Annotated in this window: 46 protein-coding genes and 5 pseudogenes (2 of these 51 only partly in view); 17 read left to right on the top strand and 34 right to left on the bottom strand. The window is 68.6% G+C overall.

The features are described 5' to 3' along the window. The 4 genes from DA06_RS08160 to DA06_RS08145 form a co-directional block, all read right to left on the bottom strand. Positions 1-706, bottom strand: the 5' portion of a protein-coding gene (locus DA06_RS08160) for a phosphoenolpyruvate carboxylase (RefSeq protein ID WP_043498962.1). Its footprint begins 1,994 nt before the window's first position; 706 of the gene's 2,700 nt are visible here — the first part of the coding sequence; the start codon lies at positions 704-706; its stop codon lies off the left edge, out of view. Between the two features lie 87 nt (positions 707-793). Then, positions 794-1,594, bottom strand: coding sequence for an MBL fold metallo-hydrolase (locus DA06_RS08155; RefSeq protein ID WP_043498960.1), 801 nt, complete (start codon positions 1,592-1,594; stop codon positions 794-796). Next, positions 1,591-2,415 (bottom strand): glutamate racemase, encoded by an 825-nt coding sequence (murI, locus tag DA06_RS08150; protein WP_043498958.1) that lies wholly within the window; start codon positions 2,413-2,415, stop codon positions 1,591-1,593. Before murI ends, DA06_RS08155 begins: the two co-directional genes overlap by 4 nt. A gap of 11 nt (positions 2,416-2,426) precedes the next feature. After that, positions 2,427-2,813, bottom strand: a complete 387-nt coding sequence (locus DA06_RS08145; RefSeq protein WP_418607372.1) for a DUF2017 family protein — start codon at positions 2,811-2,813, stop codon at positions 2,427-2,429. A 322-nt stretch (positions 2,814-3,135) separates the two neighbouring features. On the opposite strand from DA06_RS08145, the gene DA06_RS08140 reads away from it, so the two are divergent. Further along, complete coding sequence (locus DA06_RS08140) at positions 3,136-3,654, top strand: NAD-binding protein (RefSeq protein WP_052436518.1); 519 nt, start codon at positions 3,136-3,138, stop codon at positions 3,652-3,654. A gap of 147 nt (positions 3,655-3,801) precedes the next feature. Here DA06_RS08140 and DA06_RS08135 read toward each other — a convergent pair whose 3' ends face one another. The 3 genes from DA06_RS08135 to DA06_RS08125 form a co-directional block, all read right to left on the bottom strand. After that, positions 3,802-4,413, bottom strand: a complete 612-nt coding sequence (locus DA06_RS08135) for a hypothetical protein (RefSeq protein ID WP_418607371.1) — start codon at positions 4,411-4,413, stop codon at positions 3,802-3,804. Positions 4,414-4,658: 245 nt separating this feature from the next. Next, positions 4,659-4,823 carry a hypothetical protein gene (locus DA06_RS08130; RefSeq protein ID WP_418607369.1) on the bottom strand — a complete coding sequence of 55 codons (165 nt, stop codon included), beginning with the start codon at positions 4,821-4,823 and terminating at the stop codon, positions 4,659-4,661. 603 nt (positions 4,824-5,426) lie between these two features. Next, entirely contained in the window at positions 5,427-7,106 is a 1,680-nt protein-coding gene (locus DA06_RS08125; RefSeq protein WP_418607368.1) for a BCCT family transporter, read from the bottom strand. Positions 7,107-7,342: 236 nt separating this feature from the next. Between DA06_RS08125 and DA06_RS08120 the strand changes: the two genes are divergently transcribed. Then, positions 7,343-9,358, top strand: coding sequence for an acyltransferase family protein (locus DA06_RS08120; protein WP_043498941.1), 2,016 nt, complete (start codon positions 7,343-7,345; stop codon positions 9,356-9,358). A gap of 70 nt (positions 9,359-9,428) precedes the next feature. On the opposite strand, the gene DA06_RS08115 is transcribed toward DA06_RS08120, so the two are convergent. Genes DA06_RS08115 through DA06_RS08105 form a run of 3 tightly spaced genes read right to left on the bottom strand, consistent with a single transcriptional unit; the run spans position 9,429 to position 12,663 of the window. After that, positions 9,429-9,998 (bottom strand): hypothetical protein, encoded by a 570-nt coding sequence (locus DA06_RS08115; RefSeq protein ID WP_418607366.1) that lies wholly within the window; start codon positions 9,996-9,998, stop codon positions 9,429-9,431. Next, positions 9,995-10,534, bottom strand: coding sequence for a pyruvoyl-dependent arginine decarboxylase (locus DA06_RS08110; RefSeq protein WP_052436517.1), 540 nt, complete (start codon positions 10,532-10,534; stop codon positions 9,995-9,997). The genes DA06_RS08115 and DA06_RS08110 overlap by 4 nt, the downstream gene beginning before the upstream one ends. After that, positions 10,531-12,663, bottom strand: coding sequence for an ATP-binding protein (locus tag DA06_RS08105; RefSeq protein WP_052436516.1), 2,133 nt, complete (start codon positions 12,661-12,663; stop codon positions 10,531-10,533). Before DA06_RS08105 ends, DA06_RS08110 begins: the two co-directional genes overlap by 4 nt. A gap of 120 nt (positions 12,664-12,783) precedes the next feature. Here DA06_RS08105 and DA06_RS08100 point away from each other — a divergent pair, with 120 nt between their 5' ends. The 3 genes from DA06_RS08100 (at position 12,784) to DA06_RS08090 (ending at position 13,954) form a co-directional block, all read left to right on the top strand. Further along, a complete protein-coding gene (locus DA06_RS08100; RefSeq protein WP_043498936.1) occupies positions 12,784-13,164 on the top strand; it encodes a response regulator in 381 nt (126 codons plus the stop codon). After that, positions 13,161-13,484, top strand: a complete 324-nt coding sequence (locus tag DA06_RS08095; protein WP_043498935.1) for an Hpt domain-containing protein — start codon at positions 13,161-13,163, stop codon at positions 13,482-13,484. Before DA06_RS08100 ends, DA06_RS08095 begins: the two co-directional genes overlap by 4 nt. Positions 13,485-13,627: 143 nt before the next feature. After that, a complete protein-coding gene (locus DA06_RS08090) occupies positions 13,628-13,954 on the top strand; it encodes a sensor histidine kinase (protein ID WP_043498933.1) in 327 nt (108 codons plus the stop codon). A 641-nt stretch (positions 13,955-14,595) separates the two neighbouring features. Here DA06_RS08090 and DA06_RS08085 read toward each other — a convergent pair. Next, complete coding sequence (locus DA06_RS08085; protein ID WP_418607933.1) at positions 14,596-14,895, bottom strand: hypothetical protein; 300 nt, start codon at positions 14,893-14,895, stop codon at positions 14,596-14,598. A 345-nt stretch (positions 14,896-15,240) separates the two neighbouring features. On the opposite strand from DA06_RS08085, the gene DA06_RS08080 reads away from it, so the two are divergent. Beyond that, a complete protein-coding gene (locus DA06_RS08080; protein WP_418607931.1) occupies positions 15,241-16,437 on the top strand; it encodes an IS110 family transposase in 1,197 nt (398 codons plus the stop codon). A 277-nt stretch (positions 16,438-16,714) separates the two neighbouring features. Here DA06_RS08080 and DA06_RS08075 read toward each other — a convergent pair. Further along, a pseudogene (locus tag DA06_RS08075) lies at positions 16,715-18,038 on the bottom strand (UDP-glucose dehydrogenase family protein). Between the two features lie 955 nt (positions 18,039-18,993). Between DA06_RS08075 and DA06_RS08070 the strand changes: the two are divergent. After that, a complete protein-coding gene (locus tag DA06_RS08070; protein ID WP_418607364.1) occupies positions 18,994-21,171 on the top strand; it encodes a glycosyltransferase in 2,178 nt (725 codons plus the stop codon). Between the two features lie 1,681 nt (positions 21,172-22,852). Here DA06_RS08070 and DA06_RS08065 read toward each other — a convergent pair. The 11 genes and pseudogenes from DA06_RS08065 to DA06_RS08015 form a co-directional block, all read right to left on the bottom strand. After that, positions 22,853-23,545: a glycosyltransferase family 4 protein gene (locus tag DA06_RS08065; RefSeq protein ID WP_418607929.1), complete on the bottom strand. Its 693-nt coding sequence runs from the start codon at positions 23,543-23,545 to the stop codon at positions 22,853-22,855. A 502-nt stretch (positions 23,546-24,047) separates the two neighbouring features. Further along, complete coding sequence (locus DA06_RS08060) at positions 24,048-24,932, bottom strand: glycosyltransferase family 2 protein (protein WP_418606148.1); 885 nt, start codon at positions 24,930-24,932, stop codon at positions 24,048-24,050. A gap of 123 nt (positions 24,933-25,055) precedes the next feature. After that, positions 25,056-25,256 (bottom strand): hypothetical protein, encoded by a 201-nt coding sequence (locus DA06_RS08055; protein ID WP_418607927.1) that lies wholly within the window; start codon positions 25,254-25,256, stop codon positions 25,056-25,058. Between the two features lie 31 nt (positions 25,257-25,287). Then, positions 25,288-25,969, bottom strand: a pseudogene (locus tag DA06_RS08050) (UDP-N-acetyl glucosamine 2-epimerase). Positions 25,970-26,134: 165 nt separating this feature from the next. Next, positions 26,135-26,968 carry an NAD-dependent epimerase/dehydratase family protein gene (locus tag DA06_RS08045; RefSeq protein WP_418607925.1) on the bottom strand — a complete coding sequence of 278 codons (834 nt, stop codon included), beginning with the start codon at positions 26,966-26,968 and terminating at the stop codon, positions 26,135-26,137. Between the two features lie 256 nt (positions 26,969-27,224). Next, entirely contained in the window at positions 27,225-28,250 is a 1,026-nt protein-coding gene (locus tag DA06_RS08040) for a polysaccharide biosynthesis protein (RefSeq protein WP_043498928.1), read from the bottom strand. After that, positions 28,247-29,227: an NAD-dependent epimerase/dehydratase family protein gene (locus DA06_RS08035; protein WP_418607362.1), complete on the bottom strand. Its 981-nt coding sequence runs from the start codon at positions 29,225-29,227 to the stop codon at positions 28,247-28,249. The genes DA06_RS08040 and DA06_RS08035 overlap by 4 nt, the downstream gene beginning before the upstream one ends. Then, positions 29,224-30,471, bottom strand: a complete 1,248-nt coding sequence (locus DA06_RS08030; protein WP_418607360.1) for a glycosyltransferase family 4 protein — start codon at positions 30,469-30,471, stop codon at positions 29,224-29,226. The genes DA06_RS08035 and DA06_RS08030 overlap by 4 nt, the downstream gene beginning before the upstream one ends. After that, positions 30,468-31,469 (bottom strand): MraY family glycosyltransferase, encoded by a 1,002-nt coding sequence (locus DA06_RS08025; RefSeq protein WP_418607923.1) that lies wholly within the window; start codon positions 31,467-31,469, stop codon positions 30,468-30,470. The genes DA06_RS08030 and DA06_RS08025 overlap by 4 nt, the downstream gene beginning before the upstream one ends. 5 nt (positions 31,470-31,474) lie before the next feature. Further along, positions 31,475-32,152, bottom strand: a complete 678-nt coding sequence (locus tag DA06_RS08020; protein WP_418607358.1) for a polysaccharide biosynthesis protein — start codon at positions 32,150-32,152, stop codon at positions 31,475-31,477. After that, positions 32,076-33,257: a polysaccharide biosynthesis protein gene (locus DA06_RS08015; protein ID WP_418607356.1), complete on the bottom strand. Its 1,182-nt coding sequence runs from the start codon at positions 33,255-33,257 to the stop codon at positions 32,076-32,078. Before DA06_RS08015 ends, DA06_RS08020 begins: the two co-directional genes overlap by 77 nt. Before the next feature lie 176 nt (positions 33,258-33,433). Here DA06_RS08015 and DA06_RS08010 point away from each other — a divergent pair. From DA06_RS08010 to DA06_RS07990, 5 genes and pseudogenes are all read left to right on the top strand, one after another. Next, positions 33,434-33,703, top strand: a pseudogene (locus DA06_RS08010) (dTDP-4-dehydrorhamnose 3,5-epimerase family protein); the annotation flags it as partial. A 25-nt stretch (positions 33,704-33,728) separates the two neighbouring features. Next, positions 33,729-34,022, top strand: a pseudogene (locus DA06_RS08005) (dTDP-4-dehydrorhamnose 3,5-epimerase family protein); the annotation flags it as partial. Positions 34,023-34,161: 139 nt separating this feature from the next. After that, complete coding sequence (locus tag DA06_RS08000) at positions 34,162-35,907, top strand: DUF4012 domain-containing protein (protein ID WP_418607354.1); 1,746 nt, start codon at positions 34,162-34,164, stop codon at positions 35,905-35,907. Between the two features lie 57 nt (positions 35,908-35,964). Further along, positions 35,965-36,537, top strand: a complete 573-nt coding sequence (locus DA06_RS07995) for an LAETG motif-containing sortase-dependent surface protein (RefSeq protein WP_418607352.1) — start codon at positions 35,965-35,967, stop codon at positions 36,535-36,537. A gap of 94 nt (positions 36,538-36,631) precedes the next feature. Further along, entirely contained in the window at positions 36,632-37,141 is a 510-nt protein-coding gene (locus tag DA06_RS07990; protein ID WP_418607350.1) for a CAP domain-containing protein, read from the top strand. Positions 37,142-37,158: 17 nt separating this feature from the next. Here the strand turns inward: DA06_RS07990 and DA06_RS07985 are convergent, their stop codons facing one another. The 4 genes from DA06_RS07985 to DA06_RS07970 all read right to left on the bottom strand — a co-directional run bounded on the left by DA06_RS07985 (position 37,159) and on the right by DA06_RS07970 (position 40,888). Beyond that, the gene (locus DA06_RS07985; protein WP_418607348.1) at positions 37,159-37,857 is read right to left on the bottom strand and encodes a tyrosine-protein kinase family protein; all 699 of its coding nucleotides are present in this window, start codon (positions 37,855-37,857) and stop codon (positions 37,159-37,161) included. Then, complete coding sequence (locus tag DA06_RS07980; protein ID WP_418607346.1) at positions 37,757-39,286, bottom strand: ABC transporter permease; 1,530 nt, start codon at positions 39,284-39,286, stop codon at positions 37,757-37,759. The genes DA06_RS07985 and DA06_RS07980 overlap by 101 nt, the downstream gene beginning before the upstream one ends. Before the next feature lie 26 nt (positions 39,287-39,312). Next, a complete protein-coding gene (locus DA06_RS07975; protein WP_043498913.1) occupies positions 39,313-40,092 on the bottom strand; it encodes an ABC transporter ATP-binding protein in 780 nt (259 codons plus the stop codon). A 313-nt stretch (positions 40,093-40,405) separates the two neighbouring features. After that, positions 40,406-40,888, bottom strand: a complete 483-nt coding sequence (locus DA06_RS07970) for a hypothetical protein (RefSeq protein ID WP_418607345.1) — start codon at positions 40,886-40,888, stop codon at positions 40,406-40,408. On the opposite strand from DA06_RS07970, the pseudogene DA06_RS07965 reads away from it, so the two are divergent. Next, positions 40,793-41,623: pseudogene (locus DA06_RS07965) on the top strand (phosphodiester glycosidase family protein); the annotation flags it as partial. The gene DA06_RS07970 and the pseudogene DA06_RS07965 overlap by 96 nt on opposite strands. An 859-nt stretch (positions 41,624-42,482) precedes the next feature. Continuing rightward, positions 42,483-44,006, top strand: a complete 1,524-nt coding sequence (locus DA06_RS07960; protein ID WP_418607343.1) for a metallophosphoesterase family protein — start codon at positions 42,483-42,485, stop codon at positions 44,004-44,006. Between the two features lie 255 nt (positions 44,007-44,261). On the opposite strand, the gene DA06_RS07955 is transcribed toward DA06_RS07960, so the two are convergent. Further along, positions 44,262-44,720 carry a PTS sugar transporter subunit IIA gene (locus DA06_RS07955; protein ID WP_043498909.1) on the bottom strand — a complete coding sequence of 153 codons (459 nt, stop codon included), beginning with the start codon at positions 44,718-44,720 and terminating at the stop codon, positions 44,262-44,264. After that, positions 44,717-44,947, bottom strand: a complete 231-nt coding sequence (locus DA06_RS07950; protein WP_043498907.1) for a glucose PTS transporter subunit EIIB — start codon at positions 44,945-44,947, stop codon at positions 44,717-44,719. The genes DA06_RS07955 and DA06_RS07950 overlap by 4 nt, the downstream gene beginning before the upstream one ends. A 306-nt stretch (positions 44,948-45,253) precedes the next feature. Here DA06_RS07950 and DA06_RS07945 point away from each other — a divergent pair, with 306 nt between their 5' ends. Together DA06_RS07945 and DA06_RS07940 are read left to right on the top strand one after the other, a co-directional pair. Beyond that, entirely contained in the window at positions 45,254-46,504 is a 1,251-nt protein-coding gene (locus tag DA06_RS07945; protein WP_418607342.1) for a PTS transporter subunit EIIC, read from the top strand. A gap of 129 nt (positions 46,505-46,633) precedes the next feature. Then, complete coding sequence (locus tag DA06_RS07940; RefSeq protein ID WP_418607340.1) at positions 46,634-51,520, top strand: DUF2341 domain-containing protein; 4,887 nt, start codon at positions 46,634-46,636, stop codon at positions 51,518-51,520. 72 nt (positions 51,521-51,592) lie between these two features. Here DA06_RS07940 and DA06_RS07935 read toward each other — a convergent pair whose 3' ends face one another. Next, a complete protein-coding gene (locus DA06_RS07935; RefSeq protein ID WP_043498899.1) occupies positions 51,593-52,459 on the bottom strand; it encodes an alpha/beta fold hydrolase in 867 nt (288 codons plus the stop codon). 136 nt (positions 52,460-52,595) lie between these two features. Here DA06_RS07935 and DA06_RS07930 point away from each other — a divergent pair, with 136 nt between their 5' ends. Beyond that, entirely contained in the window at positions 52,596-53,330 is a 735-nt protein-coding gene (locus DA06_RS07930; RefSeq protein WP_418607338.1) for a TetR/AcrR family transcriptional regulator, read from the top strand. On the opposite strand, the gene DA06_RS07925 is transcribed toward DA06_RS07930, so the two are convergent. From DA06_RS07925 to DA06_RS07910, 4 genes are all read right to left on the bottom strand, one after another. Continuing rightward, positions 53,287-54,837: a bifunctional metallophosphatase/5'-nucleotidase gene (locus tag DA06_RS07925; protein WP_043498890.1), complete on the bottom strand. Its 1,551-nt coding sequence runs from the start codon at positions 54,835-54,837 to the stop codon at positions 53,287-53,289. The genes DA06_RS07930 and DA06_RS07925 overlap by 44 nt on opposite strands. Positions 54,838-54,981: 144 nt before the next feature. Then, positions 54,982-55,842 (bottom strand): dihydrodipicolinate synthase family protein, encoded by an 861-nt coding sequence (locus DA06_RS07920; RefSeq protein ID WP_043498888.1) that lies wholly within the window; start codon positions 55,840-55,842, stop codon positions 54,982-54,984. A gap of 14 nt (positions 55,843-55,856) precedes the next feature. After that, the gene (locus DA06_RS07915) at positions 55,857-56,861 is read right to left on the bottom strand and encodes a sialidase family protein (protein WP_418607336.1); all 1,005 of its coding nucleotides are present in this window, start codon (positions 56,859-56,861) and stop codon (positions 55,857-55,859) included. A gap of 70 nt (positions 56,862-56,931) precedes the next feature. Next, positions 56,932-57,671, bottom strand: the 3' portion of a protein-coding gene (locus DA06_RS07910; protein WP_043498886.1) for a tripartite tricarboxylate transporter permease. It continues 778 nt past the right edge of the window; the window shows 740 of its 1,518 coding nt (coding positions 779-1,518); its start codon lies beyond the right edge, outside the window; the stop codon is at positions 56,932-56,934.

Below are 57,671 nucleotides of genomic sequence, written 5' to 3'. Positions count from 1 at the left end.
ACACCGCCAGCGAGGTGCGGACCTCGTCGAGCGGCGAGGGGTTGGAGGGACGCAGCTGCGCCGTGCGCCACATGTTGTCCACCTCCTCGAGCAGCTCACGGTGGTTCTCCTCGAGCGCACCACGCCCCAGGCGGGGGTCGTCCCGCTGGTCGAGCAGGGTGCCGATGCGGCGCACCGCGGCGGCGACGGCGTTGCGGCGCGCCTCGGTCGGGTGTGCGGTGAGGACGGGGTGGAACTCGAGGCGGGCCAGGCGGCGTGCCGCCTCCTCGCGCCCGACCTCCTCGGCCAGGTGCGAGAAGGCCGCCGCCACGGAGTCGGAGGCCCGCTGCTCGGCGAGCGGGACGTCGCCGTCCCGGGCGCGGAGCGTGCGGACGCGGTGCTGCTCCTCCGCGAGGTTGGTGAGGTGGAAGTAGCAGGCGAAGGCACGCGCGACCTCCTCCGCCCGCTCGGCCGAGAACGAGTCGACGAGCTCCTCGGCCCGGGCGAGCGCGTCGCTGCCGGGGTCCTCCAGCGCGGAGATGGCGAGCTCGCGCAGCGCCTCGACGTCCTCGAACAGCCCGGCGCTGCCGTACTCGGTGAGGACCTGCCCCAGCAGGCCGCCGAGCAGGCGCACGTCCTTGCGCATCGCCTCCGGTATCTCGTGCTTCGCGGCTCCACGGGTGTGACGGTCGGCGGGCAGTGTGTCGCGTCGGGAGGCGTCGCTCATGCCCAGAAGGCTACCCAGCGCAGCGCCCGGCCCGTCCGCCGGAGGCGGGGGGTGAGACAGCCGGAGCGAGGTTCCGCTCCTGCCGGTCTACAGCACCCAGGTGGCGCCGGGCGCGGCGACGTCGACGGGCCCGTCGTAGACGGCCTGGGCCTCGGTGCGGACGACGTCGGGGTCCGTCCAGGGCTGGAGGTGCGTCAGCACCAGGCGCCGGACCCGCGCCGCCGCAGCGACCTGCCCGGCGCGGCGGCCGGTCAGGTGCACGCCGCGCACGGTGTCGCGGCCCTCCTGGAATGCGGCCTCGCTGAGCAGCAGGTCGACGTCCGCGGCGAGCGGCAGGAGGCCGTCGCAGAGGTCGGTGTCGCCGGTGTACGCGAGGGTCACCCGCTCCCCCGCGCCGGCCCGGGAGCTGGGCCCGGTGATCCGCACGCCGTAGGCGGGCACGGGGTGGTTGACGGGGAAGGACTCCACGGTCAGCGGCCCCAGCTTCACCACGGTGCCGGGCGTGTGCTCGCGGAAGGAGAACTCGCCCTCGTACGTCTCGGAGCCGTCGTCCCCGCCGACACCCCGCACGCGCTCGAGCGCGCCCTCCGGGGCGAGCACCGTCAGTGGCGCGAGGCCGCCGTCGGGGTGCCAGCGGCGGTAGACCTGCATGCCGATCATGTCGACCATGTGGTCCGCGTGGAGGTGGGAGAGCACGGCGAGATCGATGGTCGCGGGGTCGACGTGGTTGAGCAGCGCCCCCATGGCCCCCGAGCCGAGGTCGAGCACCACGGACCAGGTCCGCTCCCGTCCCGCGTCGTCGGTGCCGGGCGCCTGGACGAGGTAGCAGGAGGCCGGGGACGCGGGCCCGGACATCGAGCCGGAGCACCCGACGGCGGTGAGCCTCATCGCGATCCCGCCAGCTCGTCCACCGCGTGAACCTCGGAGACCTCCGGCCCCAGGAACCGGCGGGCGAGCCGGGCGAAGGAGCCGGGCTCGCCCGTGGCGAGGAACCGGTGCGCGGCCTGCCTCGACGCCGGGTCACGCAGCAGGTCGTGGGCGACCAGGGTCCGGTAGACGTCCTTGGCGGTCTCCTCCGCGGAGGACACCAGGGTGACGTGCTCGCCCATGACGTAGGAGATGACGCCGGTCAGCAGCGGGTAGTGGGTGCACCCGAGGACGAGGGTGTCGACGTCGGCGGCCCGGACGGGCGCGAGGTACTCCTCGGCCGCGGCGAGCACCTCGGGGCCGGAGGTGATGCCCCGCTCGACGAACTCGACGAACTTCGGCGCGGCGGCCATCGTCAGCTTCAGCTGGGGCGCGGCGGCGAACGCGTCGCGGTAGGCCCCGGAGTCGATCGTCGCGCGCGTGCCGATCACCCCCACGCGGCCGGTGCGGGTCGCGGCGACCGCGCGGCGCACGGCCGGCTGGATGACCTCGACCACGGGCACGCCGGCGTCGATGGCGTACCGCTCGCGGGCGTCGCGCAGGACCGCGGACGAGGCGGAGTTGCACGCGATGACGAGCATCTTCACGCCGGACAGGACCAGGCGGTCCATGACGTCCAGCGCGAGGGCACGGACCTGGGCGATAGGCTTCGGCCCGTACGGGCTGTTGGCCGTGTCCCCGATGTAGAGGACGGACTCACCCGGCAGCTGGTCGATCACCGCGCGTGCCACGGTCAGACCGCCCACGCCGGAGTCGAAGATGCCGATGGGTGCGTCGTCCACGACCTGGGAGCCTAACGGCCACGCCGTGTCCGGGACATGGCGTCGAGCAGTGACTCCTGCCACCACGTCAGCGCGGCGTACATGGTGGCGAGAGCGTCCGTCACCTCGTCCGGCTCGCCCTCCGGCGACGCCCCGTCCCCCTGCGCCCGGTCGTAGACCGCCTCCGCGTCCGCCTCGTCGGAGATCCCCAGGCGGGTCGCGATGACGAGCCGGACGTCGGTGAGGGCGGCGAGCCAGTCCCCCTCCGCCCCGGTCGGCACGACGACGGCGTCCGCGTGGACCTCCGGGGCCGAGAGCTCACGCCAGACCACCTCCAGCCGTGACACCTTGCCCGAGCGCACCGAGTCCTCGGTCAGGGCGCGCAGCTCGGCGGACAGCCTCGCGTCGTCGTGGCTCATCGGAGGCAGCAGCCGGGCCAGGGCCGGGTCCGACGGCGCGTCGGGCGTGGCGTCGTGCGAGGGCTCGAAGTCCAGCGCCGCCAGGAGCGCCTCGTCACTCCCGAGGTCGGCGTGGCCCGCACCCCCGCCACCGCCGGGGCGGCCGCGGACCTGCCCGACCTCGAGGAGGTCTCGACCGTCCGGACGGCCTCCTCGCGGGCTGGCGCGCCGCCGGCGTCGCCGCCCCGGTGCTGGTCGTCATGGGCACGGTGTCGCCGACCGGGGGTGCGGCAGCTCGGGGCTCGGCTCGCGGGGCACGGGGTGCGCGTCGTCGACGCCCCCCGTGTCCGGAGGGGTGCTCGGGGCCGAGGAGCGGCGCCTGTCCGTCATGGTGGGGGCCGAGCCGGAGGAGTTCCGCGCGCTCGAGCCGCTGCTGCACGTGATGGGCACGACGGTGCGGCGCGTCGGGGCGCTCGGCGCGGGCCAGGTCGCCAAGACGTGCAACCAGGTCGTCGTCGCGACGACGATGGCGGGTCTGTCCGAGGCCTTCTACCTGGCCAGGGCCTCGGGTGTCGATCCCGAGGCGCTCCACGAGATCCTCGACGGCGGTCTCGCGGCGTCCGAGATCCTGCGCCAGAAGGGCCGCAACTGGCTGGAGGAGTCGTTCGAGCCCGGCGGCCGCGCGCGGTTCCACCTGAAGGACTTCACGGCCGCGCGGGAGCTGAGCGAACTCGGCGGGGTGCGCCTCCCGGTCACCGACGCCGTCGCCCGGCAGTACGAGCGGCTGGTCGAGCTCGGTCTCGGAGACCTCGACCACTCGGGCGTCTACCGCGCGCTCGGGGCGAGCGGCGACCAGCGCTGAGGGTCCCGGTTCGCGGAGTCCGCCGCCGCACGGAGGCGTGATGCCCGGCGGCGCAGGCGCGGCGGGGGTGGTGCGAGCCAGGCTCGCACCACCCCCGCCGCGCTGACAGTCCACGAGCTCGGCGATGAGGCCGGAGGGGCCACGTCGTCAGAGCGGGTCGGGATGACCGGCACGGTCCACCTTGCGGTGATAGTGCATGCCCGCCCTGCCGCCGAGGACCGCACCCAGCAGGGTGATGGCCGCGATGGCCAGCAGACCCAGGACTCCCGCAAGGGTCAGGTCGTCCAGGGCGACGGGAACCCCCAGGGTGTCGAGCTGGGCGCCGATGTCGAACCGGTCGCCCACCGCGGCGGCAAGCACACCGACGACGACGGCGAAGACGACGGCCCACAGCCAGACCGCCAGTCCTTGCTTGAACCCGTCCAGGCGCGCCATACGTCCGGCCACGTACCCGCCGCAGAAGTAGGCGACGAACAGCACGACGAGCAGAACGATGCCGCCGACGGTGGCCAGGGACTCCAGGTTCTGGCCGGCCCCTTCCGCAGCGTCGTCGGCGCTCGTCGATCCGGCCGCCCCGGCACCGACGCCGACCGCCGCGGCGACAGCCAGCAGCAGGGCGGCGGTTCCCGTGGCTGCCAGCCAGCCGAAGAACCCCGAGCCGAGCTTCGTGCCCCCGAACGCCTCCTTCTCCCGGGCGAGTCGGCTCTTGTGAGAATCGATCCGGGTCCGAGCGTCGTCGCCCTCGAGTTCGGTGCTCACCGTGACTCCTTCGCTCGCCTGGTCAACTCGTCACGACGGTAAACCGTGCGTGGCGCCTCCGCCATGCCAGCACCTCACCCGCCAAGCCGTTCGGTCGTCACGCTGCTGGAATCTGGCTTTGACGGGGAGATCAAGGCTCGAGCGGCACGGTCTCGCCGACGATCCTGCCTTGCGTGGTTCCAGGGCGACTGCTCGGCGAGCGCACGGTCGGAACGCAGCTTCCTGACCCGGGCGTCGCGCGCCGCTCAGTGGCGTTCGAGGTACGTCTCGTAGGCAGGCAGCGTGCCGTCCAGCACCGGAACGAAAACGTCGACGGCGCCAGCGCCCGGGCTCGAGGCGGTGGCGGGCAGGGTGGCACCCGGGGGTGCGTCGACGCTGTCGGGCGTCAGCGTGGCCCTGGTGAAGTTCACCTCGCCCCCCCGCCGGCAGGTCGAAATCGAACGCCGGCCCGCCGTCGAGAACGATCTCGACCGTGACAGGGTCGGTGGACCTGTTCACCGCTGCCCCGAGCAGGTGCCCTTCCTCGCCTTCCGAGGGAGTGAGAACCATCAGGTTCTCGAAGGACACGTCCTCCGTGAGCGCCACCCGGACGCCGTCGCCCGGGGCGTAGGCGATCTGAGTGGTGATCGGGTTGGCGAAGGAGCAGCCGGCTGCCGCGCTCACGGCCGCTGCGACGGCGAACACGCCCGTCATCCTGGTTGCACGCACTGTTTCCTCCGGGCTGGATGATCTTGGTGGTGCAATTACCATTCCTTGGTACGCGCTTGCCTCCCGGCGCGCAAGTCGGGCGACGGGCTCGGAGCGGGGACCGCGGCGTCGTTCAGCTGGTCAGGAGGTCCGATCGCTTCGAGGCACGAGGCCCGCGTAGATGCCGACGTAGGAGAGGCCGCCGCCGGGGATGCCGCGCGAGAAGTTGAGTGAGGCGGTCTGCGGGGTGCGGTGTGTCGATGAGGCGTAGCGCCCGGCAAGCCGTACGTCAGGTGAAGTCCCGTCATCGGCCCTCTCCTGGAGAATCAGGCGCGGGTGTGACGGCTGAACAGCTTGGCGAGCGGGCCTGAGGACTCGATCGGCCGGATCGGCTCCTCGTCTCCGGAGCTCACCTCGTCGACGACGGCGGCCACGAGCTGTTCGCGGATCGCGGCCCGGCGCCGGCGGTCCGCTCGCTCGACGTCCTGCCGCAGCGACCTGACGAGGGCCACGCACATGGCGATCATGACCACGCTGAACGGCGCGGCAACGAGGATCGCCATGGTCTGCAGGGCGCCGAGGCCGCCCGTGGATCCGCCGATGCCGATCAGCACGGCGGCGATGGCACCGGACAGCACGGCCCAGGTGAGACGGACCGCGAGGGGTGGGTTCGGGTCGCCCCCGGTGGAGAGCATGGAGACGACGTAGGAGCCCGAGTCGGAGCTGGTCACGAAGAAGATGGTCACCAGGAGGATCGCCAGACCGGAGAGCACCGGGCCGCCCGGGAGGCCCTCGAGCATCTGGAACAGTGCCGTGTTGTTGTCGACCTGGCCCTCGCCGGTGATGAGTCCGCCGTCGCCGAAGAGCTGGCGGTACAGGGCGGTGCCGCCCATCACGGAGAACCACAGGAACGTCACGAGCGTGGGCACGAGCAGTACACCGATGATGAACTCGCGCACCGTGCGGCCGCGGGAGATGCGGGCGATGAAGATGCCTACGAACGGCGACCAGCTCATCCACCAGCCCCAGTAGTAGGTGGTCCAGCCGGCCAGCCACTCCTCGCCCTGGACCCCCTGGTAGGGCAGCGTCGAGAAGGACAGGCGCACGATGTTCTGCAGGTACGCCCCGATCGACTGGACGAACTCACGCAGCACGAACAGGCTCGGGCCGAGCAGCAGGACCGCGAGCAGCAGGAGCGTCGCGAGGACCAGGTTGATGTTCGACAGCCACTTGATGCCGGCGTCGAGGCCCGTGGCGACGGAGACGGCCGCCAGGCCGGCGATGACGACGATGAGGACGACGAGGACCGGCGGCGAGACGTCGAGGATGCCGAGGTAGTCCAGGCCCGAGCCGACCTGGACGACGCCGAACCCGAGCGAGGTGGCGACGCCGAAGACGGTCCCGACGATGGCGACGACGTCGACGAGGTCGCCCCAGCCGCCGCTGGCGCGTCTTGTGCCGATGATCGGCTCGAGCACCCACCGCAGCGCCACCGGGCGGCGGCGGCGGTGGACCGCGTACGCCACGGCGAGGCCGACCACGATGTAGATGGCCCAGGCGTGGAGCCCCCAGTGCAGGAACGTGGTCGTCAGCGCACCCTGGGCCAGCTGGGCGGGAGATCCTTCCTGGCCCGGCGGGGGAGCCGCGTAGTGGTTGAGCGGCTCGGCCACGCCCCAGAAGACCAGGCCGATGCCCATCCCGGCGGCGAAGAGCATCGCGAACCAGCTCAGCGTGTCGTACTCGGGCCGGTCGTCGTCGCGGCCGAGGCGGATGTCGCCGAGCCGGGAGAACGCGATCCACAGGGCGAACAGGACGAAGCCGGTGACGATGAGGACGTAGTACCAGCCGATCGAGTTCACGACGACGGTGTTGGCCTTGCCGATGACCGCGTTGAGCCAGTCCGGAAAGACGAGCGCGACGAGGACGAACGCCACGACGAGGCCCGCGGCGGGGTAGAAGACCCGCCGCCCGACCCCGTGCCGCCTGGCCGCTGTGGGGGTTGTCACGGGTCGGTCCGTTCCTGGTGCTGTCGTCGCCTCGCTTGTCTCGCTCATGGCCTTCCAGGGTGTTACACCGCTCGTCCGTGCGCAAAACGCGAGGTCGGCAGCACCGCTTCGAGGTGGTCGGGGTGGTGGACGGCCCGGCCGTGGCGCTCGAGGCCGCGGCGCGGCCGCAGCGGCCGAGGATCAGGAACGGACGCCGCTGTTCTCTCTGCACGTGTCGGGTAGTAGTTTGCTCGTCCGTGACCGCGCCGCCCGTCGACAGCAGGAGAACCGCAGCGTTCCGCCCGGACATCCAGGGACTGCGGGCGGTCGCGGTGGTCCTGGTGCTGCTGTACCACGCGGGGGTGCCGGGGTTCTCCGGCGGGTTCGTGGGCGTGGACGTCTTCTTCGTCATCTCCGGCTACCTCATCACCACCCACCTCCTCAGCCAGCTGAGCACCAGCGGCACGGTCGACCTCGGCCGGTTCTACGCCCGCCGTGTCCGGCGCATCCTCCCCGCCGCGCTCGTCACGCTCGTGCTCTCGCTGGTCGCGGCGCTGATCTGGCTGCCGCCGCTGCGTCACGTCGAGGTCCTGAGAGACGCGGCGGCGACCGCGCTGTACGTGCCCAACGTCTTCTTCGCCGTCGAGGGCACGGACTACCTGGCCGAGACGGCGCCGTCGGTGTTCCAGCACTACTGGTCGCTCGGCATCGAGGAGCAGTTCTACCTCTTCTGGCCGCTGGTCCTCCTCGCCGTCGTCCGGACGACCCGCGGGTCCACGCGCGCGACCGCAACCGTGATCGGCGTGCTGGCGGCCCTCTCCCTCGCCGCGTGCCTGGTGGTCATGGGCGTGTTCGAGCCGTGGGCGTTCTTCTCCCTGCCGACCCGGGCCTGGGAGCTCGGGGCGGGCGGCCTGATCGCGGCTCTCGTCCCGGGCGCGACCTGGCTCCACCGGGCACCGGCCGGGCTCCTCAGCTACGCGGGAGTCGCCGCGATCCTCGTCGCCGGCGTCACCTTCTCGGGCGAGACGACGTTCCCGGGCGTCTCGACGCTCCTGCCCGTGGCGGGCGCGGCGCTGGTGATCGCCGGAGGGGCGGGGGGCTCCCGCTGGGCGCCAGCGTGGGCGCTCGAGCGGGCCCCGATGCAGTTCGTCGGCGAGATCTCCTACTCGCTGTACCTGGTCCACTGGCCGCTCCTGGTCATCCCGCAGGCGGCGGTCGGGCTGGAGCACCCGCTCCCGGTGGGGGCCACGGCCGGGCTCGCGCTCCTGGCGGTTCCGCTGGCCTACCTGAGCTACCGCTTCGTCGAGCAGCCGTTCCGGCGGCCGAGGAAGGCCCCGGCGCCCCGGCCACGACGCACCCTCACCGCTGCGCTCGCGGTGCCCGTGGCGGTGGCGTCGCTCGCCGTCGTCGGCATCGTGGCGGTCCAGCGGGCGCCGCTGTCCTCCGAGGGACCCGCCCCCGGGTACACGATCGGCGCCTCTCCGCAGGGCACGCCCTACGTCCCCACCAACCTCCGGCCCGCGCTCGCGGACGCCAGCGGCGACAACCCCTCCGTCTACGCCGACGGGTGCCACCTGGACGTGGCGACGTCCACGCCCGGGGACTGCTCCACCGGTCCCGCCCAGGCACCGCGCGTGGCCCTGTTCGGCGACTCCCACGCTGCGCAGTGGCACCCCGCGCTCGCCGCGCTCGCCGCGGCCGGGGACATCCGGCTGGACAGTCACACGAAGAGCTCCTGCGCGTCCGCGTGGATCGCGTCCGACGCCGAGGGCTACCCGGAGTGCGCCCGGTGGCGCGACGCCGTCATCGACCGCCTCGGCGAGGACCCGCCGGACGTGATCGTGCTCAGCAACTACGCGCGGTACTACACCGCGTCGGTCGAGGACCCGGAGTCGTACTGGCACCAGGCCATGGCCGAGACGATCCAGCAGCTCCCGTCATCCAGCGAGATCGTGATCGTCGCCGACACCCCGCTGGCCCCCGCGACGCCCGCCATCTGCCTCTCCGACCACCTCGGGGACGCGGACGCGTGCGCGATCGAGCGTGCCGACGGCCTCGACGAGGCGACCCGCGCCGCCGAGGCCGCTGTGGCCGCGGACGGTGCCGCGAGGAACGTGGACTTCACGTCGTTGCTGTGCAACGACCAGACCTGTCCGGCGGTCCTCGGCGACGTGCTCGTCTACCGCGACGCCCACCACATCAGCGCCACGTTCAGCGACGCGCTGGCGCCCGCGATGAAGGACAAGCTGGGCCAGATCGCCGCCGCGCCATAGCCCCGAGCCCGCGAGGCTGGCCGAGCGTGGCGACGACACCGTCGCCGCCACGCCGCCCGCCCGCCTCGGCTCAGGACCCGCGCGGACCGTGGAACGTGGCGGCGTAGTAGGTCTGGACGTCCACGCGCTCCACCTCGAGGTCGGACACGCTCCGGGCCCGGGCGAAGAGGTGCTCGGCGAACCGCAGCGTCTCGTCGTTGTACCTGCTGACGTCGTACGCGCACACCACGCGGCCGGTCACCAGGATGTCGATGAGCGCGTCGAGCATGTCGACGAACACGAGGCTGCGGCGGTGGCCCGGGTGGGCGAGGGTGAACCCGACGTAGTAGATGGCTCCGCGTGCGGCGTGCTCGGGGTAGAGGCGGGCGTGGAACTCCGAGCTGACCCACGGCACCGCCGCCAGGTCGGTGGCGAGCGTGGTGAGACCGGCGGCGCGGCCCTCGTGGTCGTGCGCGAGCACCTTGAGGATGCGCTCGTCGCGCATCTCCTCCTCAAACTCCTCGCGGGTGAGGACGTGACGGGCGGCGGCCCGCGTCTCGAGCGGTTCGAAGGCGGCGAGGTACGTCGGCCAGAACTCGTCGATCAGGTCGTCGCTCAGCGTCCGTGACGTGCTGACCTGGGCGCGGCCGGGGCGGGTCACGAGTCCGACCACCCTTGCGTGACGTACGACGCGACGACGACGGCGCACACCGGCTCGTGCTCGCACATCGCGTTGGCGAACGCCCGGCCCGCCGGGGTGTACCCGCCGCCCCGGCCCGCAATCAGGTCCTCGAGGGAGGCCGTCAGGTCCCGATCGACCTGCTCCTTGGACGGGCCCTCGTGCTCGACGAACAGCCCGGCTCCGCTCCCGTCGTCGTGCAACGCCCAGGCGATCCCCGCCCAGGCCTCGTGGTAGGGCAGCTCGGCGTGCGCCTCCGCATAGACGCAGTAGAGGCGGTCGCCGTGCCGGCCGGTCAGCTGGTCGACCGGTGCCACGGCCCGCACCTCGCTCCGGGGCGGGATCACCGAGCTGAGCCGGATGAGGTTGAAGTTGGCGACCCCGGCGTCCCGGAGGGCAGCGTCGAACGCCGACAGCTGCGTCCGTCCCGCGCCGGACCCCGTGCTGACCCGGATCGTCGGTGCGTCGTCGTGCGTGGCCGGTTCCACGGTGTTGCTCTCGCTGTGCGCGAAGCTCATCCCATCTCCTTCTTGGTGACCCGGACGTCAATCAGGTCGGTCTTGGTGGCCCCGGCCGTGAGGTGGTCCACCACCTCGGCACGCGGGACGGCGACGTGGAACGTCGATCCTTCGCCCAGCGTGCTGGTCACCCAGATGCGTCCGCCGTGACGCTCGACGATGCTCCGGGAGATCGCGAGCCCGAGGCCGGTGCCGCCCTTCTCGCGGGCATCCGTCGTGTCGACCTGCTCGAACCGTCCGAAGATAGCCTCCAGCCGGTCGGGCGGGATGCCGCGTCCGCGGTCGGCGACCCGGAACTCCACGAACGCCCCCGAGGGGCGGGCGGAGACGGCCACCTCCGATCCGGGGGGCGAGAACTTGACCGCGTTGCCGAGCAGGTTGGTGAAGGTCTGGACCATGCGGTCGGCGTCGGCGTGCACGTGGCCGGTGACCTCGCCGAGCCGGACCGAGACCCCTTCCGTGTCCGCCATCCCGCGCACCTGGTCGACGGCGGCACGGACCAGGTCGTGGGCGCTGTGGTTCGCCGTTTCGATGGTCGAGACCCCGGCCTCCATCCGCTCGACCTCGAGGATGTCGTTGATGAGGCGGGCGAGGCGTTTGCTGCTCTCCAGCGCGATTGTGACCATGCGCGCCGCCTGGGGCGTCATCTCGCCCACCGCTCCGCCGGCGAGCAGCCCGAGGGACCCGTGGATCGAGGTGAGCGGTGTGCGCAGCTCGTGGGAGATGACGGAGACGAACTCGTTCTTCAGCCGGTCGACCTCGCGCCGCTGCGTCATGTCGCGGAATACGACCACCGCGCCGATCACGTGGGTCCCGTCGAGCAGCGAGCTCGCGGTGACCTCGACGGGGATGTCCTTCCCGTCCGCCCGCCGGTAGCGGTCCTCCTCGGCGGAGGTGGTGAGGCCGTCGCGGACGGCCTCGGTGATGTAGCACCCGTCGGCGGGGAACGGCACGCCGTCGGCACCCGGCGCGTGGAAGGTCTCGTGGGCGTCGTGACCGACGAGGTCGGCGGCGGAGTAGCCGAGCGTGCGGGCAGCGGCGGGATTGACGAACGTGACCAGGCCGGCCCGGTCGACGCCGTAGATGCCGTCGGCGACGGAGGCCAGCACCAGCTCGGTCGACTGGGTCATGGTGCGCAGCTCGGAGGTCCGGGCACGCACCCGGCCCTCGAGCTCTCGCCGCAGTCGCTCGTTGTGCACGACGAGGATCGTCTGGCGGGCCGCGACGGCGACGAGGATGACGATCCACAGGGCCGTGGCCACCGGGCTCCACGGCGCTCCGGCCCTGGTGGCGACGCCCACCATCGCCGCGACGATGAACAGGGAGAAGGTGAGCACGGTGGCGCCGACCGGGGACGACTCGTCCCGCCGCGGCTCGGGCGGTGCGCCGACCGCGCCAGGGTGCCGCGCGGCGAGCCCGCCCATGGCGTACCCGGTGATCCACCCGAGGTCCACGGCGCTGCCGAGCGAGAAGGTTGAGACGCCGAGAGTCGCGTAGGACAGGTCGGCGAGGGCGTACAGCACGAAGCTGAGGCCCACCAGCAGGAGAGGCACGAAGTCTGACCGGGAGCTTCTGGTGATGAGGAAGACCGCCAGCGTGGCCAGCACGGCGTCGACGAGGGGGAGGACGAGTGCGATCAGGTAGGAGAGCCACGGGCCGACCACCTCGCGCCCGGGGAAGACTGCGACGGCGGCGATGAACAGCACCGAGCCGCCGACCACGACGCCGTCGAGCACCATCCGTGCCACCTGGGGGCGGCGCACCGGGCTCGAGGGGAACGACAGCAGCGCCAGGGCGCCGATCAGCAGCGCGCCGAGGTAGGCGAGATCACCGGTCTGCGTGGTCCCGGTGAGCAGTGCGACGGCGTTCCCGGAGAACCCCACGTAGCCGGCTGCGGCGAGCAGTGCCCAGGCCCGTCGACGGCGGCCCCGGGACCGCCGCGCCGCGAGGAGGCAGCTGGTCGCGGCCACCACCGCCGTCACGGCGATGGCGCCGCCGGAGAAGGCAGCCCGGACCGTCTCCGGGAGTCCGCTCAGGAGGACGGCGGTACTGGTGAGGATCCACAGCGCGGTGGCGACTGCCGACCGGCGAAAGGTCACGCCACGGACCGACGCCACGTCTTCCCCCATGGGGACAGACCCTATCGACGGGCACTTCCTCCTGCCGTGCTGAAACGGGGGCAGCGGGACGGTAACGTCGCCCGTAACGGCTGCGAAGCCGCGCCGATTCGCTGACCGGGGGGGAAAGCTATGGGGGCCGGACACGCGCTCGTGGTCGATGATGACGAGACGATCCGTGAGGTGGCGCAGATGGCGCTGGAGCTCGTCGGCGGTTGGCGAGTGACGACGGCGGCGGACGGCGCCGAAGCCGTCGAGCTCGCCCGCACCCACCGCCCGGACGTGGTCCTGCTCGACGTCATGCTGCCGCGGGTCGACGGCCCCGCGATCCTGAGCATGCTCCGCGCGGAGTCCGCGACACGGGACATCCCGATCATCTACCTGACGGCGAAGGCGACCCCGGGCCGCGAGGAGGAATGGTCCCAGACCGGGGCGACAGGGGTGATCGCGAAGCCGTTCGATCCGATGACGCTCGCCGACGACGTCGCGCGCCTCATCGGGCGGGACACATGACTGCCGAGGGCGCCATCGAGGAGGTCATGGCCGAGCTCTCGCTGCGGGCCGCCAGACGGAACCGCGAACGTGCGCGGGAGCTGGAGCGTCTCTGCGCGGACCTGCGGCCCGACACACCGGAGCGTGCCTGGGTGGACGCTGCTCAGATCGCCCACCAAATCGCCGGGTCCAGCGGCACCTTCGGGAACGCGGCCGCGAGCGAGACCGCCCGGTTGCTGCTGGTGGCGCTCCACTCGCGGGACCTCACCGCCGTCGCCGACCACATTGACACCCTCACCGCCCTGCTGGCCGGGCCGGACCGCCAGGACGGCGGACCTTGAGCTGCGCGAGGCACTGGCGGAGGACGCTATTACCCGTGACCGGCTGGTGGTAGGCCCGCAGCTGGTTAACGCTCAACCGGCTGCCGGTTCACTCCACGGGGCGGTGATCGGGTCGGTGACCACCATGCGCGACAGCGCGGGGCTTGAAGGCGCTGGAGCGGGCGCTGGACACCTCGCGGCGCACCACCGGCACGCTGCGGGCGCAGACGCACGAGTTCGCCAACCACCTGCACACCATCTCCGGGCTGCTGCAGCTGAAGCGGTGCGGTTCGTCGTTGCAGCTGAAGGAGTACGACGAGGCGGTGCGGTTCGTCGAGGGCGTCAGCCGGCACCGCGACACCCTGTACACCCAGGTGATGGCGCGGATCTCGGACCCGCCGATCGCGGCGCTGCTCATCGCGAAGGACTACTTGGCCGCCGAGCGCGGGGCGCGGCTGGTGCTGGTGGCCGCGGTACGGGTCGATCAGTAAGGCGTGCGAGGTGGTCATGGTGCGTCTGGGATGTCCCGGGAGACGTTGCACGGGTGGGTGCGTCAGGGCGATGTCGAGGCCGGTGCCCGGGACGGGATGTCCACGCAGGAACTCTCGCAGCATGGCGTAGAGGACGTCGCAGCGTCGACGAGCGAGGGCGATGAGGGCCTGGTTGTGCTTCGTGCCCTCGGCTCGTTCGCGGTCGTAGTAGCGCCGGGAGATGGGGTCGCTGAGTAAGGCGAAGGCGGCGGAGGAAGAGGGCGCGTATGAGGAAACCTTGTTGCCGGCCCGGTTGGGGTGCTCGCCACGGATCGAGCGGCCGGAGCGGCGCGTGACCGGGGCGAGGCCGGCGTAGGAGGCCATGTGCGCGGCAGAGGTGTGAAGTCCTTGCCGGCGAGCTCCGTCAGGAGCCGTTCGGTGGTCCTGATGCCATTGCCTGGCATAGACATCAGGACCGGCTGTGAACGCAGCTCGGCGAGCTGGGCGGCCAGGCGTGGCAGCACGGTCCCGGCGGCGTTGGTGCCGGCGACGACGACGGTCTGCTCGGCCAGTGCGGCGGTGATTTCCTCGGCCAGTCGCCTGCCCATGCGCGGGGGCGCGTTTGGTCAGCCGGTTCGCGATCCGTTTCGTGCCGGCGGCCTTCAGGTCTGCCGGGGTGGGCCTGGATCAGGTCGAGGACGGTCGGGTGGTCCGGGTGCTTGCCCAGCACCCGCTCGAGCGCGGGGTGGATCTGGGTCAGCAGGCCTCGCAGCCGGTTGAGCGCAGCGTGTGCGGCATCGTCCTGGGCGGCGCACGGCCAGCGGCAGGGCGCCGATCGTGGTGGGCTGGTCCACCACCATCAGCACCGGGCCGTGGCCGGCGAGCTTGGCCAGATCGCCCGCAGCTTGGCCTCGTCGCTGGGCAGGGCCTCGTCGAACAAGACCCGTCCCGGCCCGGTCCAGCGCGACCGCGTGGTGCTCGCTCTTGCCGACGTCAAGGCCGACGAAAGACCTCGACCTGGTGGTGTTCCTCGATCAACCGTGCCCCGTTACCTTCTTCGCAGCCCTCGGGTCGTGTTGGATCGGGGGTGCTGGCCTGTCGGGTCCGGTATGGCTCTTTGCCCCCAGTCGTTGATGATCCGGGGGGTGTTGCCGCCGGGGCCGATAGGTGGCTGGTGATCGCTGATAGGGGCCGGGCCAGACACCCTGACCGGGTGCGGAGTCGCCTTCGTAACGTGGATGCCGACGTCAGCCGCCGCGGACAGTCCAGCGTTCGTATCGGAAGCGGGCTAACGGGGGTCACGGGTGATCGGGGAACACCACCAGGTCGAGGTCTTTGTCGGTCTCGACGTCGGCAAGAGCGAGCACCACGCGGTCGCCCTGGACCGCGCCGGGAAGGTCCTGTTCGACAAGGCGCTGCCCAACGACGAGGCGAAGCTGCGGGCCATCCTGGCCAAGCTCGCCGACCACGGACAGATTTTGATGGTGGTGGACCAGCCGGCCACGATCGGCGCCCTGCCGCTGGCGGTCGCCCGCGACGCCGGGGCCCTGGTGGGGTACCTGCCGGGGCTGTCGATGCGCCGGATCGCGGACCTGCACCCCGGCCAGGCGAAGACCGACGCCCGCGACGCCCGCGTCATCGCCGAGGCGGCCAGGACCATGCCTCACACGCTGCGCTCGATCGAGCTGGCCGACGAGCAGGTCGCCGAGCTGACCATGCTCTGCGGGTTCGACGACGACCTGCGCGGGCAGATCACCGCCACCTCCAACCGGCTGCGCGGGCTGCTGACCCAGATCCACCCCGCGCTCGAGCGGGTGCTGGGCAAGCACCTGGACCACCCGGCGGTGCTCGACCTGATCCAGACCTGGCCGACCTCGGCAGACCCGAAGGCGGCGGGGACGAAGCGGATGGCGACCCGGCTGACCAAGGGCGCCCCGCGCATGGGCAGGCGCCTGGCCGAGGAGATCACCGCCGCGCTGGCCGAGCGGACTGTGGTCGTCGCCGGGACCAGCGCCGCGGGAGTCGTGCTGCCGCGCCTGGCCGCCCAGCTGGCCGAACTACGCGCCCAACGCGCCGACGTCGCCGCGAAGGTCGAGGAACTGGTGCGTGACCACCCTCTTCACCCGGTCCTGATGTCGATGCCGGGAAACGGCATCAGGACCACCGCACGGCTTCTGACCGAGCTCGCCGGCAAGGACTTCACCTCTGCGGCCCACATGGCCTCCTACGCCGGCCTGGCCCCGGTGACCCGCCGCTCGGGCACCTCGATCCGCGGCGAGCTCCCCAGCCGGGCGGGCAACAAGGTCCTCAAACGCGCCCTGTTCCTCGCCGCCTTCGCCTCCCTGAGCGACCCGGTCTCCCGGCGTTACTACGACCGCAAACGCGCCGAGGGCAAGAGACACAACCAGGCCCTCATCGCCCTCGCCCGCCGACGCTGCGACGTCCTGTTCGCCATGCTCCGCGACGGCACGCTCTACGACGCACCCCAGCCGCTTGCGGCTTGACGAACCCGATAGGGGCACCCCCGGGAGCCCGCTTGCGATGTGACGCTGGACTGTCCGCGGCGGCTGGGTGTCGGCATCCACGTTATGAAGGCGACTCCGCACCCGGTCAGGGTGTCTGGCCGGGCCCCTATTAGCGATCACCAGCCGCCTATCGGCCCCGGCGGAACCCCCCCGGATCATCAACGACTGGCGGAAAGAGCCATACCGAGTTCCGACAGGCCAGCACCCCCGATCGAACACGACCCGAGGGCTGCGAAGAAGGTAACGGGGGCTACTCTTACGGGCGGCCGATGCCGTTGTAGGTCCAGCCGGCCCCGCGCCAGGTGGTGGGGGCAAGGGCGTTGCGGCCGTCGATGATCCAGGGGTTGCGGACGGCGTCCTTGAGGCGTGCGGGGTCGAGTTCCTTGAACTGCTTCCACTCAGTGAGGAGGAGGACGACGTCGGCGCCTTCGGCGGCGGCGTAGGCGTCCTCGGCCACGTTCATGTCGGGGCGGCGTTGGGCGAGCACGGGACCGGCCGCGGGGTCGGTGACGGTGACGGTGGCGCCCTCGCCGGCGATGCTGTTGGCGATGTCGAGGGCGGGGGAGTTGCGCATGTCGTCGCTGTCGGGCTTGAACGCGGCGCCGAGGACGGCGACGCGCTTGCCGGTGAAGGTGCCGCCGACGGCGACCCTGGCCAGCCCGATCGCGTGCTCGCGGCGGCGGTCATTGATGGAGTCGACCTCGCGCAGGAAGGTCAGGGCCTGGTCGACGCCGAGCTCCCCGGCGCGGGCCACGAACGCGCGGATGTCCTTGGGCAGGCAGCCGCCGCCGAAGCCGATGCCGGCGCGGAGGAATTTCTTCCCGATGCGGTCGTCGTACCCGATGGCCTCGGCGAGCTGGGTGACGTCGGCGCCGGTGGCCTCGCACAGCTCGGCCATGGCGTTGATGAAGGAGATCTTGGTGGCGAGGAAGGAGTTCGCGGCGACCTTGACGAGCTCGGCGCTGGCGTAGTCGGTGGTAAGCCGGGGGATCTCGGCCGCGATGAGCTGCTTGTAGACGTCGTCGAGGACGCTCTTGGCGGAGTCCGCCTGCTCCTCATCCTTGGGCAGGCCGTAGACGATGCGGTCGGGGGAGATGGTGTCCTGGACGGCGAAGCCCTCGCGGAGGAACTCGGGGTTCCACACCAGCAGAGCCCCGGTGGGGGCGGTCTTCTCGGCGATCTCGGCGGCGGTGCCCACCGGCACGGTGGACTTGCCCACCACCAGGGTCGGGCCGTTCGTGTGGTGGTTCAGGTGCGGCAGGAAGGAGTCGACGGCGGCGTTGAGGTAGGTCAGGGCGGCGGCGTAGCCGCCCTGGACCTGGGGGGGTGCCGACGCCGATGAAGTGGACCTGGGCGTCGGCCAGGTCGGCGAAGTCGGTGGAGAAGCGCAGCCGGCCGGAGTCGACGTTGCGCTTGAGGAGCTCGTCGAAGCCCGGCTCGTGGAACGGCGCCACCCCCTGGGAGAGCGACTCCACCTTCGCGGCGTCGACGTCGATGCCGATCACGTCGTGGCCCAGCTCGGCCATGCACGCCGCGTGCACCGCACCGAGATACCCGCAACCGATCACCGAAATCTGCATGAACTGAACCTAGGCGATGTCGAACGACGTCCACCCGGGAGCCACACCACAGAGCACACCGCGGAGATTGGGTGTGTCACGAATCCTTCGATGGCAGTTCTTAACCGCGACGTTGGACGACTGTAAGGTCGTCCAGTGCCAATGCCTCTCGAACCGTGGATACTTCGAGGTTGCACGGGTGATCTCCAGGCAGCGCGCAGCCACGAGCGAAGCGCGGCGACCGTGTCACCCTACCTGGGAATGAAGTTTCGCTCGCGTTCCCTGAAAAAGGGCCACGATGCAAACGCTCCCGCCCCTGGTGCTATTTGCTATAGATAGCCAGCCGTTGAGCGCGCGTGACCGAGTTCTCTCTTGGGATGCACGCCAAACGGCGGCCAGTTATGCGACAGATGCCGAAATCGGGGTTCGTTGAACATCGCGCAAGTCATCCAGTAACGCTCAAACGGTTCCCCGGAACCCGACTCGTATGCGCCTAATCTGCGCCACCTCACCGCCGATGGGCGCTATTTACGGGCGAGCTCTCTACATGAAACAAGGATTGCACCAACTGCTACACTCGTGGCCGACATGGCGCTCTGAACCTCAACTGCCGTTTATTATGGAGTTCCATGCCTATCTCGTGGGTCACGGGCTCCGGACAATGAGGGGCAGATGCAACATCTCGACGATTCGTATGAGGGGAAGGTAGTTAATGGGGGTCACATTTGTGTATTGGTGTGCCCTATCGGCCGTCCTTACCTTGCATGCGGCGTTGTACTTCTTGAGCGCGAGTCCGGGGCGAAGGGTCCTCTTGGCGTCGGCATTCGGTGCCTTATGCATTATGGCGGCGAGTTCGCACTTGTTTGGCGACTCGGAGGTGGTCTCAATTGGGCTGCGTGTTGCGGGCGCGGGCATGTTGGTCGTCGCCGCGTCAACCGCCAAACTATCATTGCCAGGGGATACGGGGAGACGGAATGTGCCCTCCATCTTCAGAGCTATTGGCCTTCCCATCCTCACGTATGTAGGTATCGCCAACTTCGTTCACGGGTCGTGGGAGAGCGGGCTCAGTTACCTCCTCGGGGCCACGCTGCTTGCCGGCACTGCGGCCGCAGGCAGGCGGCTTCGAGCCGTCATGGATTTCGATAGAGCGCTGACGTGGGCGCTCGCGCTCGCATTGTTTGCATCCTTGGCCTATGCGATAGTGAACCCCGGCTTGGGCGTCGTTAACCTACGGTTGCGGGGCATTTTCGGGAACGCAAATACTATCGGTTTCTATGCTTTTATCTTAGGCGCATTGGTCACCGTAGTGCCGATGCGCCTGTTTTATCGACTTGCATTATTCGGCACCGTCGTCGCGGTGCTGACATGGTCTGCGAGCCGGTCAAGCGCCGTCGCATTTGTGGCATTCTTGGTTATGGTGACACTCAACAGACTGAGGCATCGTAGGTTCCTCACATGGTTCATCTTCCTGATACCTATCGGCGTGGCAGTGGCGTACGCGCTTTGGTCGCTGTTTGGTGATGCAACTGCGAATCTACTCCGAACAAACAATTCTCGGTCCGATACCTTCGCCTACGCGTGGGATGTGCTGCAGACGTCGCCAATTATCGGCGGTGGGGTGGAGGATGTAGCGGCGCGTATTGCTGGCACTCCCGTAGTCGCGGCTGCGCATGCGGGATTGATTGGCCTAACAGCTATCGTGGTCCTCTACGTCCGGATTGCTTCTTCCAGCCGGCGACTTGGTCTTGAGGCTGTTGCTCTCACTGGCGCGTCAATCATTCACTCCATCTTCGAAAGTTGGTTCTTGACCACCACAGGTCCACAGTTGTTCATCTTCGTACTAGCCTGGTACGGGATTAGTCAAACGTCACGCAAGCGAGGCGACGGTATGCCAGCCATTGCCTGCCAAACCAACGGCCATCTGGGCGGCCGCCTGCCACGGCGTTTAGCGACCCTGCGACTCTATAACAATAGCGTTTTTGAGAAAAGGATTTCGATCTTGATTCAGAATTTCACCCGTAAGCCGCTGATAATCTGGCGAAGTGGCCCAGTGGATGTGGAGGGCGGTGTCTATCGGTATCTGTCTCAGCACTGGGGCAACGAGGTGCTGGTGGTGACCGCCCGCGGCACATCTCCAGAGCGCTCCCTTGTTGGATGGTCGTCCAGCGGTATTCCACACATAAAACTCGGAGAAGCTAGGGACCCAGACGAAGAAGCCTTGCGTATTGCTGATGAGTACGCCGATGGGATTCATCTGGTTTATGGCCTTCGTGGCGAGAACTTCCGACGGTTTCGTATGCTGTGCAAGAATCCTGGTAGGAAGCTCGGGATTGTAGCCGAGCGCCCGACAAGGATGCGGCCGGGGTGGCGCAATCTGTTCGGACGAATGTTGTCTATCGCGTACTACCGTACTTTGAGCCTCAGATACGGCAGCAGGATCCAATTGTTCTTCGCACTGGGGCGCCGCGGCGTTGAAGAGTATCGGCGCTTAGGGTTTCGGGGAGAGGTGCTGTATCCATACATGTACAGCCCGCCAGCGCATCATGTCGTGCCGGTCGTAGAGTCGGGTACGACCCAACTTCCTCTCCGCTTCGTTTACGTCGGCCGCCTACGGCGGCAGTTCAAAGGCGTGCACGTTCTGATGGAGGCTATCGATCGGCTTTCAGGCGGAGACTGGCGACTTGATTTCGTAGGTGGATATGGCGAGCTTCTCGCTGAGATAGAGCATTTGGCCGCGAAACACCCGAACGTGGAGTACCTCGGAGCGTGGAACTCGGCCGAAGTTGTAGAGAGACTGCGACCATATGATGTCTGTATAGTGCCGAGCACCTTTGACGGTTGGAACGTCGTCGTAAATGAAGCGCTCAATGCCGGCATTGGGCTCATCGCGACTGACGAAGCGGTGAGTGACGAGATGGTTTCTGCTGCGCACGCTGGGATAGTTGTTCCTGCTGGCGACAGTTGCGCGCTCGCAATAGCGATTAAGCAGCTGATCAACGACCCAGGCCGTGTCGATAACTACAAGCGGAACGCTGTGGCGTTCGCTCATAGGATCGCAAACGAGTCGGTGGGTGAATACGTTATGGATGCATTAGATCACGCATTCACTTCAGACCGCGCAAAACCGAAGCCAGTTCCGCCGTGGGTCGTATAGGTCTTTCATCCTTGACAGGAAGGTCGTTAGCGTCGACCGACGTTGGTGAATAGTTGCTCAGAGTGAATCTGCCCTATCCGCGCACGTCAGTCGAGCACCGGAGGGACTTTTTGTGGTCACGAGTGTGTTCCGATTGATGAACGTAGTCGGTTTATGAATATAGCCAGTGTGAAGTAGACATTCGCAATGTTCTAGAAGGCAGGCACGTGCGCAGGTGTCAGATCCCGCTGACAACGTCAGCGTAGAGGTCGCATATTCCTCGTGAAGATTACCGAGGGGACGCGCATCGGCGCCATAACTGATGTCGGTGTGATGTTCACACCGCCGGGTCGTGTTTATCTACCCCGCTGGCCCTGGTTAGAACGGACGTCGAAAGACTCACCCGCAATTTGCGGGCTGAGTTGGCCCCCTAGGGGTTTTCTCCAGCAACGTTAGTACGCCGCCAACGTTGCCGGCTCGCTCGAGTGCTACAGCGATCAAAGTCGCGATTTCTGAGCGCGAAAGAGTTGCGAAGCTGTTAGGCCGTACGAAAGAGCCAATAGCTCGCCAACAAGTGGGGACATCGCTAGTAGGAGTGTTTCCCCTGTCAGGTACGACAATCCCAGAAATATCGCGGTACCGAGCGCGGAAACAAGGGCGATATAGGCGGCGCGCGAACTGCGTGATGTGGCCATCAATCGATACTGGAGCAGGCGGACCAGTATCGAGACAGGTACCGACGCCATGAATAGAGCCCACCAGCTGCGGATCTCGGGGTCTTGAGGCAGGTTGAGTACCGCAAAAAATTTCGTCGGTCAGCAGGAAGCCCAGTAGCCCGAGTAGTAACGAACACCAGGCTACAAGTCTCTCCAAAGAGTTCGTCCACGTACCGTTCGAGCGGGTAGTCGAGCGAGTGGCCATCACAGTATAAAAGTGTCGCTGTTAGCACGGAGACGACGCTTTTCTGAGCGCTGAGCAGAGCCGAAAATGCACCTGCTTGGACTGGGCTTATGGCGAGCGGGGCAACCAGAAATGGCGATCGGGCACCAATGACGTCGAGAATAGCGGTGGACATGTACCCGCCCTGGTATGCGGTTCGTATGTCGCTTCTGAAGGTCGATCCTTCCGTCCTCGAGCGGGTACGGGTGGCGCGTGCGGAGACAGCGAGAGCTGCAAAATAGAGCACTCCGCAAACGAGCATGGCCCAGCTGAATTGGCCGTTGACGATGATGGTGAAGAGGCCCGCCGAGCGCGAAACTAATGTCGCGCGTGCAATGCTGACCGTGGCAAGTTGCTTCTGCAGTCGGGCTGACTCAAGCTCAGCAAGATTGTTGAAAGCAACCGTCAACCCGCCGAGGATTACGGGCAACGCAGCAATCCCGGAGAGAGCGGCGTAGAGAACGCCGCCTGCAACGCCCGCCACTATCAGAGCAGGCGCGATCAGACGCCACCTTATACGAAGGACAGCCGCCTCGACGCTGCGGTCTCCGTTGACATACACCAGGGTAGTGCCCCCCCCCGAGGAGGACCGCTGTAAGAGCACCGACGCTTGCCCCAGCTGAGTAACCCGCAATGTCTGCCAGTTGGCCCTTGCTCGTCGCGAGTATGAGGATCGCAAGCGTCAGGACTGCACTCACCGCCGTGGTACCTGATGATAGCGATGCGCGTGCAAGCCGCCGTAGATCCCGCGTGCGTTCCGACTTCATAGATTTACTCGAGTCAATTGCAATGAATGAAGTATGGTGTCAAGGGATTCGCCGAAGTCGAGACCCTTCCTGCCAGTGACGTGCGCTCTGCGCTGTAGTTCGAGCCTGGAAGAGGCTGGAGCTGAACTAAATTTGTCTATCTGCTTGGCGCACGCTCTTGGGCGAGTTCGGTCGATAAGAATAACACCGCCAGCCTCTCCGGCGGACGACCAGGGCGTCGAGTCCGTCACGAAGACGGGCCTTCCGAGTGCTAAGCATTCCGCGATGGCGTGCCCAAAATTCTCTCCATGCGTCGGGGAGACCAAGGCATCGTGTGAACGAATGAGGTCTGGCAATTCCGAACTGGACGCATGTCCTAACCACGTGACGGATACGTGGGCGGGTAAGAGTTCAGCCAATTGTTTCACATCGCGCAAGTAGGCACCGTCCTCGGCGTTGCCCGCGACAGTTAAGTGAGCCGGAGATGTGACGTGCCGCAAAATCTCTATGGTCTCCCGAAGGCCCTTTAAGGGAGTTAGTCGTCCGAGGAAGAGGAAACGGGTCGGCACAGTAGGCTGCCGATAGACGAGTGGCTCTCCCGCGTAGACCGATTGTTCCGGTGATAGCCGCACACGTGCCTTTGGAAAAACCCGTCGGATGTCCGCGCGTTCACCTTCACCGCTAGCTATCCAGATAATCCGCGAGTCCATGCCGGAAATCTTCATGAAGAGGTCTACAAAAACGCTTAAATCCCGCGCGCCCCGAATCGTGGTGGTCCGATGCGAGACTGCCCCGCGGAGAGACCAAGAGACGCAAGTGGCGTTTGTACAACCACGCCCAAACCAACGGTGTGATCGCAAAGGCGGGATCGTAAACTGATTGAATCCAGAGTACGTCTGCGTCCGTCACCGATTTCGCGAGCATAGCGAAGGCGCGTAACTGGTTAAGGTAGCCTGGACGGACGTAGGTTATTGTCGCGCCGTCCATCTCGGTAGTTCCGACATAGGGTGGAAGGAACGGGGCACTGTCCCCTAGGTCGCGATCAAGAGCAATGACATGCTTGCTCGGCCATTCCGAGTTCAGGATTCTCGTCCTGAGACTTCTCGGTGGACCACCGGCCTTGGTGGCCGGATAATAATACCCCGCCATAATATATATTGTTGACAAGTGTGACCCCTTCACGATTTGGGAGGAGCGGGTAAGTGGTGACGCCTACCGACGGAGTCCTAAAGCCTCGGGCTGCGCTTGCGATTCCCTCGCCATTTCTTGGATGATGATCTGGAACCACGCGTGAAGGAAGCAGAAAAGCAGACCCTGGCGTCCGTCGAGGAAGCCACGCCGAAGCACGTACATGTATAGAAACTGAACCAGCGGTCGAGCAGGCATCCAGCGCGAGACGTAAGCCTTCAGGAAGAATGTGAAGTGAGAAGTTCCTGGAGTACGGACCGGGCGGGCGTCTTGCTGGCGGCGCCGCACTTCTAAAGCGGCATAGTCGACATGCTTCTTGAGCCAGCGTCCGAGCCCCTTAAGGTCTTCATCAACAATATCATTGTTTAGGATTCCAACTTCTCCCGAAACCGCGGGGTGCTCGCTGAAACTCTGGCTACCAAAAGTCGCGTGGTGTCGTAATAGGAGTCTTGTCATTCGCACGCTGGGATACCAGCCGCAATGCCGTATCCAACGCCCTCGAAAAACGAGCCGAAACCTCTGGGCGAATGCCATCTCCTGAGGGTCCTGGGCAAGTACTGAAGCGATTTCATTAGCGAGGTCCGTCGACACCCATTCGTCTGCATCGACAAAATAGATCCAGTCGTTACGCACGCCGGGGTGACGCAATGCGTAGTCACGTTGACCGCCATACCCGCGCCAATGTGTGATGTCTACTTCAGCCCCCTTCGCGCGTGAGATGAGCACGGTGTCGTCTTCGGAACCGCTGTCAACAACGAGGATTTGGTTGGCCCAGCGCACCGTGTCGATGCAGCGAGCGATATTGGCCTCCTCGTTCAGTGTTAAAATGACCACCGTAACTGGGACGCTGGCGACTGGAGGGCAATTGCTTTCATTTTCAGCGTACGGACGGGGCAGTGCGCGTGCCATCACTGATCCTTTCCTACGAGAGCTGTGCATCCGAATTCCGGCGAATGCCTTTAACTTCAGTCTGTAGGTTCAAGTCGGATGCCGGCCCTCGCGTGGTGATTCGCCGCTGTCGACCGGATCACGTTAACCACTCGTCTCGAAGAATCGGAGATCGCGTACTCGAACGGGGGGCTTAGTGGCTCCATCAGTTGCATGCTGCGCTATCGTGATGCGTACGGCATCCACAACGTCGCCCGAGTCCAAACCAGTCGAAATGATGCCGCCTGAGTCGAGCGCCTCGGGCCGCTCTATAGCGTCGCGTATGGTTACAGCGGGAAAGCCCAGGATGGTCGATTCCTCGGATATAGTCCCTGAGTCAGAGAGAACGCAACGAGCGTTTTTTCTGTAGACTGACGTAATCGTGAAAACCTAACGGCGGATGCAGCGTGACGTTAGGATCAACTGGGATGCCGTACTCTTCGATTCGCTTGCGTGTCCGCGGATGGGTGGAGAGAAGGACAGGCACACCCTGATCGAGCGCCACTGCCGCTAGGGCATTAAGTAGACGGCCTAACCTGTCCCGCATGTCGACGTTCTCTTCACGGTGCGCGCTCGCAACGAGATACGCGCCGTGCGAGAGCTTGAGATCGTTCAGTATTGTGCTTTTGGCGATTTCGTCGGCGTAGTGGTCTAGCACTTCCCTCATCGGGGGATCCCATGAGGAAGATGCGGGATGGATGAAGTCCCTCGCTAAGCAGGTTCCGTCGGGAGTGTTCGGTGTAAACCAGGTTGTAATCAGAGACATGGTCTACGAAATGACGATTGATCTCTTCTGGGACATTTGGATCAAACGACCGATTGCCCGCTTCGAGGTGGTACACGGGTATTTTCATGCGCCGTGCCATGAGTGCCGACGTGCAACTGTTGGTATCGCCGAGAACCACCATTGCGTCAGGGCGTTCTTCAAGGAGCACCCGCTCTGTGCCCCGCAATACGTCTGCCAGCACCGTGCCGAGTGATCGAGTGTCAGCGCTGAGGAAGTGGTCGGGTCGGCGCACCGATAGGTCGTTGAAAAAAAATTTCGTTCAGTTCGAAATCATAATTCTGACCTGTGTGCACCAGGACGTGCTCGGTCGTCTCTTCGAGTCGTGCGATGATGCGAGACAATCGAATAATCTCTGGTCGTGTCCCAACTACGGTCAGGACCTTCAATCGTCCACCCATCATACTTCCTCTCGGTACGTGTCAGGGTCTGTAGGGTCGAAGAGTTCGTTCGTCCAGAAAATTGTGGCGAGTTCTGACGACCCTGTGTTGGTAATGTTGTGAGCCCAGAGCGTGGGCATGTCGATGATGCACGGTTCGTCGCCATCGACGTCGAACGTAATGGTCTCGTCGGTGAGGACGCGTCTCAGTGAGATGCGGGCCTGACCGCCGACGACGACAAAGCGTTCGATCTTCCGGAGGTGGAAGTGCTGACCACGTGTCACTCCTGGTCTGGTGCTGGAAAAGAAGGTCTGGCCTTCGCTTCCGTGGGCCCTGACCGTTTCGACTAGGCTGCCTCGGGAATCCACGTGACGATGAAGGGGCACCGGGGGATAGGTCTGAAACATGGCCGCACGTAGGGTATTGAATAGTCGTACTTCAAGATTGCTCGCCAATGCCGGTATGTCGCCGCTTCGATACTGTCCGAATTGGTATTTAAGTGTTCGGAGCACTTCGCCGACTGTCGTTGCGGTGCTAGTAGGCGCCAACTGTTCGGCGCCGAAAGAGGCCGTGAGTCCGTCGATCAGCGCTTGTGCGGCGTCCTGGGCATGTAGGAGGGTGATGGGTTTATCCTGGACAGTCGGGGATTGTTCCGAGATTACCCGATGCACGAACGTCGCGACGAAGGAGTTGTAGTCAGATCGCCCGTGCTCGCCGAATAAATTCGGCAGAATGACGTCCAAAAATGAGGCTCCGACGGAATGTGCGGTGTCGCGTAAGAGATCGGCCGCCTTCGCCTTTCCGCGTCCGTAGGGGGAGTCGTTTAAGGACTGTGTGGAGTTGGCATAGACAATCGTGCGAAGTGATTCGGAATGGCGGATGGCGTCTGCAAGGTCTCGAGCAAGTTGGAGGTTACCGTTCTCGAGGTCATGGTCGGGCGCCTGTTGATTCCCGCAATATGGATGACAGCATCAGCGGAGCGGGCCAACTCCCGCAGGCGGGGCCACTGCGACCGCCCAACGGGGACTACTGCATGATCGGTTAGAGCCTTGAGGCGTGACCTGGTGTGCCAGCCCAGGAAGCCGTCGGCCCCGGTTACCAAGACCCGCATCAAGCGGCTCCCACCTTGAGAGCCTCGAATTCAGGCAGAGTTAGCAGAAGTTCTCTTGTCTGCTCGACGGTAAGGCGTTCGGCGTTCTCCGACGTGTAATCGTCCAGGCGTGCGGTCTTCGTGTCACCCTCGTCGAAGTAGAGCTCGTACTGCATGGACCGCGCATCGAGCGGGACGCGGAAGTACCCGCCCTGGTCCTCTGCGGTGACCATCTCTTCGCGGCTGAGAAGGGTTTCGTGCATCTTTTCGCCGTGCCGGACCCCGATTACCCGCACCTCTGGCTCGTCGTATCCCAGTAGCGAAGCTACAGCGAGGGCAAGTGTGTGAACCGTGCTAGCAGGAGCCTTTCGCACGAAAAGATCGCCAGGGGCGGCGTTCAGAAATGCGTGGTAGACGAGGTCCACAGATTGGTCTAGAGACATAAGGAAGCGGGTCATGTGGGGTTCGGTTAAGGTCAGGGGCTGTCCCGACTCCAGTTGTTTTACGAACATGGGAATAACTGAGCCTCGGGAGTACATCACGTTGCCGTACCGGGTGATGGAGACGGTCGTGCCCGAACCGGGATTGTTTCGAGCGAATGCCTGCGCGGTCTTCTCCATGAGGGCCTTCGACATCCCCATGGCGTTGACGGGATAGACAGCTTTGTCAGTGCTCAGGCAGACTACTGACCTCACGCCTAGCTTCGCGGCAGCGTCGATCACGTTGTAACTGCCTCGCACGTTCGTCTTCACGGCCTGTTCCGGAAAGAATTCACACGATGGCACTTGCTTCAGCGCCGCTGCGTGAAAGACGAAATCGGCGCCCACCAACGCGCGTTCGACGCTGTCGGCGTCGCGGACGTCGCCAAGGAAGTAGCGAACGCGATCGTCGTCGATAGCGCGGCGCATCGAGTCTTGCTTCGCTTCGTCTCGACTGAACACGTGGACCTTGCCTACGTCCTTGCGCAGTAAGTCCCGCACCATCGTGGAGCCGAACGAGCCCGTACCGCCCGTGATGGCCACTGTTGCGCCCTGTACGGAAGTCATCCGTTCTTGCTCCTTCTCGTTGTTTCTGCTGATCTACTGCTACTGCGTAGTACAAAGTCGCCGAGTTCTGTCCAGGCTTCTCGGCCCGCCGGCGGTGACCATCCAGAGTCCGTCAACCAACTGCGTGCTTGCCGCTGGCCGAACCACAGCATTTCGATCCGGCGAGCATTCGCTGCCACGGAAGGGAGCATGCGACCGAGGAGTTCGAGCCCGCGAACGGAGAGGCGAGCAATCGGGCGCGGGAGCTCCACAGGCCTGCGCCGGCCGAGCAGTTCCAGAACGTCGGCCGTGGTCAGCCCTTCCCACGGATGAATCACGACCGATGGAGGTACCTGCGCTGTCGTTGCTAGGTATGCCACGGCTTCCGCGACGTTCGCGATGTGCGCCTGGGGGCTCGGAGCGGATCCAGGGCGCGCGACCGTGCCCACGGGCGACGCTGCGATCCGAGCTGTCAGCTTCGTGACCCTGCGGTCGGGTCCGTGAACGCTCGGCGGGCGGTAGACAACGGTGGCTCCGTCGCCGAAACGCACCGCGAGTTCCTCGCCAAGCGCCTTGGAGCGCGCGTAGTCAGAGAACGTGTCATATCGGTCAGTCTCGTCGAGGACAGGGCGCCTTCCCTGAACGACAGCACTGCTGATATGCACGAACCTGGCTACGCCAGCGGACACCACGGCAGACGCAACCAAGCCCGGAAGAGCAGCGTTGGCGGCGACGAGGGCCGGAAGGTCGCGGGACGATGCGTCCGGATTGCCAGCCGCATTCACGACGGCACGAGCGCCGCGGAACTGCTCCGCAAGCCTCTCGACCACCTGCGACTCAGACACCACGCAGTCCGCTGCAGCGTCGAGCGTTGTACCAGGCAATCGAGGCGCACTGAGGCGTAACACCTTCATCCCTAGTCGCTCAAGCGCAAGGCAGGTAGCTGAGCCGACGAACCCTGATGCACCAAGGACGACGACGCGTTCGGGATTGCTCATGCTGTACTCCTAGCTGCACGCTCGAGGAGGTCGCTGAGGCGATCGGCAGCAACTTCCTCGCTGTATCGCTCGAGGTAGTGTGCCCTGCCGGCAGCACCGAGCGACTGCCGCTCGATGGGCGCGAGGTTGCTGAGGTTCACAATCGCCTCAGCCATCTCTACGGCGGACCCCGGCGTGACGACGACACCAGCAGCTGAACCGCGGATGACCTCCGCGGCGTCTCCGGTCACCGCTCCGAGGACCGGCCTGCCCGCGGCCAAGGTGGCCTGCAGTTTGCTTGGCAACGTCGTTCGGAACAGGGGAAGGTCTTGCAGGCTGACGAGCTGGATGTCGCCAAGGGCGAGTACTGCGGCCATTCGATCGAACGGCTGCTGCCCGACGAAGACGACGTTTTCAAGGCCGCGGTCTTCGACCACTTTCCGAAGTCGGGCCTCTTCGACGCCGCCACCGATCAGCGCAAAGCCGATGTCTGACCGGTCTCGAAGAATCGTCGCGGCGTCGATGAGCGTGTCGAGCGCTTGGAACTCTCCGAAGTTGCCCGCGTACATGACTGTGAGGGATCTTGAGATCCCGAGTCTTCTCGCCAGCTCGACATCGCGTTCGACGGGTCGGAAGGCTCGTTCGTCGGCCCAGTTCGGGACGAAGGCGATCTTCTTCTCGTCGACGCCTCTGCGGGCGACCAGTTCCGCCATGCCCGGGGAAGTCACCGCGACAGTGTGCGCGTGGCGGTAGACGGTGTCGCAGTAGCGGTGAAGGGTGCGCTCGACCCAGCCGGCCCGTGACTCGTCGAGAAACCCGCTCGAGACGACCGTCTGCGGCCAAAGATCTTGGATGTGGACGACGAAGGGCTTGCGTCTCAGCGCCTTCAGCGCGAGCGCGGGAAGCGCAGCGGTGGCGGGGGTCGAGTGTACAAGCACCGAGTCAACGTCGCGCAGGGCAGCAGTGGCCACCGCGGAAGCTGCCACAGCGAAACTCAGATAGTTGGTGGCCCGCTTGATCGGGTTGGAATCGTGGCTCGGGTAGAGGGGCGCCCGATGCACCGTGACATTTTGGATGTTTTCACGTCTGTATGGCCTGACCGAGTAGCCGGAGTAGACGGAACCGGTTGGATAATTCGGAACCCCCGTGACGACGTCGACCTTATGACCGCGCTGGTGCAGACTCCTCGAGATGATTCCCGGCAGGGCGGCGGACCCACGTTCGGGGTCGTACCACTGACTCACCATTCCGACGTGTGTTTTCATGCTCCTACTCCCACATGGCGTCGAGACTCAGAGTCGGTCCGGTCCGAGTCCCCGGTGGCGAGGCGCTTCATGAATCGAGGAGCCAGTATGTAAATACCACCCGCAATCAGCGTCACGCAGGCCGCGATCCACATAACGCCGGTGCTCCAGCCGAGCACTATCGCGAGGGACACGAGGACCGAGTGGAGGGAGACGGCCACGTGCGGAAGCCTCGATTCGCGGACAAGGCGCTGGTAGATGTGCTCGCGATGGGCCTCCATCAAAGGAGCACCACGAATCGCGCGACGCACAAGGGTGATGATCACGTCGATGCCATAGATCGTCAGCGGCGCGACCACGAGGGCAGGTGAGACCTCGGCGCGCGCGCCAAGCATGAGTCCAGTAGCGGCGAGTGCACCGAAGAGGTAGCTGCCGACGTCGCCCAGAAAGATCCTCGCCCGCGGCGCGTTATAAGGCAGAAAGCCGAGGGCTGCGCCAGCCGTCAGGGCTCCGAGAACGCCCAACGCCTCCGCGCCGTAGAGCACGCCCGCGAGAGCCGTCGTGCAGCCCCAGGTGAACAGCGTCAGAGCTGTGATGCCGTTGATGCCGTCCATGAAGTTGACGACGTTGACCACTAGAGGCATGAGAACCGCACCGACAAAGCACCACAGTGTGCCGCCGAGAGCGGCACCGACGACCGCACCGACGATGACCTGAAGTCCTAGTCGGGGCACCGCAGGCAGATGAAACTTGTCGTCGAGTAGCCCGACGACTGCGAGTGCTGCCGCTGCCGTCACGGCGGAGGCAGGCACGGTTACGCCGATTAAGGCCGCGACGACGCATGCGCCAACGACACCTGCGGCGCACGCGATCCCGCCGCCGCGAGGCACGGGTGTGTTGTGCGACGAACGGTGGTTCGGCACATCGAGGACGCCTCGTCCGAGCATCACCCGTCGTACGAGTGGAACGGCAGCGCAGGTGACTATCAGAGCGGCGACACCGACGACGAGAAGGTCCATCGCGCTCACGCCCGCTCCCGCGTGACGTACGACAGCACACCCGTGCCGAAAGCGGGCCCTTGCTCGTGGAGGTCCTTGAGCGACTCGGGAGAGACGGGCGGAACAGTCACGTGCGAGATGAGCGGGTGGAAGGGGCGGGCGCCCCCCTCGTCCACACTGAACAGCTCTTCATGCATCTTCTCGTTGGGCCGGAGACCTGTGAAGACGATCTCGATGTCCTTGCCGGAGTGGGTGATGAGTCGCTTGGCGACATCCAGGATCTTGACGGGTTCCCCCATGTCGAGCACGAGGACTTCAGCGTCTCGCCCAATGGCGGCGGCCTGAATCACCAGTTCGGAGGCCTCCGGGATGGTCATGAAGTAACGTGTGATCTCGGGGTGAGTGACCGTGATCGGCCCGCCCATGTCGATCTGCTGGCGGAAGGTGTGCAGCATCGAGCCGCGGGAGCCGAGGACGTTTCCGAAGCGCACGGAGAGGTATGTGCCGTCAGCGTTCCTGCCGTGCCAGGCGGTCAGCTCTTCTGCAAGCCGCTTTGTCTTGCCGAGGACGCTCGTGGGATTCGCTGCCTTGTCCGTCGAGATGTTGACGAACTGCCGGACGCCGAACTCAGCCGCAAGCTCGAGGACGTTCAGCGTGCCGAGCACGTTCGTCTTCCAGCCCTCCTCCGGGTACTGCTCGAGCATGGGGGAGGTGCTTGAGCGCAGCGGCGTGGAAGACAACCTCGGGCCGGTGGCGCTCGAAGATCGGCCGCAGGGCGTTTCGGTCCCGGATATCCGCGAGCACCATGTCAGGCGTGTCGAGGAGGCCCTTGCCGTAGATCGACAGCTGCACCCCGTGCAGGGCGGACTCGTCGCGGTCGAGCAGGATGAGCTCAGACGGTCCGAACTTGTGCACCTGGCGTGCCAGCTCCGAGCCGATCGAACCGCCGGCGCCCGTGACCAGCACGCGCTTGCCCGTCAGATAGTCCGCGATCGACTCGATGTCAGTCTCGACCTGCCGACGACCAAGAATATCTGCGATGTCGAGCTCACGGACGTCGCTGAGCCGGATCCTGCCGCCGAGGATCTGCGCCACCGGCGGCAGCAGGAGGAACCGCATGCCGCCCTGCTCGACGAGGTCGGCGATCTCTCGCACCGTTGCCGTGCTTGCCGACGAAATGGCGAGGATGACCGTCGTGACGTCGTGCTCGTGCGCGACCTTGACCAACTTCTTGCGACCACCGAGCACGGGCACCCCGAGGAGGGTGAGGTTCCGCTTCCTCTTGTCGTCGTCGATGAGGCCGACGACACGGTAGGGCGACGACGAGTCGACCTTGATGAGGCGCAGCAGCTGGTAGCCGGCGTCGCCGGCCCCGTAGATCAGTGCGTTCTCGGCGTCGCTTGATTCCTGACGAGAGCGGACGTTCCATGCTCGGTACAGCCACCGTCCGGCGGCCATGAACAGCAGCGCCATCGGCGGCACCAGGAGGGCAAGACCGCGCGGGAAGGCTTCGAAGCCGCGGACGACGAGCATTCCGAGCCCCAGGAGGACCGCCACCCACAACGTGGACGCCGCGAGGCCGATGGCCTCGTCGAAGGCGCCCACACGGTAACGACCTCTGTACAACTTGAGGGCGGTGCCGCTGACGACCTGCAGGGCGCAAGCGATCGCGGCGTACAGGAAGATCGACGTCCACTGCGGGTCTGTGAGGTAGAACTCGTAACGGGTGCCCACGATCAGGGCTGTCGCGACGAGCCAGCTCGCGCAGTCCCACAGGATCATGACCAGCCGCCGTGTTGCGGTATGCATGGGCACGGCATGCACAGGCACTATGTCTCCCCCCGGGTCGCTTGTGGCGGTGAGCCGCGCGTCGCGCACGCGTCCGTTCCAGACAACATGGTATCGAAACCAAGGAGTAACACGCCGGGCTGACCGGGTGTCGACCCGGTCACTAGTTGGCGGCCTCGTAGGCCCGGAATGGGGGAATGGTGAACTTCAACGAACTGCGGGTAGCAGGAAGTTGGGAGGGTGTCCCGTCCGTCCGGAGTGACTCACGCGGTAGCTTCTTCGAGATCGGGCTGCTCGGTGAGAGGTTCCCCGCGCCGGAGTTCGGTGTCACGCAGCTCCACGGCCTCGTCTCCAGAGCGGGAGTCCTGCGAGGCTTCCACTTCTCCGACGGAGAGGCCGGGCAGAGCAAGTACGTCACGTGCGTCAGAGGTCGCGTGTGGGACGTGGTGCTGGACGTCCGGTCGGGCTCCCCCCACGTTCGGCCGCTGGGACGCCGTCATGCTGGACGACCAGCGGAGCCGGACCGTGTTCGTGCCGCCCGGCGTCGCTCACGCTCTCGTGTCGTTGCAGGACGACTCGACCCTCCTGTTCGCGTGCTCGCGCCCGTCCGGGTCGGTGGAGGAGACCGCACTCGACGCTCTCGACCCGGCACTAGCAGTTCCATGGCCGACGCACGACAGTGCAGGCCTTCCTCTGAGGATCGTCCGGTCACCTCGCGACACCGGGGCGGCGAAGCTCGCCGATCTCGCGCAGGCGGGGCATCTGCCGCATTACGCGACTCCGTGACGGTACAAAAGCCGAGCATGGCCGTACGCATAGGATCGTGGCTCATGACGGAGAACGGACGCTCGTGACCCACCGTCCCTCCCACGCTTCGCCACGTGGCCGTGCGCGACGGGCGCGGAGACAGCGGCTCCACGGCTGGGTGTACGCACTGGTCGGAACTCTTGGTGGTGCCGCGCTCGCCGCGATGCTTCTCGCGCTGGTCGCACTGTGGGATGCGCGAACGGCCTACGTGGAACTGCGTGCCGCCGCTGACAACGTCAGCACGCTCCAGGACCAGGTGCTGGCAGGTGAGCGTGAGGCGGCCGCGTCCACCGCGGCAGGCTTGCGCGGGAACACGGCTGCGGCGCGCGAAGCTCTGAGCGGCCCCCACTGGGAACTCGCCGGGAAGCTCCCGATGATCGGCGACGATGTTCGCGCAGTCCGGACAGTCAGCGTGGTCGTGGACGATCTGTCCACTGAGGCGCTTGGCCGGCTTGTCACCGCGGCGGACGTTCTTTCCCCCGCGAGGCTCACTCCGGTCGACGGACGGATTGATCTTGAGCCGTTCCGCGAGGCGGCGCCCGACGTAGTGGCCGCTGACGAGGCTGTGCGTTCGGCGAGAAGCACGCTCCGAACGGTGGAGACGGCCGGACTGATCGAGCAGCTGCGCGCTCCGGTCCGCCAGTTCGCCGACCAGGTGGACAGCATCGCGGCACTGACTGCGACGGCATCGCGAGCAGTGCGGCTGATTCCGCCGATGATGGGTGCCGAGGGGCCGAGAGACTACGTCCTGCTGGTGCAGAACAACTCGGAGCCACGAGCGACCGGGGGGCTGCCCGGCACCTACGTCCTACTCACCGCAGACCACGGCACAGTCAGCATGGTCGACCAACGGACGGCCGCCTCCATGGGAGGTTTTCCTGAGCCGATCCTCGAGCTTTCGCGAGCCGAACGAGGGCTCTACGGAACGCAGCTGGGTCGATACCCCGGGAACGTCACCTCCACTCCCGACTTTCCTCGGACCGCCCAGCTGGCGCGCGAGGCCTGGCGTCGAGAGACGAGTAACGAGGTCGACGGTGTGCTCTCTGTTGACCCTGTGGCACTCGGGATTCTCCTCGGTGCGACAGGGCCGGTGACGCTACCGACCGGGCATGAGCTGACCGCCGACAACGCGGCGCAGTTGTTGCTGAACCAGGTGTACCTGGAGGTCGGCGACGCGCAGGCGCAGGACGCGTTCTTCGCCGCGGCCGCCGAGCAGATCTTCGGTGCGTTCCTGTCAGGTCCCGTCGACCCGCCTGCCCTGATGGGCGCCCTGGACACGGCGGCGGACCAGGGCCGGCTCATGCTGTGGTCTGCCGTTCCCGAGGAGCAAGCGCTGATCAATGGCACCACCCTGAGCGGCGAGCTCCGCGGGGAGGTGGGTGATTCTCCGCTAGTGGGGATCTATGTACACGACCGTAGCGGCGCCAAGATCGCCTATTACGAGCACGTCGACGCCCAGGTGACGTCCAAGGACGTTCGTCTGGACGGTTCCCAGCGTCTCTCGGTGACTGTCACCGTCTCTTCGCGTGTCCCCGAAGGAGTGGAGACCATGCCGCCTCTTCTGACAGGCGGCGGCAACTTCGTGCCGGTGGGATCCATCCGATCCGACATCCACGTATACGCGCCGGCCGGCGGAAGAATCGTCAGCGCCTCGGCTGATGACCCCAGCGCCGCCTACGTGCCGCTCTTCCATGACGGGCTGATGGTGGGCACCCACGAGGTCGTACTCGAGCCCGGCCAGGTGACCACACTTCGCTTCGAGATAGAGACAGGTCCGAACCATCCCGGAGCGCCACTGGCGCGGATAACGCCAGGGCCGTCCATCGGCCAGTTTTCGGCCTCGACTTCCGTATATGGAGGTTGATTGATAACGTTTCGGACGACAGCAGTACTGCACTGACTTACCTGGGGGAACTCCACCATGAACCGACGTGTGCTTAGCACCGCCGCGGCCGCTGCGGCCCTCGTCCTCGCGCCGACGGCTGCGTTGGCGTACCCGGGCGGCCCGGAGGACGACGACTACGACGTCGTCGTCGGGCCTCCCGCATCTGTTGCGCAGGGCGTGCCGTTCGACATCACTCTCGAGGGTCCCAACGAGAACGCGCTGTTCGGCCTGCGGATCGCCTCGGCGAACGTGCCGAACTCCGCCATCGAGATCGCCGGTGAGCAGTACCTGGAGAAGTCCACCACCGCCGGTGCTGCCACCTTCGCGGTGACGCTCAACGAGGATGCCGTCTACGAGGTGACGGGCACAAACGCGGCTGGCGACGTCGTGCTCGAGGCTGATGTCGTCGTCGGCGAGGGCGACCCGGCCCCGGCACCGACTGACGACCCCACCGACGGCACGGTGCCTGGTGGTGATGACGGCGACGCCGCTGCCGATGGGCAACTTCCCGACACTGGTAGCTCCAGCACTCCGCTGGTGATTGGCGCTGCAGCCCTTCTGGCCGCCGGTGCGGGCGTTCTCGTCTTCGCGCGCCGCCAGCAGGCTTAGGACAACACGCGGCACATGTGCCGCACTGACGAGGCCCCCCGCGAGAGACTCTCGCGGGGGCCTTGTTCCATGTTCCACGATGGGAAGGGCAGCGGTGAAGCTCGTCCACCAGGGATCGGTCGTACTGGCGGTACTCCTCTTCGGGACCTGTGCGTGCGCTCCCAGCGCGGATCGGCCGGTAACGCCGCCTGAAGCGTCAGACACCGTGTCGGAGGCGTCGGAGGGGATATCCGCGCCGGCTACCTACGCCGAGGAACTGGTAGAGCTGACGAATGAGGCCCGCGGCACTGAGGGGCTGGAGCCACTCAAGATCTCCGAGTGCGCAGAGTCGGCAGCCCTCGGGCGTGCTGAAGCCCTGGTGGACCGTGAACTGGAGCACGCGCCGCTCAAACCAGTGCTCGTGGCGTGCGAAGCAGACTCCGCCGCGGAGAACCTCGTCGACAGCGACGCCCCGGCCCACGACGTTGTTGACGCGTGGATGTCGTCACCCGGCCACCGCAACAACATTGTCGACGCCCGGTGGTCCCACCTAGGAGTCTCCTGCGTTCAGCACAGCGCCGAGTTGCTGTGCTCGCAGATTTTTCTGGCGCCCTCCAGGGACTGACTGGCTCGGCTGTGGCCTTACGGCCTGCGGCTGTGGGCCGCCAGCGGCTTGCCCGGCCAGGTCGCGCCGCGCGAGCCGGTGGCCATGCGGCGCGTGGCGGGCTGCGACGCCTGTGCGGTGCCGTCGACCGCGGAGTACGACTCGTACGTGTACTCGTAGCCGTCGCGCCCTTTCTGCTCCACCTTGTTGAGCACGATGCCGAGCACCCGCGCGTCGACGTTCTCGAGATTGTCGAGCGATTCTCGTAGCTGCGCCTTGTGGATCCGGTCGGCGCCCGCGACGACCAGCGCGCCGCCGGCCAGCTTGCTCAGGACCGCCGCGTCGGTGACAGGCAGCAGCGGCGGGCTGTCGATGAGGACCATGTCGTAGGACTGGGTGAGCGTGCCGAGCAGCGTCGCCATTGCCCGGGATCCGAGGAGTTCGCTCGGGTTGGGCGGGATCTGCCCGGACGGCAGGACATCGAGGGAGGTGTCGCGCCAGGGCTGGACCACGTCGGCAACCTCGGCGCGGCCGATGAGCACCGTCGTCAGGCCGACACGGCCCTCGAGGCCCATGTAGTCGGCGATCGACGGCCTTCGGAGGTCCGCGTCGACGAGGACGACCCGCGCGCCGGAGTCAGCGAGCGCGACGGCCAGGTTGATCGCCGTCGTCGACTTGCCCTCGCCCGGCACGGAGGAGGTGACGACGATCGAGCCGGGCCGGTCGGCCAGATCCACGAACTGGAGATTGGTGCGCAGCCGGCGAACGGCCTCGGCGCGCTGGCCGGTCGGGTCGTCGTACATGAACACGGGATGCTCGATCCCCGAGGGATCGAAGCCCACGGTCCCGATGACGGAGCTGTCCGTCACGGCGTTGATGTCCTTCTCGTTGCGGACCTTGGTGTCGAGCATCTCGCGGAGAATGGCTACGCCGACGCCGAGCATGAGACCCAGGACAAGGCCGAGCGCGAGGTTGCGGGTGACGTTGGGGGACGAGGGCGAGTCGGGGGGCGGCGGCCGGGGTCGTGACGGTGGCACCTTCGCGGCGCGGCGGGCCGGCCGGTACGCGGCGGCGAGGGTGACGAGGACGCCGATCACGTAGGAGGCGACGACCGTCTCGCTCCACCACCAGGCCGCCGTCGAGGGTCAGGCCGAAGGTGCCGAAGGCGGCCCGCAGGCCGGCGGCGATGCCGAGCCCGGCGAACAGCCCGACGGTGGACCCGACGAGGCCGAGCACGAGCGCCTCGGCGAGGACCACGCGGGTCACCTGTCCGCGGCCCGCGCCCAGCGCCCGCAGCAGGGCCAGCTCCCGGGTGCGCTGCGCCACGAGTATCGCGAACGTGTTGAGGATGATGAAGCTGCCCACGAACAGGGCGACACCGGCGAAGACCATGAGGAAGATGTTGATGAAGCTCAGCTGCCCCTCGAGAAGTTCCTTCTGCGCGTCCACCTCCTCCGTGCGGGTGGTGACGTCGTAGCCCGCGCCGAGGGCCTCCTCGATCCGCTCGGCCAGGACGGCGTCGTCCACGCCGTCGGCGGCCTCGACGGACAGCCCGTGCACCGTGCCGGGCCGGGCGAGCAGCTCCTGCGCGGTGGTGTGCTCGAAGGCGGTCAGGGACGCGCCGGCGAGCCCGCCGCTCTCGCCGAAGCGGAGGACGCCGACGACGGTCGCCTCGACGCGCGGGCCGGGGGTGAGGACGTCGACGCGGTCCCCGACGCCGTAGCCGGTCTTCTCGGCGGTCGTCTCGTCGAGCACCACCTCGTCGTCGGCCCGGGGTGCCCGGCCCTCGGCGAGGGTCATGCCGAGCATCTCGTCGTCGTCCCAGCCGACCCCCACGCCGGGAGCCCCGCCGGTGGCGACGACCTTGCCGTCCGGGCCGACGACGTAGACGCCCTCGGACTGGACGTAACCGGCGACGGCGGCGACGCCGTCGACGGTCTCGGCCTCGGCGACGAGCGACTCCGGCAGCAGGACGGTGGACGCCATGCCGGGGCCCTGGCTGTCGAAGGCGCTGGCCGCGGTCACGTTGACGTCTGCGGTGGTGCTCTCGAAGAGGGCGGTGAAGGTCCGGCTCAGGGTGTCGGTGAAGACGAGGGTGCCGGCGACGAACGCGACGCCGAGCACGACGGCCAGCCCGGACAGGGCGAGGCGCAGCTTGTGCGCCATCAGGCTTCGCAGGGCGAGTCGTCGCATCACGCACCGCCGGCCGGGTCGAAGGCCTTCATGCGCTCGAGGACGCGGTCGGCGGTCGGGTCTGCTATGCGGTCGACGAGCCGGCCGTCGGCGAGGAACAGCACCTGGTCGGCGTAGGAGGCGGCGACGGGGTCGTGCGTGACCATCACGATGGTCTGGCCGAGCTCGCGCACCGAGGTGCGCAGGAAGGCGAGGACGTCGGCGCCCGAGCGGCTGTCGAGGTTCCCGGTGGGCTCGTCCGCGAAGATGATCTCGGGCCGGCTCGCCAGCGCCCGTGCGCACGCCACGCGCTGCTGCTGCCCGCCGGAGAGCTGGGTGGGCCGGTGGGAGAGCCGCTGCTGCAGCCCGACGGCGGCGACGACGGCGTCCAGCCACTCCATGTCCGCCCGCCGGCCGGCCAGGTCCATCGGCAGCGTGATGTTCTCCAGCGCCGTGAGCGTGGGGATGAGGTTGAAGGCCTGGAAGATGAAGCCGACCTTGTCGCGGCGCAGGTCGGTCAGCTGCCTGTCCTTCAGCGTCGTCAGGTCGACGCCGCCGATCCAGGCCGTGCCGCCGGTGGCCTCGTCGAGCCCGGCCATGCAGTGCATGAGCGTGGACTTGCCGGACCCGGAGGGGCCCATGATCGCGGTGAAGACACCGCGCGGGAACGTGACGTCGACGCCGTCGAGGGCGACGACCCTGGTCTCACCGTCGCCGTAGACCTTCGTGAGGCCGGCGGCACGGGCGGCCGCGGTGGCCGAGTCGGGCGGTAGCTGCTGCGGAGCGGTGCTCCGCCGCAGCGCTGGGGTGGTGGACGTGGTCAACGGTCCGTCTCCTTCGTGTGCGTCTGTCAGCGCTCGTCGCTGCTGGGAAGGACGCTAGGGACGACGGCGCCCGGGGAGATCCCGCGGAAGGACGGACCTGACGCGGAACTTCCGGACGATGGGCGGGCCCGGCCTCGTCCCCGCGAAGGAGGAGCGCGTCGGCCGGACGGTCGGGTCACGAGAGTCGTCCAGGCGCCTCTCGTCGGGCGGACCGCGCTCGGCGGGCCGTGGCAGCAACCGGCCGTGACCACAAACGCACACCGGCCGTTCACCGACGGGCCACCTGGCGTCAGTACGGTCGGGAGCCGTCACCGGACGACGACGTCCGGGTACGCCACTGCCGAGAACGACCACCGGGGGAACCGTGCACCTGCCAGCCCGAAGACTGACCGCCGCCCTCGCGGGCGCCGGTCTCTGCCTCACCACCGTCGGCGCGCTGCCGGCGCTGGCCTCCACCGAGCCCGCCGGGCCCACCGACGCCGAGACCCTCGCGGAGCTCGGCACCGTCGGTGACACGGGCGGGTTCGACCTCGACGCCGACGGCTCGGTGCTCCACGAGGTGTCCACCAAGGCCGTCGCGCCGGGGCTGGACCTGACCAGCTTCCAGCGCCTGGAGGAGAAGGGCTGGACGTCCGGCAACATCCTCAGGGCCGACCTCACCGAGCCGACGCTGAGCATGAAGGTCCTCGACTCCGGCGCCACCACCACGCCGGCCACCGTGCTGGACCAGGTCGAGGGCACCGGGGCGGTCGCCGCCGTCAACGGCAACCACTTCGACATGAACTACACGAACGCCCCGATCTTCACCACGGTCAGCGACGGGGAGGTCGTCAACGGCTACAGCCAGCCGTACCCGGCGTTCACCCTGAGCGACGGCGTCGCCGCCGTCGAGTACCTCTCAGCCTCCGGCACGCTCACCGCGGGCGGGGCCACCCACGAGCTCGCGGGACTCAACCGGGCCACGGTCCCGGCCGGCAGCATCGGCGTCTACAACGAGCGGTGGGGCAGCGCCTCGCTCGACCGGCCCGCCGGCCTGCCGGGGGAGACCGACGTCGCGACCGCCGTCGTCGTGGACGGGACCGTCACCGCCGTGGCCGATACCGCCGGGGTGCCCACCTTCCCCGCGGGCGGCCAGATCCTCCTCGGCCGCGGCGCCGGCGCCCAGGCGCTGCGTGCCCTCGAGGTCGGCCAGGCCGTCGCCGTCACGGTCGAGCCGAGCTCCGACGTCGACCTCGGCATCGGCGGCAACGTCCCGCTGGTCCTCGACGGGCAGCTCGCCGACTTCCCGGACGAGCCCGTCGCCGCCCGCACCGTCCTCGGGCTGACCGAGGACGGCTCGGAACTCATCGTCGCCACCGTCGACGGGCGCAGCGCCACCGCCCGCGGCATGACCCGCGTCGAGGTGGCCGAGCTGATGATCGATCTCGGCGCCCACAACGCCGTCAACATCGACGGCGGCGGCTCCACCACCATGGTGGCCCGCCCCGCCGGCGGCACCGGGCCCGAGCTGGTCAACGTCCCGTCCGACGGCTCGGAGCGCGTGGTCGCCAACTCCCTCGCGTTCTTCTCCTCCGCCGCCACCGAGCGGCTCACCGACGTCGCGGTGCGCCCCGCTCTCGACGGCGAGGACGCCCACCACGTCATCCCCGGGCTGCGCCGCACGATCGAGGGTGTCGGTCTCTCCGCCCAGCTGGCCGGCACCGACGCGCAGGGGAAGTTCACCGTCACGTCGCCGGGCTCCCTGCCGAACGGCGACGACGCCAACGCCGTCGTCGCCGAGCAGTCGAAGACCGGCGCCGTGCTCCGGGGCGTCACGCCCGGTCCGGCCACCGTCACCTACAAGGCGTCCGGCCTGACCGGCGCGGCCGACCTCACGGTGCTCGGACCGCTCGACCACGTCACCGCCTCCACGCAGCAGATCGCCATGGAGGGAGAGGGCGACACCGCCACCGTCCGCCTGACGGGCCACGACGCCGACGGGTTCTCCGCGCCCGTCGAGGTGGCCGACGTCGAGGCCTCCGTCGCCGACGGCTTCACCGTAGAACCGGCCGGCCTCGACGCCTTCACGGTCACGGCCACGACCGGCTCCGGCTCCGCCGTCGTCCAGCTCGAGGTGGCCGGCACCGTGGTGCAGGTGCCCGTCACCGTGGGCCTGACCACCAAGCCCGTCACCGACCTGGCCGACGGCGCCTCGTGGAGCTTCGCGCAGGCGCGCGCCACCGGCGCCCTCACCGTCGCCGAGGGCCCCGACGGGCAGCCCGCGCTGCGCCTGACCCACGACTTCACCACCTCGACGGCCACGCGAGGCTCCTACGCCGTCGCCCCGGCCCCGATCCCCCGTTCCGGGCCAGCCGCAGGCCATCACCATGCTCGTCGACGGCGACGCCACGGGCGCCTGGCCCCGGCTGCAGGTTCGCGACGGCGACGGCGTCGTCAAGCAGCTCGACGGCCCGATGGTCACCTGGGAGGGCTGGAAGGAGACCACGTTCACCGTCCCGGCGGGCACGCCGTTCCCGCTCACGCTCGAGCGCGTGCGGATCATGGAGACCCGTTCCACCGCCACCTACCGCGGCGACATCGCGTTCACGGACATCCGCGCCGTCGTCGCGCCGGACGTCGAGCGGCCGGTGGCGGCCCCGGTGCACGACCCGGTGATCGTCACCGACGGCACCGTGGACGACTTCGCCCAGCGCATCGCGGTCATGTCCGACGCCCAGTTCGTCGGGCGGGCGCCCGAGTCCGACGTCGTCGCCGCCGCGCGGCGGACGCTGCAGGAGATCGTCGCCGAGGACCCGGACCTGCTCGTCGTCAACGGCGATCTCGTGGACGAGGGGTCGCCGATCGACTTCGACCTCGCCAGGCGGGTGCTCGAGGAGGAGGTCGGCGACGCCGTGCCGTACCTCTACGTGCCCGGCAACCACGAGATCATGGGCGGGTCGGTCGCGGAGTTCGAGGCGGCGTTCGGGCCGGCGCAGAACGTGGTCGACCTCGACGGCACGAGGGTGATCACGCTCGACACGTCCGCCGGGTCGCTCCGGGCCGGCGGGCTGGACCAGATCCGGCTGCTGGAGGAGGCGCTCGCCGAGGCGGCGTCCGACCCGGCGGTGACCGGCGCGGTGGTGTTCTTCCACCACCCGACCGAGGACCCGCTGCCCGCGGACGCCTCGCAGATCTCCGACCGGCACGAGGCGGCGGCGGTCGACGCGCTGCTCGGCGACTTCCGCGCGTCGTCCGGCAAGTCGGTCGCGGCGGTCAACGCGCACGTCGGGGCGTTCCACGCGCGCAGCTTCGACGGCGTCTCGAACGTCGTCAACGGCAACTCGGGCAAGTCGCCGTCCTCGACGCCGGACGCCGGCGGGTTCACCGGCTGGACGCTGCTCGGCGTCGACCCGGGCGAGGGCGTGGTCGGGGACGACCCGGCGCCGGTCACCGACCGGCTGGAGTGGCTGCGCGCCGAGGTCCACGCGCGGGTCGACGCGCTGACCCTCGACGTCCCGGCCGAGCTGGCGCTCGGGGAGACCGCGGTCGTCACCGGGACGGTGACCCAGGACGGCGGCCGCCACGTCCCGGTCGCCTGGCCGATGAGCGCCGACTGGTCGGGGGAGAACGTCACCGTCGCCGACGCCTCCGCCGCCGGGCTGGAGGGCGAGGCGGACGTGCTCCGGCTCAACCCGGCCACCGGCGAGGTGACGGCCGTGGCACCCGGGACCGCCACCGTGCGGCTCACCGTCAACGGCGTGACGCAGGAGATCACCGTCACCGTGCCCGCCGTCGAGGCGCCCGCCTGCGAGCCGCCCGGTCACGCGCCGACGACGCCCAACCCGCGACGGCCTCGGCCGCCCCGGCGACGGGCGCCGGCGGGTAGGCCTCGACGTCGATGCACGCGATGACCTCGTGGGCGAGCGTCATCGGGTCCTCACCGGTCCACGGGCCCTCGACGGCGGCGAAGACCTCGGCCCCGCGCCGGCCGGCGAAGAGGTGGAGCATCTCGGTCGGCACGTCCCAGCCGCGGCGCGCGAAGTACGTGACGAACGCGGCGCGGTGCGTGGGCTCGGAGTTGACCAGGGTGCCGTCGAGGTCGAGGAGCAGCCCGGCGCCCGGCGAACGCAGCATCGCGTCCACGCGGCCCCGCAGGTCGGGGTTCGTCACGCCCAGCTGAACAGCTCGTCGCCGGCGGCGACCGTGTCCCCCGGCTGCACGGCGTCGGTGAGCGCCTCTGCGCTGCCCTCGAGCGCGATGACCGGGGTGACCGGGGAGCGCCCACCGGCCGCCACCTGCTCGGGGGACCAGGTGACGAGAAGCTGGCCGGCCTCCACCTTGTCCTTCTCCTGCGCGTGCAGGGTGAAGCCCTCGCCGCCGAGCTGGACGGTGTCCAGGCCGAGGTGCACGAGGACGCCGCGCCCGCCGTCGGCCACGAGCACGAACGCGTGCGGGTGGAGCTTCATGACGGTTCCCGCCACGGGTGCGCGGACCTCCGAGACCTCCGCGCCGGCGGGATCGACGGCGATGCCCGGCCCCACGATGGCCTCGGAGAAGACGGGGTCCGGCACGTCCTTGAGCGCCAGGACTCTCCCGGCGACGGGTGCGAGGACCCGCAGCGTCACCGTAGGTCCTCGATGTCCTCGGCGATCGTGTCGGCCTGCGGGCCGACGACGACCTGCACCGCCGCGCCCTGCTGGACCACACCGAAGGCGCCTGCGGCACGCAGCCCCGCCTCGTCGACCTTGGCCGGGTCCTCGACCTCCACGCGCAGCCGGGTGATGCACGCCTCGAGGTCGAGAATGTTCGCGTCCCCGCCCAGCGCCGCGAGAATCTGCTCCGCCTGGCTCATCTTCAGCTCCTGTCGTCACGAGTGATCCGTGACCCTGCCGGCGGCACTCCCCGCCGTGCGCCGTCGGGCGCCCGCACCGGGCCACTGCGGACCGGCATCCCGATCAGACCGCGCAGGCAAGGCACGTGTCAAGCGATCCCCAAGGCGCGGCGCGGTTCCTTGACACGCGGGTTCGCTGGCGATTCAGTGTGCCCGTCAGCCTGTCCGTATCGCACCGTGAGACGGTCAGCGCAGACTCGACCCGGAGCGTCCCGGTGCGCGCCGATGCGCACACCAGGTGGGCCGCTCCTGACAATTGGAGCAGCGATGACCACCACCGCGGCGGGTGCCTCCGCCACCACCAAGAAGAAGAGAAGCATCCCGGGCTTCGCGCAGGCGCAGCGCGTCGGCCGCTCCCTCATGCTGCCCATCGCCGTGCTGCCCGCCGCGGGTCTCCTGCTGCGCTTCGGCCAGCCGGACATGCTCGGTGAGCAGGGCGTGGCGAGCTGGCCGGGCATGGCCTGGATGCTCCCGGTCGCGAGCGTGCTCGCCGCAGCCGGCAACGCGGTGTTCGGCAACCTGCCGATCATCTTCGCGCTCGGCGTCGCCATCGGCTTCGCCCGCAAGTCCGACGGCTCGACGGCGCTCGCCGGCGTCGTCGGGTACCTGACCTTCTCCGCCGTGCTCGAGGCGCTGGCGCCGTACTTCGGCGCCGGGGCCGAGGGCGAGGAGACGATCAACTACGGCGTGCTCGGCGGCATCACGATCGGCATCATCGCGGCGTTGCTGTGGCAGCGGTTCTACCGCACGAAGCTGCCCCCGTACCTGGCGTTCTTCGGCGGCCGCCGCCTCGTGCCGATCATCACCGCGTTCGTCGCGGTGCTCGTCGCCGTGCTGTTCGCGCTGATCTACCCGGCGTTCAACTTCGTCATCGGCGGGTTCGGCGAGTGGGTGACCGACGAGGGCAACGTGGTCGTCGGCGGCTTCGTGTTCGGCACCGTCAACCGCCTGCTGATCCCCTTCGGCCTGCACCACCTGCTCAACAACCTGCCGTGGTTCCAGTTCGGCGAGTACACCAACCCGGACACCGGGCAGGTGGCCCAGGGCGACATCTTCCGCTTCTTCGCCGGCGACCCCACCGCCGGAACGTTCATGACGGGTTTCTTCCCCATCATGATGTTCGCCCTGCCGGCTGCGGCCCTGGCGATCTGGCGCCACGCCAAGCCGGAGCGTCGCAAGGTCACCGGCGGCATCATGATCTCTGTCGCCCTGACGTCCTTCCTCACGGGCATCACCGAGCCCCTGGAGTACGCCTTCGCCTACGTGGCGTTCCCGCTGTACGTCATCCACGCCGTGCTGACCGGTACGTCGCTGGCGCTCGTCAACGCCATCGGCATCAAGGACGGGTTCACGTTCTCGGCGGGCGCGATCGACTACCTGCTCAACTTCGGCATCGCGACCATGCCGCTCTGGATCATCCCGATCGGCCTCGGGTACGCGGTGATCTACTACCTGATCTTCAGCTTCGCGATCAAGAAGTGGAACCTGCGCACCCCCCGGCCGCGAGGAGGAGGGTGACGCCGGCGCCGGCGCGCCGTCCGTCTTCGACGAGGCCCAGGAGGCCGCCGCGGTCTCCACCGGCGCCCGCGCCGCCGAGGAGCGCGAGGGACGACGCCGGAACCCGGCCGCCGCCGTCGCGGAAACCTCGTGCGAGGCACCCTCGCCGCCACGGGCTCTGCCGGCCTCGTCGCCGCCGCCCCCGAGGCGGCCGCGACCATCACCGGCAACGTCGTCCGCGCCTCCCGGACCACTGGCGGGTCCGAGGCCGGCCGGGTCGTCGGCTCCCTCACCGACCCCGGCTGGACCGCGGACCGGAACCTCGCTCACGTCGGCACCACCCTCGACGGCGCGACCGTCGAGGGTCCCGGGGAGCGCGGGAGGCACGGCGTGGACGCGACGGAGGCCGACCTCGCCGAGAAGGCGACCTACGAGGCGCTCGGCTGGGACTTCGTCGACGCCTGGCGGTGGGACCCCGAACAGGGGCGCCCCCACATCAAGCACGTCGCCCCCGAGGAGATGCCGAACCGCATCACGGCGACGTTCTACGGCGAGCCGAGCACGCAGCGCGCGTTCTCCTGGTACCAGACCGTCGACACGGACGCCGCGGCCGTCCTGCTGAGCACGGACCCGTCGTTCCCGACGGGCGGGTCGACCTTCGAGGTGCCCGCCGAGAAGAGCGAGACCCGGCACGGCGAGCTCCACTACACGGCCGTCGCCCGCGACCTGAAGCCCGGCAACACGTACCACTACCGCGTGGGCGACTCGCTCACGGGCGTGTGGAGCGCGACCGGCGAGTTCGTCACCCCGGTGGCGGAGGAGGAGGACTTCACCTTCATCAGCCTCACCGACACCCAGGCGAAGGCCGAGGAGGAGGCCGCGCTCGCCGGCTCCACCATGCGCAAGGCGCTCGCGGCGGTGCCCGACGCCGAGTTCATGGTGCACGGCGGCGACGTGGTGCAGGACGGTCACCTCGAGGAGGACTGGGTCGACATGCTCGGCGCCGCGCAGGACACCCTGCTCGGCACCACCGTCGCGCCCGCCGCCGGGAACCACGAAGCCACCGAGAGCTCGTTCGTCGACCACTTCACGCTCGAGGCGCCGAACGGCCAGGACACCACGAGCGGCGCGTACTACGCGTACCGCTACCAGGGCGCCCACTTCATGGTGCTCAACACCAACGAGGACCCGGAGCAGAACATCTCCGACGCCCAGCTCGCGTGGCTGCGCGAGGAGGCACGCACGGCACGCGAGGACGGCGCCGACTGGCTGTTCCTCGTCATGCACAAGGGGCCGTACACGGCCGGCAACCACGCCACCGACGCCGACGTCCACGCGATGCGCGAGGTGCTCGTGCCGGTGATCGACGAGCTCGGCATCGACATCGTGCTCCAGGGCCACGACCACTACCTGTCGCGCTCGAAGGTGCTGCGGCACGACCCGGACGGCACCGCCTTCGCGCGCCCGGTGGAGACCACGGTCATCACAGAGGTCGTCGACGGCCACCGCATCGAGTACTCGGTCGACCCCGACGGCACGCTCTACTTCCTGCCCAACACGGCTGGGGCCAAGCACTACGGGCAGGTCGACGAGGCCGAGGCCTTCGACCTCGAGGCGTACCTGCAGCTCTTCGACCGGCTCGGCACGCCGCGTGCCGGGACCGCGGAGACGTTCACCTCCGTGGACGTCACCGCGGACCGGCTGACCGTCGAGGTGTACAACATCACCGGCGGCGGCGAGCCGCAGCTGTACGAGGGCTTCGGCATCGACCGTGAGCTCTCCGGCGTGGAGCGCCTCATCGCCGAGATCCCCGCCGTCGAGGACCTCACCCTCGACGACGACAGCGTGGTCTCGACCGCGCGGGACGCCGTGGACGCGCTCAGCCGGGCCCAGCGGGGCGCGCTCGACGTCGCCCGGCTGGAGGCGGCGGAGCTGCGGCTGCGCGAGCTGCGCGGCCTCGTCTCCACCGACGGCAGCACCGTCGCCTGGGCCGACGCCGACGCGACCGCGCGCCAGTCGCTCACGGTCCGCAACGACACGGCTCGCGACTTCGTGGACGCCCCGGTGCGCCTGAGCATCGCCGACAGCCCCGACGTGGCAGCCGACGAGCTCGCCTTCGCCGCTGCGGACGGGGCGCTCCTGCCGTACGAGGTCGAGCACTGGAGCCCGGGCGCGACGTCCACGGTGTGGGTGCGCGTGCCGCGACTGGCGGCGGACTCCGTCGCGACGCTGTGGGCCTACTACGGAGGCGGTGACGCGGACAACGACCCGACCGAGGTGTGGAGCGCCGACTACACGCTCGTGGAGCACTTCGACGAGGCCACCGATGCGGGCGGCACCCGTACCGACTCGACCGGGCAGCACGTCGGCACCCTCGTGGGCGCCGACCTGAGCGCGGAGGCCACCGAGGAGGGCACCCTCGCGACCCGCTTCGAGGCCTCCCGCCTGCAGTACCCGGGCGACGTGGGGGGCGGGTTGCGCACCGTGTCCGTGAGCGGCGTGTACTCGTTCACCCCCGAGGACCTCGCCGCGGCCGGCGGCGACGGCACGATCGTCGCCAAGGAGCGGGCGTCGGGCGAGACGAGCTCCGCGTTCGTGCAGCGGGTGACCGGCGGGGACGGGTCGGTGCGCGTGCACCTCGGGTCCAACGAGTTCACGGCCACGGTGCCGGCGGACGGGCGACCCCACCTCGTCACCCAGGCGTACGACGGCATGACCTACGCCGTCTTCGTCGACGGGGTCCAGCAGTTCGAGACGATGGCCGAGCGCCGGTCGACGCGCAGCGACTTCGGCGTGCTCACCACGATCGGCGACCTGTCCGTCGACGGCGACACCCTCGCCGCACCGTTCCACGGCACCATCGACGAGGTACAGATCGCGAGCGCGCCGTTCCTGCCCGAGTTCGAGCGGTTCCGCTACGCGAACTACTTCGGTGACGCCGTCGGCTACGGCGAGCGCACCGAGCGCGCGGAGGAGGCCCTGTCGATCGTCCTCGGCAGCCCCGCCCCGGCGGCGGAGGTCGAGGCCGGGCTGGTCCCCGTGGCCGGCTCGCTCACCGAGCGTGCCGAGGTCACGGCGACGGTGGGCGGCCGGACGGTGTTCAGGGAGACCGTCGACGCTGGCGCCTTCACGCTCGAGGTCCCGGTCACCGCCCCCGGTGACCAGACGCTCGTGCTGGCGGCGAGGGCGGGGGACGCCACGGCCGAGGCGTCCGTGCCTCTCGCCGTGTCCGACACCGCCGCGCCCGCCCGGCCGGTCGTGGACACCTCCCGGGCGGAGGGCGGGTCGGACGACGTCCGGCTGAGCGCCACCCCGCGGACGGACGACCTCGAGCAGGTGGGCGCCCGGTTCCTCGCGAACGAGTCGATCGAGCTGAGCGGGTCGAACGTCACCGTGCGGACCGGGTCCACGGAGGACCGCGTTCCCACGGCGCTCACGCCGGCGTCCGGCGAGGAGTCCGGCGAGCTGCTGCCCGACACCGTCGGCGCGGGCGCCAACCCGTTCCAGATCTACTCGATCGCACTCACGCCCGAGCAGGCGGCGGAGCAGGAGTTCCATCTCACCTGGACCGGCACCGGCGACGACCGTCGTGTCTCCGCCTGGGTGTGGGACCACGTGGCCGCGACCTGGCTGCTCAAGGACAGCACCTCGGACGCCGACGGCGGCGAGGTGTCCCTCGACGTGACCGGCCTCGGGACGGAGAACGCCGTCGGCCCTGACCGCACGCTCGAGATGCTGGTGTGGCGCGGCATGGTCGAGGAGCCGTTCGGCGAGCGCACGTACGAGCAGTACCCGGACGGCGCCGACTTCGACTGGGGCTTCAGCCACGTGCCGGACACCCAGCTCTACGCCGAGGCGACGCCGTGGATGGCCAACGAGATGTTCGAGCACATCGTCGACAACGCCGACGAGCGCAAGACCGAGCTGGTCATCCACGCCGGTGACTGGGTCAACCGCGAGTACCTGGACGACGAGCACCAGTGGCGAGGTGTCGAGCCCGCGGCTCGAGCCCTCGAGGAGGCGGACATCCCCCTCATGGTCTCGTGGGGGAACCACGACTACTCGGAGGACCGCAACGGCCGCCTGATGCTGGAGAAGTACTTCCCGGTCTCACGCCTGCAGGAGGGTCTCGAGGGTTCCCCGTTCACGTTCGGAGGCAGCTTCGACATCGACAACACCTACTACACGGCCGAGATCGAGGGGGCGAAGCTCCTGTTCCTCTCGCTGAGCTACTGGTCGGCGAACACCGACGACGACCCAGGGATCCAGTGGGCGCAGGACGTGATCGAGGCGCACCCGGACCACACGGTGCTGCTCGCGACGCATGACTACATGCACGCCCGCGACGCGAACGACCCGTACTCCAACCCGCGGATCAACAAGCTGCTGGTCGACCCGTACCCGAACGTCGACCTGGTCTTCACCGGTCACAACTCGGGCAGCTTCGTCGCGGACCGCGTCACGGCCGACGGCAGCACGTCCTACGGCATCCTGACCGACTACCAGACGCGACCGTGGGGCGGCCACGAGTTCTACAAGAACCTCAGCGTGGACGCCGAGAACGGCCTGCTGTACGTGAACACGTACTCGCCGTGGCTCGACTCGTGGACGTCGGACGGACGCTGGCACTCGCCGATCTCCGAGGACGACGTCGCCGGGTTCCACGGTGACGACTCCGAGAACTTCGTGCTCGAGGTCGACCTCGGCGGGAGCACGCCGCGGACGCTCGTCGCGCAGGCGCTGACGCTCGCGGCGGGCGAGCCGACGCCGGTCGGTGAGGTGCAGACGGTGGCCGGTACGGACACGGCCAGCGTGACGATGAGCGGTCTCGCACCCGAGGACCGGCACGAGTGGTTCGTCGAGCTCACGGACGAGGCGGGCAACGTCACGCGCAGCGCCACGACCGTCTTCTCGCTCGCGACGCTCCCCGACCCGGGGCCGACAGACCCGGGCGGGGAGAACCCGGGCGGGCAGAACCCGGGGGGCAGGACCCCGGCGGGCAGGACCCGGCGGAGGCGGAGCGGGCGGACGGTCTGAGGGCCGGCAGCTGAGACCCCCGCCCCGGGCGCGCGGCCGGTCAGGCGGCGTCGGCAGCCGGCCGCGGCGAGGTCACGCAGCGTCGAAGAACTCGAGCACGCGCTCGAGGAAGGCCGCCGGCTTCTCCTCCGGAATGTAGAAGCCGGTGCCGGGGATGTACGCCCACGTGATCTCGTCGACGTGGCCCTCGTACCCGGCGAAGATCTCCGGGACCTCGTCGGCGTCGTCGCCCAGGTGGAGGAACGCGCCGTAGACGCCGAGAGTCGGGGTGCGCAGCCGAGTGCCGCGGTACGCGCCGGCCACGCTCCTGCGCGCCTCGTTCAGGGCGAGGCTGCGGTACAGCGCGACGGCGGCTCGCGCTCTCGCCGGGCTGCGCAGCCTGCCGAGGTACAGCTGGATGTCCTGCTCCGACCAGACATCGGGGTCCGAGGTCTCGGCGGTCATCAGGTAGCGAGGGAACCTCTGTCCGCCTGCGCGCAGGAGCCAGGGGCCGAGCACCGGCGTCCCGGTGGCGAACATGGGCCACAGCCTCCACAGGTGCACGAGGACGCGGGGAGCAAGACTCGGGTAGGGGTGCGGCGCCGCCACGGCCACGTACCGGCGGAACCGCTGAGGGTGGGCGATGCAGAGCCGGTAGCCGAGGATGCCGCCCACGTCGTGACCCACGAGCCGGACGGAGTCGACCTCGAGCTCGTTCATCAGCGCGACGACGTCGGCCACGAGCTGGTCCGCCTCGTACCCGTGACGTGGGGCGTCGGTCCACCCCGCACCGCGAAGGTCGGGGGCGAGAACGCGGTAGCGGGCCGCCAGGCCGGGCAGGACCTTGCGCCACGCCCACCAGTGCTGAGGGAAGCCGTGCAGGAGCAGCACGGGCTCCCCCTCCCCCGCCTCGGCGACGTGCATGCGGAGGCCTGGCAGGTCGGCGAAGCGGTGCCGCACCCCCTCGAGCGGCGGTAAGGAATCCCGGCCGGGCGTCGACGCCGCGGCTTCTGCGCCTCGCGGGCGCCAGGTGCGCTCCATGACCGGAACGGTACTACTCTCGTAGTGCACTGTCACTACTCCTATAGTTACCGACATGACTCCCACCAAAGCCCGTGCCGTCGACGCGGCGGTCGAGCTGCTCAGCGCCCAGGGGCTCCGGGCGTTGACCCACGCACGCGTCGACCAGCGGGCCGGCCTGCCGAAGGGCTCGACGTCGAACTACTTCCGCACCCGGAAGGCGCTCGTCGCCGGTGTGGCCGGCCGGATCCTCGAGCTCGAGCGGGCCGAGGTCGGCGCCGCCTTCTCCCAGCCGTCCTCCCCCGCCGAGTTCGTCGACGGCCTGTGCAGGCTCTTCGACTTCCTCAGCGGCACGCGGCGCACGCAAACCACCGCCCGGCTCGTGCTGTTCATGGAGGCCAGCCACGACGCCGACCTGAGAGCCACGCTGTCCGCGGCCAGGCGCGGCATGGTCGGCTCCGCCGTCGTGGCGATGGCGTCCCTCGGCGCGAAGGACCCGGCCGTCGCGGCGGCCGGCGTCGCGGCCTGCTTCGAGGGCCTGCTCCTCCACCGCATCGCGCGGCACGACGACACGGATCCCCGGCCCGTGCTCGAGCTCGTGGTGCCGGGGGCGCGCTGGCCTGACGCGCGGCCGGGTGACCAGGGGCGGCCGGGGACTAACAGTGCGGGCCTCGGCCTGCGGGCCGGGCGAACAGACGGCCGGGCCGAACAGGAGGGCCCCGGCCTGCGGGCCGGGGACTCCGAGCCCCTCGCTGCGGGTCGCCGCGTCACGGCAGGACGGCGATGCGCCCCTCCGTCGCGACGTCGATGACGCCGAGGTCGGTGGCGTGGGCGGCGATGGCCTCCGCGTCGGCCGGGGCCTCCGACGCCGGGACGAGCACCTCGCCGTCCGCGAACCCGGTGACGCCGTCGCCACCGCCGACGACGTAGTTCGTCACCGCGGCGCTGTAGGTGGCGCCCGTGTCGATCGGCTCGCCCGCCACGCGGACGTCGCTGACCCTGGAGCCGACCGGTGCGGCGGGGGAGTACGCGTAGGACATGCCGGACACCTGGGGGAACCCGCCGCCGAGGGTGTCGACCTTCGCGACGGCCTGCTCCAGCGCCTGCACGATCCCGGCTCCGGAGACCTCGACCGCCATGACCTTGTTGTCGAACGGGGCGATGGCGTAGGCGTCGCGGGTGGTGAAGTCCGGGCCGGGCGCCTCGGCGCGGATCCCGCCGCCGTTCATCCACCCGATCTGCGTGCCGTGGTAGCTGCGGAACGCGTCCGCGACGAAGTTGCCGAGCGCCGTCTCCTGACGGCGGCTGGCGTGGTCCGGGTTGAGGAGCGGGGTCTCCACGGTGGCAAGGACGGTGGAGAGGTTCTCCTCCATCTCGGCCGCGTAGCGCTCCTCCATCGCGCGCAGCTCGGGGTCGGGGGCGACCGTCTGGTCGACCTCGACCACCGACGGCTCCACGGTGTGGTCCGCGCCCTCCCTGGTGATGTCGAGCCGGACGAGCGAGCCCATGTTGCCCTCGGACGCCATGAGCGGCACGTCGCCCTCGTACTCGACGACGGAGTCGTACTCGGCCATCTCCTCGCCGAAGATCGCGTCGATCTCCGGCACGGCGCGGGCGAGCTCCCGGTTCTCCTCCATCGGGTGCTGGGTCACCGCGACGACGACGTCGACCTTCTCGCTCGCGGTCATGTCGGCGACGGCGGAGCGGGCCGCCGCGATCGCGTCCGTCTCGTGGAGCTGGTCGCTGGCGGAGGTCGTCTCGATGGCGTCCGTCAGCCCGATGAACCCGACCCGCACCTTGCCGACGCGCTGGACCGCCCAGGTGCCGCCCTCGACGAACGGGTTGCCCTCGCCGTCGACGAGGTTGGAGGTGATCCACGGGAAGTCGGAGGCGGCCACGAGCTCGCGGGCGTTGTCGACGCCGAAGTCGAAGTCGTGCTGGCCGAAGTTCGCCAGGTCGATCCCGACGGTGTTGAAGGCCTCGACCATGGGGAAGCCCTTGTAGAGGCCGCCGAAGAGGGTGCCGCCGGCGAGGTCGCCGCCGAAGACGACGGCGGTGGCGGGGTTCTCGGCGCGGACGGTGCCGACGGCGGTGGCGAGGCGGGCGACGCCGCCGCGGTCCTGGCCGCCGGTGAGCACCGGGCCGATCTCGTGGGCGTCGTGGAAGTACAGCAGCGTGGCGGTCTGCGAGGTGCGCGGGTTGTCGGCCCCGGGAGCGTGGTCCGGCGGCGCCGCCGCGGCGGGCGTCGCTAGCAGGAGACCCGCGAGGGCGGCCGAGACAGGGACGAGGAGTGTGGGACGAGTCGCACGGCGAGGCATGGACGCTCTTTCGGTCGATCGGTGTCTGGACCTCGCACGCTAGGGCCGCCGGGTGAACGGCGCGTGACGAGGGCCGGACCCGCGCCCTCCGGGACGACGGCGGACGGCCGGCTCGGAGCCGTCCGTCCGCCCTGGTCAGCCAGCTCAGCCGTGCTGGGCGACCGCTTCCTCGATCTGGAGCTGCAGCTCTGCGGTGACGGCCGGCAGCGCCATCCGGCTCGCCCAGCCGGCGCCGTCACGGGCGGCCATCGCGGTCTTCAGGCGGGGGATGGTCGGGCCGGTCAGGGCCACCACCTGCTTCACGACCGCCTGCACCTCGTCGGCACGCTCGCGGTCGCCGTCGTCGAGCGCCTTGGCGAGTGCGGCGAACGTCGCCGGGAACGCGGCCGAGACGCCGGAGACGACGCCGGCCCCACCCTGCTCGAGCACGAAGGGCAGCGTGGAGTCGTCTCCCGAGTAGAGCTCCTGCCCTTCACGCAGCACCGGTGCGTACTCCGTGAGGCGGGCCGCGGCGCCGCCGGAGAGCTTCACGCCCGCCATGCCGGGCAGCTCCAGCACGCGGCCGAGCACCTCGGGCGAGACGTCCATGCCGGTGCGCTCGGGGAAGAGGTACGCGTAGACCTGGGCCTGCGGGAAGGCCTCGGTCACGGCGCGGAAGAACTCGACCACGCCCTCGTCGTCGGTGGGCAGGTAGTACGGCGAGAGCAGCGCGAAGCGGGTGATGCCGGCGTCCCAGGTCGCCTGCGCGAGGCGCAGCACCTGCAGGGTGCTGCCGTGGCCGAGGTGGGCGATGACGCGCTCCGCGCCGAGCACCTCCGCAGCCTTGCGGAACAGCGCGACCCGCTCGTCGTCGTCCAGGGCCGGGAACTCGCCGGTGGTGCCCGCGACGAGGACGCCCTGGACGTGCGGGTCGATCGCGCGCAGGGCGGCCTCGAAGGTGGGCAGGTCGAGGTCGCGTTCTCGGCGAACGGCACGGGGGATGGCGGTGACGATCTGGGCGGGCATGGGTGGGGTTCCTTTCACGGGTGGAGCAGGCTGAGAGGGACGCGCGCCTCGACGATGCCGCGACGCTGCCAGGTGTAGGTGATGACGAGCGTGCCGTCGGTGACGACGGCCGCCGGGTAGGAGTACTCGCCCACGCCGGTCGTCGCGACGCCGGCGTCGGCGGGGGCGAAGGACCTGGGCGGCGGAAGCGCGGGCAGCCGGCCGGGATCATCGTCGACGGGGGTGACTCCGTCCTCGACGACGACGGCGGCCTGGCGCCAGGTGTCGCCGTCGTCCGCCGAGACCGAGACCACCAGCGGGCAGCGTGCCCCCCAGTCCTCCGCCACCGGGTTGTGCACGCAGGCGACCACGCCCCCGCCGAGGTTGACGACCGTCAGGCCCGAGTTTCCGTTGGCGAGCTCGGTGGGCTCGGCCGGCGACCAGCTGCGCCCGCCGTCGGTCGAGCATGAGCGGAACGCCGACCCCTCGGTGCTGCGCATGAGGGCACGGACCGTCGAGCCGCTGAGCCACAGGGCGGGCTGGATGACGCCGGCGCCACGCACGTCCCGACGGTCCAGCGGAACGGGCGCGAGGTCCCAGGTACGGCCGCCGTCGACCGACCGGTCGACGAACGCGTCCCAGGCCGCCTCGTCGCCCCACCGCTCGTGCGATCCGGGAGCGAGCCACGTTCCGTCCGGCAGCAGCAGGGGCGGGTTCTTCACCGGCCCACGACCGCCGGCGTCACCCGGAACGAGCTCGGCCGGTTCCGTCCACGTGGCGCCGCCGTCCGTGGAGCGCCGGAACCACGTGGACCAGCGGGAGATGAGCGGGCCGCGCTTGTAGAACAGCCACACCGACCCGTCGGGGCCGTGGGCCAGGACGGGATTCCAGTGAGCCTGGTCGCCGCCGGCGACGACGGTCGGTTCTGCCCAGGCGGGCGAGCCGCCCGCGCGGCGGGCGAGCCAGATGCGGTTGTCCGGCGTACCTTCGTGGGTCCCGCCGAACCACGCGGCCACCAGGCCGTCGCCGACCGCGAGCACGCTGGACGCGTGCGCTGGCGCCAGCCAGGGTGGTCGACGGCGACCCAGCGTCGCGTGACGGAAGGATGGATCATCGGGTCAGGGCGGGCTCGTCGGTGTCCGCGCCGGACGACCGGTCACGGCGCGCCTGGCGGGCACGCCCGATCAGCGGCAGCGTGAGGCTGAGCAGGGCCAGCATGAGCAGGCCCGCGGAGATCGGCTGCGTGACCAGGATCGAGGGGCCGTCGATGATCAGGGCCCGGCGCAGGTTGGACTCCGCGAGCGGCCCGAGCAGCAGCCCGAGGACGACCGGCCCCGGCGGAAAGCCGGTGCGCTTCATGATCAGCCCCGCCACGCCGGAGGCGAGCATCACCCACACCGTGTAGAGGTTGTTGGTCGTGGTGTACGTACCCACGACGCAGAAGATGAGGATGCCCACCCACAGGTAGTGGTTCGGCAGGTCGAGCAGCTTCACCATGCCGCGCATCCGCACCAGGCTGATGACCAGGGACAGGAGCGTCGCGATGATCATGATCGCGGCGATGCTGATCATCAGGTCGGGGCTGTTGGTGAAGAGCGACGGGCCCGGCTGCAGCCCCCAGATGATCATCGAGCCGATCATGACGGCCATGACCGAGTCACCGGGGATGCCGAGCGCCATGGTCGTGGTCAGCGAGCCGCCGAGGGTGGCGCTGGACGCCGTGTCCGCCGCGGTGAGGCCCTCGAGCGACCCCTTCCCGAACTTCTCCGGGTTCTTCGACATCCGCTTGGCACGGTCCCAGCCGATGAGGCCGGCGATGTCACCACCGGCAGCAGGGACCACGCCGACGA

The organism is Georgenia sp. SUBG003, from assembly GCF_000715355.2.
In the GTDB taxonomy this organism is placed as follows: domain Bacteria; phylum Actinomycetota; class Actinomycetes; order Actinomycetales; family Actinomycetaceae; genus Georgenia.
This window is presented reverse-complemented; position numbering and strand designations above follow the sequence as displayed.

Excerpts from the sequence above, each read along its gene's own strand:
- DA06_RS08155 (WP_043498960.1), bottom strand. The coding sequence starts at position 1,594 with ATGAGGCTCACCGCCGTCGGGTGCTCCGGCTCGATGTCCGGGCCCGCG.
- DA06_RS08145 (WP_418607372.1), bottom strand. The coding sequence starts at position 2,813 with ATGAGCCACGACGACGCGAGGCTGTCCGCCGAGCTGCGCGCCCTGACC.
- DA06_RS08110 (WP_052436517.1), bottom strand. The coding sequence starts at position 10,534 with ATGAGCTTCGCGCACAGCGAGAGCAACACCGTGGAACCGGCCACGCAC.
- DA06_RS08105 (WP_052436516.1), bottom strand. The coding sequence starts at position 12,663 with ATGGGGGAAGACGTGGCGTCGGTCCGTGGCGTGACCTTTCGCCGGTCG.
- DA06_RS08100 (WP_043498936.1), top strand. The coding sequence starts at position 12,784 with ATGGGGGCCGGACACGCGCTCGTGGTCGATGATGACGAGACGATCCGT.
- DA06_RS08095 (WP_043498935.1), top strand. The coding sequence starts at position 13,161 with ATGACTGCCGAGGGCGCCATCGAGGAGGTCATGGCCGAGCTCTCGCTG.
- DA06_RS08065 (WP_418607929.1), bottom strand. The coding sequence starts at position 23,545 with ATGGACTCGCGGATTATCTGGATAGCTAGCGGTGAAGGTGAACGCGCG.
- DA06_RS08060 (WP_418606148.1), bottom strand. The coding sequence starts at position 24,932 with ATGGCACGCGCACTGCCCCGTCCGTACGCTGAAAATGAAAGCAATTGC.
- DA06_RS08040 (WP_043498928.1), bottom strand. The coding sequence starts at position 28,250 with ATGACTTCCGTACAGGGCGCAACAGTGGCCATCACGGGCGGTACGGGC.
- DA06_RS08035 (WP_418607362.1), bottom strand. The coding sequence starts at position 29,227 with ATGAGCAATCCCGAACGCGTCGTCGTCCTTGGTGCATCAGGGTTCGTC.
- DA06_RS08030 (WP_418607360.1), bottom strand. The coding sequence starts at position 30,471 with ATGAAAACACACGTCGGAATGGTGAGTCAGTGGTACGACCCCGAACGT.
- DA06_RS08025 (WP_418607923.1), bottom strand. The coding sequence starts at position 31,469 with ATGGACCTTCTCGTCGTCGGTGTCGCCGCTCTGATAGTCACCTGCGCT.
- DA06_RS08020 (WP_418607358.1), bottom strand. The coding sequence starts at position 32,152 with ATGCTCGAGCAGTACCCGGAGGAGGGCTGGAAGACGAACGTGCTCGGC.
- DA06_RS08015 (WP_418607356.1), bottom strand. The coding sequence starts at position 33,257 with ATGCATACCGCAACACGGCGGCTGGTCATGATCCTGTGGGACTGCGCG.
- DA06_RS07995 (WP_418607352.1), top strand. The coding sequence starts at position 35,965 with ATGAACCGACGTGTGCTTAGCACCGCCGCGGCCGCTGCGGCCCTCGTC.
- DA06_RS07980 (WP_418607346.1), bottom strand. The coding sequence starts at position 39,286 with ATGGCGCACAAGCTGCGCCTCGCCCTGTCCGGGCTGGCCGTCGTGCTC.
- DA06_RS07960 (WP_418607343.1), top strand. The coding sequence starts at position 42,483 with ATGCTCGTCGACGGCGACGCCACGGGCGCCTGGCCCCGGCTGCAGGTT.
- DA06_RS07950 (WP_043498907.1), bottom strand. The coding sequence starts at position 44,947 with ATGAGCCAGGCGGAGCAGATTCTCGCGGCGCTGGGCGGGGACGCGAAC.
- DA06_RS07945 (WP_418607342.1), top strand. The coding sequence starts at position 45,254 with ATGACCACCACCGCGGCGGGTGCCTCCGCCACCACCAAGAAGAAGAGA.
- DA06_RS07930 (WP_418607338.1), top strand. The coding sequence starts at position 52,596 with ATGACTCCCACCAAAGCCCGTGCCGTCGACGCGGCGGTCGAGCTGCTC.
- DA06_RS07925 (WP_043498890.1), bottom strand. The coding sequence starts at position 54,837 with ATGCCTCGCCGTGCGACTCGTCCCACACTCCTCGTCCCTGTCTCGGCC.
- DA06_RS07920 (WP_043498888.1), bottom strand. The coding sequence starts at position 55,842 with ATGCCCGCCCAGATCGTCACCGCCATCCCCCGTGCCGTTCGCCGAGAA.